Annotated in this window: 53 protein-coding genes and 3 pseudogenes (2 of these 56 running past the window's edge); 35 read left to right on the top strand and 21 right to left on the bottom strand. The window is 62.5% G+C overall.

The features are described from left to right. The 9 genes from HJC00_RS19315 to HJC00_RS19275 form a co-directional block, all read left to right on the top strand. Positions 1-1,444, top strand: the 3' portion of a protein-coding gene (locus HJC00_RS19315; RefSeq protein ID WP_210633420.1) for a carnitine 3-dehydrogenase. 47 nt of this gene lie to the left of the window's left edge; the window shows 1,444 of its 1,491 coding nt (coding positions 48-1,491); its start codon lies off the left edge, out of view; its stop codon occupies positions 1,442-1,444. Positions 1,445-1,454: 10 nt separating this feature from the next. Continuing rightward, positions 1,455-2,615, top strand: coding sequence for an acyl-CoA dehydrogenase family protein (locus HJC00_RS19310; RefSeq protein WP_210633421.1), 1,161 nt, complete (start codon positions 1,455-1,457; stop codon positions 2,613-2,615). A gap of 4 nt (positions 2,616-2,619) precedes the next feature. Next, positions 2,620-4,674, top strand: coding sequence for an acetate--CoA ligase family protein (locus HJC00_RS19305; protein WP_221164496.1), 2,055 nt, complete (start codon positions 2,620-2,622; stop codon positions 4,672-4,674). Positions 4,675-4,680: 6 nt separating this feature from the next. Further along, entirely contained in the window at positions 4,681-5,463 is a 783-nt protein-coding gene (locus HJC00_RS19300; protein ID WP_210633423.1) for a carnitinyl-CoA dehydratase, read from the top strand. Between the two features lie 116 nt (positions 5,464-5,579). After that, positions 5,580-7,169 carry an ABC transporter substrate-binding protein gene (locus HJC00_RS19295; RefSeq protein ID WP_221155694.1) on the top strand — a complete coding sequence of 530 codons (1,590 nt, stop codon included), beginning with the start codon at positions 5,580-5,582 and terminating at the stop codon, positions 7,167-7,169. A 94-nt stretch (positions 7,170-7,263) separates the two neighbouring features. Further along, positions 7,264-8,271 (top strand): ABC transporter permease, encoded by a 1,008-nt coding sequence (locus tag HJC00_RS19290; protein WP_221155695.1) that lies wholly within the window; start codon positions 7,264-7,266, stop codon positions 8,269-8,271. Beyond that, the gene (locus tag HJC00_RS19285; RefSeq protein WP_210633426.1) at positions 8,268-9,095 is read left to right on the top strand and encodes an ABC transporter permease; all 828 of its coding nucleotides are present in this window, start codon (positions 8,268-8,270) and stop codon (positions 9,093-9,095) included. The genes HJC00_RS19290 and HJC00_RS19285 overlap by 4 nt, the downstream gene beginning before the upstream one ends. Then, positions 9,088-10,719: an ABC transporter ATP-binding protein gene (locus tag HJC00_RS19280; protein ID WP_221164495.1), complete on the top strand. Its 1,632-nt coding sequence runs from the start codon at positions 9,088-9,090 to the stop codon at positions 10,717-10,719. Before HJC00_RS19285 ends, HJC00_RS19280 begins: the two co-directional genes overlap by 8 nt. A gap of 20 nt (positions 10,720-10,739) precedes the next feature. Then, on the top strand, positions 10,740-12,743 hold the full coding sequence (locus HJC00_RS19275; protein ID WP_221164494.1) for a CocE/NonD family hydrolase: 2,004 nt from the start codon (positions 10,740-10,742) through the stop codon (positions 12,741-12,743). 274 nt (positions 12,744-13,017) lie between these two features. Here the strand turns inward: HJC00_RS19275 and HJC00_RS19270 are convergent, their stop codons facing one another. Further along, on the bottom strand, positions 13,018-13,929 hold the full coding sequence (locus tag HJC00_RS19270) for an alpha/beta hydrolase (protein ID WP_210633429.1): 912 nt from the start codon (positions 13,927-13,929) through the stop codon (positions 13,018-13,020). Between the two features lie 262 nt (positions 13,930-14,191). Between HJC00_RS19270 and HJC00_RS19265 the strand changes: the two genes are divergently transcribed. Beyond that, positions 14,192-14,716 (top strand): RNA polymerase sigma factor, encoded by a 525-nt coding sequence (locus HJC00_RS19265; RefSeq protein ID WP_210633430.1) that lies wholly within the window; start codon positions 14,192-14,194, stop codon positions 14,714-14,716. Beyond that, entirely contained in the window at positions 14,713-16,848 is a 2,136-nt protein-coding gene (locus HJC00_RS19260) for a VWA domain-containing protein (RefSeq protein WP_221164493.1), read from the top strand. The genes HJC00_RS19265 and HJC00_RS19260 overlap by 4 nt, the downstream gene beginning before the upstream one ends. 57 nt (positions 16,849-16,905) lie before the next feature. On the opposite strand, the gene HJC00_RS19255 is transcribed toward HJC00_RS19260, so the two are convergent. Then, complete coding sequence (locus HJC00_RS19255; protein WP_221164492.1) at positions 16,906-17,832, bottom strand: SMP-30/gluconolactonase/LRE family protein; 927 nt, start codon at positions 17,830-17,832, stop codon at positions 16,906-16,908. Between the two features lie 179 nt (positions 17,833-18,011). Between HJC00_RS19255 and HJC00_RS19250 the strand changes: the two genes are divergently transcribed. Then, on the top strand, positions 18,012-19,082 hold the full coding sequence (locus HJC00_RS19250; RefSeq protein WP_210633433.1) for a LacI family DNA-binding transcriptional regulator: 1,071 nt from the start codon (positions 18,012-18,014) through the stop codon (positions 19,080-19,082). 12 nt (positions 19,083-19,094) lie between these two features. Here HJC00_RS19250 and HJC00_RS19245 read toward each other — a convergent pair whose 3' ends face one another. Both HJC00_RS19245 and HJC00_RS19240 read right to left on the bottom strand, forming a co-directional pair. Continuing rightward, positions 19,095-20,126, bottom strand: a complete 1,032-nt coding sequence (locus tag HJC00_RS19245; protein ID WP_221164491.1) for an L-idonate 5-dehydrogenase — start codon at positions 20,124-20,126, stop codon at positions 19,095-19,097. Positions 20,127-20,136: 10 nt separating this feature from the next. Next, a complete protein-coding gene (locus tag HJC00_RS19240; protein ID WP_210633435.1) occupies positions 20,137-21,078 on the bottom strand; it encodes a 2-hydroxyacid dehydrogenase in 942 nt (313 codons plus the stop codon). Between the two features lie 135 nt (positions 21,079-21,213). On the opposite strand from HJC00_RS19240, the gene HJC00_RS19235 reads away from it, so the two are divergent. The 7 genes from HJC00_RS19235 (at position 21,214) to HJC00_RS19205 (ending at position 27,668) form a co-directional block, all read left to right on the top strand. Further along, positions 21,214-21,978, top strand: a complete 765-nt coding sequence (locus HJC00_RS19235; protein WP_210633436.1) for an SDR family oxidoreductase — start codon at positions 21,214-21,216, stop codon at positions 21,976-21,978. A gap of 13 nt (positions 21,979-21,991) precedes the next feature. Then, positions 21,992-22,549 carry a gluconokinase gene (locus HJC00_RS19230; protein WP_210633437.1) on the top strand — a complete coding sequence of 186 codons (558 nt, stop codon included), beginning with the start codon at positions 21,992-21,994 and terminating at the stop codon, positions 22,547-22,549. Continuing rightward, the gene (locus tag HJC00_RS19225) at positions 22,539-23,432 is read left to right on the top strand and encodes an NAD(P)-dependent oxidoreductase (protein WP_210633438.1); all 894 of its coding nucleotides are present in this window, start codon (positions 22,539-22,541) and stop codon (positions 23,430-23,432) included. Before HJC00_RS19230 ends, HJC00_RS19225 begins: the two co-directional genes overlap by 11 nt. A 104-nt stretch (positions 23,433-23,536) precedes the next feature. Next, positions 23,537-25,033 (top strand): sugar ABC transporter ATP-binding protein, encoded by a 1,497-nt coding sequence (locus tag HJC00_RS19220; protein ID WP_210633439.1) that lies wholly within the window; start codon positions 23,537-23,539, stop codon positions 25,031-25,033. 18 nt (positions 25,034-25,051) lie between these two features. Further along, on the top strand, positions 25,052-26,092 hold the full coding sequence (locus tag HJC00_RS19215) for an ABC transporter permease (protein ID WP_210633440.1): 1,041 nt from the start codon (positions 25,052-25,054) through the stop codon (positions 26,090-26,092). A gap of 50 nt (positions 26,093-26,142) precedes the next feature. Further along, positions 26,143-27,240 (top strand): substrate-binding domain-containing protein, encoded by a 1,098-nt coding sequence (locus tag HJC00_RS19210; protein WP_210633441.1) that lies wholly within the window; start codon positions 26,143-26,145, stop codon positions 27,238-27,240. A gap of 89 nt (positions 27,241-27,329) precedes the next feature. After that, complete coding sequence (locus tag HJC00_RS19205) at positions 27,330-27,668, top strand: hypothetical protein (protein ID WP_210633442.1); 339 nt, start codon at positions 27,330-27,332, stop codon at positions 27,666-27,668. 186 nt (positions 27,669-27,854) lie between these two features. Here the strand turns inward: HJC00_RS19205 and mctP are convergent, their stop codons facing one another. The 6 genes from mctP to HJC00_RS19180 all read right to left on the bottom strand — a co-directional run bounded on the left by mctP (position 27,855) and on the right by HJC00_RS19180 (position 32,361). Continuing rightward, positions 27,855-29,330: a monocarboxylate uptake permease MctP gene (mctP, locus tag HJC00_RS19200; RefSeq protein WP_210633443.1), complete on the bottom strand. Its 1,476-nt coding sequence runs from the start codon at positions 29,328-29,330 to the stop codon at positions 27,855-27,857. Beyond that, a complete protein-coding gene (locus HJC00_RS19195; protein WP_221164490.1) occupies positions 29,320-29,517 on the bottom strand; it encodes a DUF3311 domain-containing protein in 198 nt (65 codons plus the stop codon). The genes mctP and HJC00_RS19195 overlap by 11 nt, the downstream gene beginning before the upstream one ends. 12 nt (positions 29,518-29,529) lie before the next feature. Further along, positions 29,530-29,661, bottom strand: coding sequence for a hypothetical protein (locus tag HJC00_RS32695; protein WP_259668926.1), 132 nt, complete (start codon positions 29,659-29,661; stop codon positions 29,530-29,532). Positions 29,662-29,762: 101 nt separating this feature from the next. Beyond that, on the bottom strand, positions 29,763-30,434 hold the full coding sequence (locus HJC00_RS19190) for a response regulator transcription factor (protein WP_221164489.1): 672 nt from the start codon (positions 30,432-30,434) through the stop codon (positions 29,763-29,765). Further along, positions 30,431-31,816 carry a cache domain-containing protein gene (locus tag HJC00_RS19185; RefSeq protein WP_221164488.1) on the bottom strand — a complete coding sequence of 462 codons (1,386 nt, stop codon included), beginning with the start codon at positions 31,814-31,816 and terminating at the stop codon, positions 30,431-30,433. Before HJC00_RS19185 ends, HJC00_RS19190 begins: the two co-directional genes overlap by 4 nt. 80 nt (positions 31,817-31,896) lie before the next feature. Further along, a complete protein-coding gene (locus HJC00_RS19180; protein WP_064807195.1) occupies positions 31,897-32,361 on the bottom strand; it encodes an Lrp/AsnC family transcriptional regulator in 465 nt (154 codons plus the stop codon). 162 nt (positions 32,362-32,523) lie between these two features. Between HJC00_RS19180 and HJC00_RS19175 the strand changes: the two genes are divergently transcribed. From HJC00_RS19175 to HJC00_RS19150, 8 genes and pseudogenes are all read left to right on the top strand, one after another. Next, positions 32,524-33,303 (top strand): ABC transporter ATP-binding protein, encoded by a 780-nt coding sequence (locus tag HJC00_RS19175; RefSeq protein WP_221164487.1) that lies wholly within the window; start codon positions 32,524-32,526, stop codon positions 33,301-33,303. A 47-nt stretch (positions 33,304-33,350) separates the two neighbouring features. Next, positions 33,351-34,124, top strand: coding sequence for a transporter substrate-binding domain-containing protein (locus HJC00_RS19170; protein WP_221155701.1), 774 nt, complete (start codon positions 33,351-33,353; stop codon positions 34,122-34,124). Positions 34,125-34,136: 12 nt separating this feature from the next. Beyond that, positions 34,137-34,862, top strand: coding sequence for an ABC transporter permease (locus tag HJC00_RS19165; protein WP_210633448.1), 726 nt, complete (start codon positions 34,137-34,139; stop codon positions 34,860-34,862). Positions 34,863-34,874: 12 nt separating this feature from the next. After that, complete coding sequence (locus HJC00_RS19160) at positions 34,875-35,564, top strand: ABC transporter permease (protein ID WP_221147258.1); 690 nt, start codon at positions 34,875-34,877, stop codon at positions 35,562-35,564. A 73-nt stretch (positions 35,565-35,637) separates the two neighbouring features. Then, on the top strand, positions 35,638-36,546 hold the full coding sequence (locus tag HJC00_RS19155) for a homocysteine S-methyltransferase family protein (protein ID WP_221164486.1): 909 nt from the start codon (positions 35,638-35,640) through the stop codon (positions 36,544-36,546). Positions 36,547-36,693: 147 nt separating this feature from the next. Beyond that, positions 36,694-36,873: pseudogene (locus HJC00_RS32690) on the top strand (VapC toxin family PIN domain ribonuclease); the annotation flags it as partial. An 11-nt stretch (positions 36,874-36,884) separates the two neighbouring features. Beyond that, a pseudogene (locus tag HJC00_RS32685) lies at positions 36,885-36,980 on the top strand (succinoglycan biosynthesis protein exoi); the annotation flags it as partial. 459 nt (positions 36,981-37,439) lie between these two features. Next, a pseudogene (locus HJC00_RS19150) lies at positions 37,440-37,753 on the top strand (succinoglycan biosynthesis protein exoi). A 510-nt stretch (positions 37,754-38,263) separates the two neighbouring features. On the opposite strand, the gene HJC00_RS19145 reads toward HJC00_RS19150, so the two are convergent. From HJC00_RS19145 to HJC00_RS19125, 5 genes are all read right to left on the bottom strand, one after another. Then, entirely contained in the window at positions 38,264-39,034 is a 771-nt protein-coding gene (locus HJC00_RS19145; protein WP_221147256.1) for an ABC transporter ATP-binding protein, read from the bottom strand. A gap of 9 nt (positions 39,035-39,043) precedes the next feature. Next, positions 39,044-40,027, bottom strand: coding sequence for an ABC transporter substrate-binding protein (locus HJC00_RS19140; RefSeq protein ID WP_221164485.1), 984 nt, complete (start codon positions 40,025-40,027; stop codon positions 39,044-39,046). A 39-nt stretch (positions 40,028-40,066) separates the two neighbouring features. Next, positions 40,067-40,918, bottom strand: a complete 852-nt coding sequence (locus tag HJC00_RS19135) for an ABC transporter permease (protein ID WP_221164484.1) — start codon at positions 40,916-40,918, stop codon at positions 40,067-40,069. A gap of 10 nt (positions 40,919-40,928) precedes the next feature. Then, complete coding sequence (locus HJC00_RS19130) at positions 40,929-42,281, bottom strand: LLM class flavin-dependent oxidoreductase (protein WP_210633455.1); 1,353 nt, start codon at positions 42,279-42,281, stop codon at positions 40,929-40,931. 326 nt (positions 42,282-42,607) lie between these two features. Further along, positions 42,608-43,393 carry an IclR family transcriptional regulator gene (locus HJC00_RS19125; RefSeq protein WP_221123325.1) on the bottom strand — a complete coding sequence of 262 codons (786 nt, stop codon included), beginning with the start codon at positions 43,391-43,393 and terminating at the stop codon, positions 42,608-42,610. Positions 43,394-43,612: 219 nt separating this feature from the next. On the opposite strand from HJC00_RS19125, the gene HJC00_RS19120 reads away from it, so the two are divergent. Genes HJC00_RS19120 through HJC00_RS19085 form a run of 8 tightly spaced genes read left to right on the top strand, consistent with a single transcriptional unit; the run spans position 43,613 to position 51,798 of the window. Then, the gene (locus HJC00_RS19120) at positions 43,613-44,683 is read left to right on the top strand and encodes an ABC transporter substrate-binding protein (protein ID WP_210633457.1); all 1,071 of its coding nucleotides are present in this window, start codon (positions 43,613-43,615) and stop codon (positions 44,681-44,683) included. Positions 44,684-44,703: 20 nt separating this feature from the next. Beyond that, a complete protein-coding gene (locus HJC00_RS19115; protein ID WP_210633458.1) occupies positions 44,704-46,218 on the top strand; it encodes a sugar ABC transporter ATP-binding protein in 1,515 nt (504 codons plus the stop codon). Further along, positions 46,215-47,177 carry an ABC transporter permease gene (locus HJC00_RS19110; protein WP_210633459.1) on the top strand — a complete coding sequence of 321 codons (963 nt, stop codon included), beginning with the start codon at positions 46,215-46,217 and terminating at the stop codon, positions 47,175-47,177. Before HJC00_RS19115 ends, HJC00_RS19110 begins: the two co-directional genes overlap by 4 nt. Continuing rightward, positions 47,174-48,115, top strand: a complete 942-nt coding sequence (locus HJC00_RS19105) for an ABC transporter permease (protein WP_221164483.1) — start codon at positions 47,174-47,176, stop codon at positions 48,113-48,115. The genes HJC00_RS19110 and HJC00_RS19105 overlap by 4 nt, the downstream gene beginning before the upstream one ends. Continuing rightward, the gene (locus tag HJC00_RS19100) at positions 48,112-49,068 is read left to right on the top strand and encodes an amidohydrolase (RefSeq protein WP_221164482.1); all 957 of its coding nucleotides are present in this window, start codon (positions 48,112-48,114) and stop codon (positions 49,066-49,068) included. Before HJC00_RS19105 ends, HJC00_RS19100 begins: the two co-directional genes overlap by 4 nt. Beyond that, positions 49,061-50,371, top strand: a complete 1,311-nt coding sequence (locus HJC00_RS19095; protein WP_221147253.1) for an alanine racemase — start codon at positions 49,061-49,063, stop codon at positions 50,369-50,371. The genes HJC00_RS19100 and HJC00_RS19095 overlap by 8 nt, the downstream gene beginning before the upstream one ends. 37 nt (positions 50,372-50,408) lie before the next feature. Further along, complete coding sequence (locus HJC00_RS19090; RefSeq protein ID WP_210633463.1) at positions 50,409-50,753, top strand: RidA family protein; 345 nt, start codon at positions 50,409-50,411, stop codon at positions 50,751-50,753. A 31-nt stretch (positions 50,754-50,784) separates the two neighbouring features. Further along, positions 50,785-51,798 carry a succinylglutamate desuccinylase/aspartoacylase family protein gene (locus tag HJC00_RS19085; protein WP_210633464.1) on the top strand — a complete coding sequence of 338 codons (1,014 nt, stop codon included), beginning with the start codon at positions 50,785-50,787 and terminating at the stop codon, positions 51,796-51,798. A gap of 26 nt (positions 51,799-51,824) precedes the next feature. Here the strand turns inward: HJC00_RS19085 and HJC00_RS19080 are convergent, their stop codons facing one another. The 6 genes from HJC00_RS19080 to HJC00_RS19055 form a co-directional block, all read right to left on the bottom strand. After that, positions 51,825-53,009 (bottom strand): hypothetical protein, encoded by a 1,185-nt coding sequence (locus tag HJC00_RS19080; protein ID WP_210633465.1) that lies wholly within the window; start codon positions 53,007-53,009, stop codon positions 51,825-51,827. 163 nt (positions 53,010-53,172) lie between these two features. Then, complete coding sequence (locus tag HJC00_RS19075; protein ID WP_221123320.1) at positions 53,173-53,847, bottom strand: 4-carboxy-4-hydroxy-2-oxoadipate aldolase/oxaloacetate decarboxylase; 675 nt, start codon at positions 53,845-53,847, stop codon at positions 53,173-53,175. A gap of 89 nt (positions 53,848-53,936) precedes the next feature. Next, on the bottom strand, positions 53,937-54,773 hold the full coding sequence (locus HJC00_RS19070; RefSeq protein WP_210633467.1) for an ABC transporter substrate-binding protein: 837 nt from the start codon (positions 54,771-54,773) through the stop codon (positions 53,937-53,939). Positions 54,774-54,804: 31 nt separating this feature from the next. Beyond that, entirely contained in the window at positions 54,805-55,569 is a 765-nt protein-coding gene (locus HJC00_RS19065; protein WP_210633468.1) for an amino acid ABC transporter ATP-binding protein, read from the bottom strand. After that, entirely contained in the window at positions 55,566-56,324 is a 759-nt protein-coding gene (locus HJC00_RS19060; RefSeq protein ID WP_221123319.1) for an amino acid ABC transporter permease, read from the bottom strand. Before HJC00_RS19060 ends, HJC00_RS19065 begins: the two co-directional genes overlap by 4 nt. Then, positions 56,321-56,584: the 3' portion of an amino acid ABC transporter permease gene (locus HJC00_RS19055; protein ID WP_221164481.1), read on the bottom strand. It continues 444 nt past the right edge of the window; 264 of the gene's 708 nt are visible here — the last part of the coding sequence; the start codon falls outside the window, past its right edge; its stop codon occupies positions 56,321-56,323. The genes HJC00_RS19060 and HJC00_RS19055 overlap by 4 nt, the downstream gene beginning before the upstream one ends.

Genomic DNA, 56,584 nt, shown 5'->3' with positions numbered 1-56,584 from the left:
CGGCGGATGGATTGCCCGTTTCCTGCTCGCCGGCATCGACGTCGATGTGTTCGATCCGCACCCGGAGGCGGGCCGCGTCGTCGGCGAAGTGATTGCCAACGCCGAAAAGGCCTATGCCATGCTGACCGGCGCGCCGCTGCCGCCGCGCGGCAGGCTGACCTTTTGCGGGACGCTCGAGGAAGCCGTTGCCGATGCCGACTGGATTCAGGAAAGCGTGCCGGAAAGGCTCGACCTCAAACGCGGCGTGTTGACGCAAATCGACGCCGCGGCGCGTCCCGACGCATTGATCGGCTCTTCTACCTCTGGACTGTTGCCGACCGATCTGCAGCGCGACATGAAACATCCCGAACGTCTCTTCGTCGCCCATCCCTACAACCCGGTCTATCTGTTGCCGCTCGTCGAAATCGTCGGCGGCGAGAAGACTTCCGGGGCGACCATCCAGGCGGCGATGGACAGACTGCCGCCGATCGGCATGAAGGGCGTCCACATCGCCAAGGAGATCGAGGCCTTTGTCGGCGACCGGCTGCTGGAAGCTCTCTGGCGCGAGGCCTTGTGGCTCATCCATGACGATATCTGCACCGTCGAGACGCTCGACGACGTTATCCGCTATTCCTTCGGCCTGCGCTGGGCGCAGATGGGCCTGTTCCAGACCTACCGCATCGCCGGCGGCGAGGCCGGCATGCGGCATTTCCTGGCGCAGTTCGGCCCTTGCCTTGCCTGGCCCTGGACCAAGCTCACCGATGTCGTCGATCTCGACGATGCGCTGATCGAAAAGATCGGCCGGCAATCCGACGAGCAGGCCGCCGGCCTTTCGATTCGCGAGCTCGAACGCATCCGCGACGAAAACCTCGTCGGCATCCTCCAGGCTCTCAAGGGGGGCCACGGCGGCCGGGGATGGGGCGCCGGCAAGCTGCTGAAGGATTTCGAGCAGTCGCTCTGGGCGCGGGGCGGCAGCGCGGCCGCGTCCTTCGATCCTTCGAAGCCGCTGCGGCTTGTCGAAACGAAGGTAAGCCCTGCCTGGGTCGACTATAACGGCCACATGACCGAGCACCGCTATCTGCAGGTTTTCGGTGACACCTCGGACGCCCTGTTGCGTCTCGTCGGCGTCGACCTTGGCTATGTCGAGGCAGGCCACAGCTACTATACGGTGGAAAGCCATATCCGCCATCTCGGCGAGGCAAAACTCGGGCAGGCGATCCATTCGACCTGCCAGGTGCTGGCCGCCGATGACAAGCGGCTGCATGTCTTCCACACTCTCTACGACACGGCGTCGGGCGAGGCTCTCGCGACCGCCGAGCACATGCTGCTGCATGTCGACAGCAAGGCAGGCAGGGCCGTGCCGGCGCCGGCCGCTGTGCTCGACAAGATCAAGGCGATCGCCGCGGCACATTCGGAATTGACGCTGCCCGAAGGCGCCGGTCGTCACGTCGGCCAGAGGCGATAGGAGGAGCGGCATGGATTTCGGTCTCAGCGAAGAACAGGAAATGATCGCCGACACGGTTCGCGCCTTTGTCGAAACCGAAATCTACCCGCATGAAAACGAGGTGGAGCGCAGCGGCATCGTCCCGCCGGAACTCGGGCGCGAGATCCAGCGCAAATGCATCGAACTCGGCTTCTACGCCTGCAATTTCCCCGAAGAGGTCGGTGGCGCCGGCCTCGATCACGTCACCTTCACGCTGGTCGAGCGGGAGCTCGGGCGTGGCTCCCTCGGGCTGACGGTTTTCTTCGGCCGACCGTCCGGCATCCTGATGGCCTGCGAGGGCGAACAGCGCGAGCGTTACCTGCTGCCGGCGGTGCGCGGCGAGAAGATCGATGCGCTTGCCATCACCGAGCCGGATGCCGGTTCCGACATGCGCGGCATGAAATGCGCCGCCCGCCGCGATGGCGGCGATTTCGTATTGAACGGCACGAAGCATTTCATCTCGCATGCCGACGTCGCCGATTTCGTCATCGTCTTTGCCGCGACCGGCGAGGAGGAAACGCCGAAAGGCATCAAGAAGAAGATCACCGCCTTTCTGGTGGATCGCGGTACGCCGGGCTTTCAAATCCTCAAAGGCTACGATTCCGTTTCGCATCGCGGCTATCACAACTCGACGCTCAGCTTCGAAGATTGCCGCATTCCTGAAGCCCAGGTGCTGGGCGAGGTGCATCGCGGCTTCGATATCGCCAATCAGTGGCTTTACGGCACCCGGCTGACGGTCGCCGCCACCTGCGTCGGTCGGGCGCGCCGCGTCTTCGAAATGGCCTTGCCCTATGCCGCCGAGCGCAAGCAGTTCGGCAAGCCGATCGGCGCCAATCAGGGCGTGTCGTTCAAGCTTGCCGATATGATCACCGAGATCGACGCGGCCGACTGGCTGACGCTTGCGGCCGCCTGGCGGCTCGACGCCGGCCTTGCCGCCGACCGGCAGATCGCTTCGGCCAAGCTCTATGCCTCCGAAATGCTTGCCCACGTGACGGATGAGGCGATCCAGATCTATGGCGGCATGGGCCTGATGGACGACCTGCCGCTTGCCCGTTTCTGGCGCGACGCACGCGTCGAGCGCATCTGGGACGGCACCTCCGAGATCCAGCGGCACATCATCAGCCGCGACCTGCTCCGGCCTTTGGGAGCATGAGCCGATGACATCTCGCCCGCTTGACCGCCTGCTCAGACCGCAAACGATCGCCGTCTTCGGCGGCCGCGAGGCGCGCAGGGTGATCGAGCAATGCGACCGCATGGGCTTTTCAGGCGCGATCTGGCCCGTCCATCCCAAACTCGACGAGGTGCTTGGACGGCGGTGTTACCGCTCCGTATCCGATCTGCCTTCTGCCCCGGACGCCACTTTCGTCGGCGTCAACAGGACGCTCACCGTCGAGATCGTGCGCAGCCTTTCGCGGGCGGGCGCCGGTGGAGCGGTCTGTTATGCATCGGGCTTCAGCGAGGCGACGGCGGAACTTGCCGACGGCGCCGAACTGCAGCAAGCCCTTTTGGAGGCGGCGGGCGACATGCCGATTCTCGGGCCGAACTGCTACGGGCTGATCAACGGTCTCGACGGCGCCCTGTTATGGCCCGACCAGCACGGCATGAAGCGCATCGAATGCGGCGTCGCGATCCTCACACAGTCATCCAATATCGCCCTCAACCTCACCATGCAGGCCCGCGGCCTGCCGATCGCCTATATGGTGACGGCAGGCAACCAGGCGCAGACATCGCTTGCCGATATCGCCTGCGCACTGATGGAGGATCGGCGCGTCACGGCGGTCGGCCTTCATGTGGAAGGTTTCGGCGACCTCTCGGCCCTCGAGCGCCTTGCCGCCATCGCCCGCCGGTCGAAGAAGCCGGTCGTCTTGCTGAAGGTGGGCAGGTCCGAGCAGGCTAAAAAGGCGGCCGTGTCGCACACCGCCTCGCTTGCCGGCAGCGATGGCGTGGCGGATGCCGTGCTCGCCCGCCTCGGCATCGGCCGTGTCCAGAGCCTGCCGGCGCTCATCGAAACCCTGAAGCTGCTGCATGTCGCAGGCCCTCTGCCAAGCCATTCGATCTCATCCATGAGCTGCTCCGGTGGCGAGGCTTCGCTGATGGCGGATGCCGCCGTCGGCCGCAGGATAGAATTCCCACCCCTGCAGCCGCAGCAATTGCCGCGTCTGCGACAGGTTCTCGGCGAGATGGTGGCGCTTTCCAATCCGCTCGACTACCATACCTTCGTCTGGGGCGATTTCGAACGCCAGACCGAAGCCTTCAGCGCCATGTTCGACGGCGGCTATGCCCTCAATCTCGTCGTCCTTGATTTTCCGCGCGGGGACCGCTGCGATGCGGCCGAATGGGCGACGACGGCGGACGCGGTTATCGCCGCGGCCTCTGCCACCGGTGCGCTGGCCGGCCTTCTGGCGACCCTTCCCGAGAACATGCCCGAGTCGATCGCCGATCGGCTGATGGCGAATGGTATCGTCGCCTTCTCCGGCATCGACGAAGCTATCATAGCGGCGGAAGTCGCCGCCGGTATTGGCAAGGTCTGGGATCGCCCGCCTCCCCTGCCGCTGCTCGACGTGCCGCCCATGGACGGCGAAATCGAGACGCTGACGGAAGCCGATGCGAAGACGGAACTTGCTGCCTGCGGCCTTCCTGTTCCCCGGGGGCTGCAGGCTTTTTCTCCCCGTGAAGCCGCCGAGCAGGCCGAGCGGCTCGGTTTTCCCGTCGTGCTGAAGGGTCTCGGCATTGCGCACAAGACCGAGGCCGGCGCCGTCGTACTCAACCTCAAAGATTCAGAGGCGGTGTCGAATGCGGCGGCGGCGATGCCGCCGAATGGCGGTTATCTCGTCGAGAAGATGATTGATCCGCCGGTCGCCGAGCTCATTGTCGGCGCCAGCCGCGACCCGGTCTTCGGATTGTCGCTGACATTGGGAGCGGGCGGAATCTTCGTCGAACTGCTCGAAGATTCCGTCATCCTGCCGCTTCCGGTGACGAAAGCCGATATTTGTGCGGCGATTTCATGCCTTAAAATCGCAAAGTTGATCCATGGCTATCGCGGACGCCGGCGCGGCGATATTGAAGCCACTATAGACGCCGTCGCAGCTACGGCAGAATATGTCGTAAAGAATGCGGTGCGCCTGGAGGAACTGGACCTTAATCCCCTGATGGTTCTTCCCGAGGGGCGCGGTGTTGTTGCAGTCGATGCTCTCATACGGCGAAGGAGGTAGCATAGTTTGAGCGACCACATTCGTACACGACGTGACGGCGCAGTACTGGAAGTCGTCATCGACCGGCCGAAGGCGAACGCCATCGACCTGGCGACCAGCCGCGTCATGGGATTGATTTTCCGGGATTTTCGCGACGACCCTGAATTGCGCGTCGCCATCGTCACGGGTGCGGGCGAGAAATTTTTCTGCGCCGGATGGGATTTGAAGGCCGCCGCCGCTGGTGATGCGGTCGACGGTGACTATGGGGTGGGCGGTTTCGGCGGGCTGCAGGAGCTGCGTGACCTCAACAAGCCTGTCATTTGTGCAGTCAACGGCATCTGTTGCGGCGGCGGGCTGGAGATCGCGCTTTCGACCGATCTGATCATCGCCGCCGAGCATGCGACCTTCGCCCTGCCGGAAATCCGTTCGGGCACGGTCGCCGATGCCGCTTCGATCAAACTGCCGAAGCGCATCGCCTATCACATCGCCATGGACATGCTTTTGACGGGACGCTGGCTCGATGTTCACGAGGCGCATCGCTGGGGTTTCGTCAACGAGGTTCTACCGGCCGACCGGCTGATGGAAAGAGCCTGGGAGCTTGCCCGGTTGCTCGAAAGCGGGCCGCCGCTCGTCTATGCGGCGATCAAGGAAATCGTGCGCGAAGCGGAAGGTTCGACGTTCCAGACTGCCATGAACAAAATCACCAAGCGGCAGTTTGCGACAGTCGACCGGCTCTATTCGAGCGAAGACCAATTGGAAGGCGTGCGGGCGTTCGCCGAGAAGCGAAGCCCCATTTGGAAAGGACGATAAGAAGGCGGCAACAACCGCAATGTTTTCCCGCATGATGCGGGCACCGGAGGTGGAGAGGAAACCGCCTGCGATCCTGCCCGGAAGTTCTGTCAACGCACCAAAGAAGGAACTGGGGAATGAACGACTATACGAAATATCTCGCAAGCCGCGTCACCGCAGGCGGGCTCAGCCGCCGCGAATTCATCGGACGCGCCATGGCGGCCGGCATCACACTTGCCGTCGCCGACAAGCTCTTCACCGAAAGCGCCGAAGCCGCCGAACCGAAGCGCGGCGGCCACCTGAAGCTCGGCCTCGAAGGCGGTGCCGCCACCGATTCCAAGGACCCGGCGAAATTCCTGTCGCAGTTCATGTTCTGCGTCGGCCGCTGCTGGGGCGACATGCTGGTCGAATCCGACCCGCTGACGGGTGCCGCCGTGCCGGCGCTCGCCGAATCCTGGGAGCCCTCGAAGGACGCGGTGACCTGGACCTTCAAGATCCGCAAGGGCGTCAAGTTCCATAATGGCAAGGAACTGACGATCGACGACGTCGTGGCGACGCTGAATCGCCACACCGACAAAAAGTCGGAGTCCGGCGCGCTCGGTGTCCTCGGCTCGATCAAGGAGATCAAGGCGGACGGCGGCAATCTCGTGCTGACGCTCAGCGAAGGCAATGCCGACATGCCGCTGCTGCTGTCGGACTACCATCTGGTCATTCAGCCGAACGGCGGCGTCGACGATCCGCTTGCCTCGATCGGCACCGGCCCATACAAGCTGACGAGCTTCGAGCCCGGTGTGCGCGCCACCTTCGAAAAGAACAAGGACGACTGGCGCTCCGACCGGGGTTACGTCGATTCCATCGAAATCATCGGCATGAACGACGCCACCGCCCGTATCGCCGCGCTCTCGTCCGGACAGGTGCACTACATCAACCGTGTCGACCCGAAGACAGTCAACCTGTTGAAGCGCGCACCCAACGTCGAGATTCTCTCGACCGCCGGCCGCGGCCATTACGTCTTTATCATGCATTGCGACAAGGCGCCGTTCGACAATAACGACCTGCGCCTGGCGCTCAAATATGCCATGGACCGCGAAACCATGGTGCAGAAGATCCTCGGCGGTTACGGCAAGGTGGGCAACGATTTCCCGATCAACAGCACCTATGCGCTCTTCCCCGAGGGCATCGAGCAGCGCACCTACGACCCCGACAAGGCTGCCTTCCACTACAAGAAGTCAGGCCATAGCGGCTCGGTTCTCCTGCGCACCTCCGAAGTTGCCTTCCCGGGCGCCGTCGATGCGGCTGTCCTTTACCAGGAAAGCTGCAAGAAGGCCGGCATCGACATCGAGGTGAAGCGCGAACCGGGTGACGGCTACTGGACCAACGTCTGGAACGTCCAGCCTTTCTCGACCTCCTATTGGGGCGGGCGGCCGACACAGGATCAGATGTATTCCACCGCCTATCTCTCGACGGCGGACTGGAACGACACCAAGTTCAAGCGCCCCGACTTCGACAAGCTGCTGCTGCAGGCGCGCGCCGAGCTTGATGAAGCCAAGCGCAAGGACATGTATCGCACCATGGCAATGATGGTGCGCGACGAAGGCGGCGTGATCCTGCCGATGTTCAACGACTTCGTGAACGCCTCCACCAAGCAGGTGAAGGGTTATGTCCACGACATCGGCAACGACATGTCGAACGGCTACGTCGCAACGCGCGTCTGGCTGGACGCCTAGCGGCAAAGGCACACGCCCTCTCGATCTTCAACGAAGCCGGGACCGTGGGAAAAAACCCGCGGTCCTCCCGACGTTTCAGCGCTAGGTCTTCACCATGACCAATCCTGCCCAAAGCAATATCCTGCCCGGCCTCCGGTTCCGGCAGCGTTTTCCGCTGCTGGCCCTCATCCTCGAGCGCTTCGTGCTCAGCATCGTCCTGCTTTTTGCCGTCTCCATCCTGATTTTCGGCGGTTTGGAGGCTCTGCCCGGCGATTTTGCCACCACCTATCTCGGTCAGTCGGCGACGCCGCAGGCCGTCGCCAATATCCGTCAGGATCTCGGCCTCGATCGCCCGGTGACGACGCGCTACGTCGAATGGCTCGGCAGTGCCGTTCAGGGCGACTTCGGCACCTCCTGGGCCAGCAAGAACTCGGTGAGCGAGCAGATCGGCAAGCGCTTGGGAAATTCGCTCTTCCTGGCGGGTTTCGCGGCGGTCATATCGGTGCCGCTTGCCGTCGGCCTCGGCATGGTGTCGGTGCATTTCCGCAACCGGATGCCCGACAAGATCATCAACGTCATCTCGCTGGCGGCGATTTCGCTGCCGGAATTCTTCATCGGCTACCTGCTGATCCTCTTCTTCGCGGTGAAGTTCGGCATGGCGACCTTTCCGGCGACGGTCTATGACAGCATGGCTTTTTCTGAGCGATTGAAGGCGATCGCGCTTCCAACGGCGACCCTGGTGCTCGTCGTGCTGGCTCACATGATGCGCATGACGCGGGCGGCGATCCTCTCGGTCATGTCGTCGGCCTATATGGAGACCGCCGAACTGAAGGGCCTCAGCGCCTTCCGCTCGATCGTTAAGCATGCCGCTCCCAATGCGCTGGCGCCGATCATCAATGTCGTCGCGTTGAACCTCGCCTATCTCGTAGTCGGCGTCGTCGTCGTCGAGGTCGTCTTCGTCTATCCCGGCATGGGGCAATACATGGTCGATGCGGTGACGGTGCGCGATATGCCCGTCGTGCAGGCCTGCGGCCTGATCTTCGCCGCGGTTTACATCTTTCTCAACATGACGGCCGATATCCTCGCGATCATCGCCAATCCCCGGCTGAGGCATCCACGATGAGATTGAGAGACATCCCCATCACCGCCTGGATCGGCATGATCGGCATCGCCATCGCCTTCATTTTCGCCCTCTTCGCACCCTGGATCGCACCCTATGGCGAGACCCAGGTCGTCGGCGACGTCTGGGCGCCTGCCGACGCGAATTACGTCTTCGGCCTCGACAATCTCGGCCGCGACATCCTCTCGCGCCTAATCTTCGGCGCGCGCACGACACTGCTGGTCGCGTCCGCCGCCACCATCATCTCCTTCTCGCTCGGCATCATCCTCAGCTTCACCGCCGCCGTTTCGCGTGGCCTCATCGACACCGTCCTCTCACGATTCAATGATCTGATGATGTCGATCCCGACGCTGATCTTCGCGCTCGTGGTGCTTGCGGTGCTGCCGCAGAATATGATCGTGCTGATCCTGGTCATGGCGGTCCTCGATTCCACCCGCGTCTATCGTCTCGGCCGCGCCGTGGCGCTCGATGTCGCGGTGATGGAATTCGTCGAGGCCGCCAAGCTGCGCGGCGAAGGCAAGCTCTGGATCATCTTCCGCGAGATCTTGCCGAATACGCTGTCGCCGCTTCTCGCCGAGTTCGGCCTGCGCTTCGCCTTCTCCATCCTGTTTCTTTCGACCCTGTCCTTCCTCGGCCTCGGCATTCAGCCGCCGGCGGCCGATTGGGGCGGCATGGTCAAGGACAACAAGGACGGTATCATCTTCGGCATATCGGCCGCGCTGGTGCCGGGCTCGGCGATCGCCGCCCTTGCCGTCTGCGTCAACCTTGTCGTCGACTGGCTCCTGAAACGCACATCCAGCCTCAAGGGAGGGCGCGGCGATGCCTGAGCTTCTTTCCGTCCGCAATCTGAAGATCGAAGCGACCAGCTATCCGCCCGGCGAACCGCCGAAGCGGGTGACGATCGTCGACGGGGTTTCCTTCGATCTCCAGAGGGGCAAGGTCCTCGGCCTGATCGGGGAATCGGGTGCCGGCAAATCGACGATCGGCCTCTCGGCGCTGGCCTACGGCCGCGGCGGCGCCGAAATCACCGGCGGCGAGGTGCGGCTCGTCGGCACCGACATTCTGGCGCTCGGCAAGAACGGCATCCGAAAAATTCGCGGCGCAAGGGTCTGCTACGTCGCGCAATCGGCCGCAGCCGCCTTCAATCCGGCGCACAGGCTCGGCGATCAGGTGATCGAGGCGTCGGTCGAACATGGGTTGATGAGCAAGGACGAGGCGCGCAAACGTGCGCTTTACCTGTTTCGTGTCCTCGGCCTGCCCAATCCGGAAAACTTCGGTGAACGTTTTCCCCATCAGGTCTCCGGCGGCCAGCTGCAGCGCGCAATGACGGCGATGGCGCTCTGCTCGAACCCCGAATTGATCGTCTTCGACGAGCCGACGACGGCGCTGGACGTCACCACGCAGATCGACGTGCTGGCGGCGATCAAACATGCGATCGAGGAAACGCACACTGCCGCCCTCTACATCACCCACGATTTGGCCGTCGTCGCCCAGATCTCCGACGACATCATGGTGCTGCGTCATGGGAAACAGGTGGAATATGGCAGCGTCAAGCAGATCATCGAGGCGCCGCGGGAAGACTATACGCGTGCCCTCGTCAATGTCAGGCAGGCCTACCGCGACGAAGCCGCCGATCAGTCGTCAGCCCTTCTCAGGATAGAGAAGGTCAGCGCCGAATATTCCAACGGCTTCAAGGTGCTGCACGACATCTCGCTGCACGTGCCGAAGGGACAGACGCTTGCGGTCGTCGGCGAATCCGGCTCGGGCAAATCGTCCCTGGCGCGCGCCATTACCGGCCTTCTGCCGCCGAAGAGCGGGCGCATCCTCTTTGACGGCAAGCCGCTGATGCCCGATCTCAAGAGCCGGCCGAACGACGACCTCAGGCGCGTCCAGCTGATCTACCAGATGGCCGATACGGCGATGAACCCGCGCCAGACGGTGCGCGACATCATCGGCCGGCCTCTGACCTTCTATTATGGCCTGAGAGGCGCTGAGAAGACCGCCCGGGTGAAGGAATTGCTCGACCAGATCGAAATGGGCAACGGCTTCATCGATCGTTATCCGGCGGAGCTGTCCGGCGGCCAGAAGCAGCGCGTGGCGATCGCCAGAGCCCTGGCCGCCAAGCCCGAACTCATCCTCTGCGACGAGCCGACCTCGGCGCTCGATCCGCTGGTGGCCGAGGGTATCCTCAAGCTGCTGCTGCGCCTGCAGGAGGAAGAGCAGCTCTCTTATGTCTTCATCACCCACGATATCGCGATCGTCCGGGTGATCGCCGACAGCGTGGCGGTGATGCATCGTGGTAAGCTGGTACGGTTCGGCCCGAAATCTCAAGCGCTGTCGCCGCCTTTCGACGATTACACCGACCTGCTGTTGAAGTCGGTGCCGGAAATGGAAATCGGCTGGCTGGAACGAGTGCTTGCCACACGGCGCATGGAAAGCGCCGGCCACTGAATGTTAATGAAGGAGTGAGCATGGCCTCGCGCGGCTTCACCACCATCGAGAATGAGTGGATTGCCCTCAAGGATGGAACGCGGCTCGCCGCGCGCATCTGGATGCCAGACGGCGCGGCAGACGATCCCGTTCCCGCCGTCTTCGAATTCCTGCCCTATCGCAAGCGGGACGGAACCAGCCCCCGCGACGAGTCGACCTATCCGGTCTTCGCAGCCGCAGGCATTGCCGGCGTACGCGTCGACATCCGCGGATCGGGGGAATCGGATGGTGTCATCGATGGCGAATATACCGAGCGCGAGCTTGCCGATGCCTGCGAGCTGATCGCCTGGATTGCCGGGCAGCCTTGGTCGAACGGCGCGGTCGGGATGATGGGTATTTCATGGGGCGGCTTCAACAGCCTGCAGGTCGCGGCACTGCGTCCGCCGGCGCTCAAAGCCGTCATCTCGATCGCCTCGACCGTCGACCGCTACAATGACGACATTCACTACAAGAACGGTTGCCATCTCTCCGCCCAGCTTTCCTGGGCGGCGACCATGCTCGGCTATCAGTCGCGCCCGCCGGATCCTGCCCTTGTCGGCGAGCGGTGGAAGGAGATGTGGCTGGAACGCCTGGCCGGCGAGCCCTTCTTCATGGAGGAATGGCTGAGCCATCAACGGCGCGACGGTTTCTGGCGTCACGGCTCGATCTCGGAGGATTTTTCGAAGGTGGAGGTCCCGGCGCTGGTGATTGCCGGCTGGGCGGACGGTTACCGCAATACGCCTCTGATGGCGGTCGAAGGCCTCGGTGAAAAAGCAAAGGCACTGATCGGTCCCTGGGTCCACAAATATCCGCATTTCGCCTGGCCGAAGCCGCGCGTCGATTTTCATGGCGAAGCGATCGCCTGGTGGAACAAATGGTTGCGCGGCGAGGACAATGGCATCGACGGGCTGGCGCAGACCCGCGCCTATATTCTCGATGCGATCCGTCCTGCCGCACGCCGCGACAGCGATCCCGGGTTCTGGATCGCAAGGGATGTCTGGTCGCCACCGCACATGCAGTGTTTCTATGTCGAGCAATTCGGCCGGCTGACGGAGGGCATGCCGATCCCGCATGCGCGCGCGCATCCCGTCCATCTCCATTCTCCGCTCGACACCGGCACGGCATCAGGGGAATATTTCACGCTGAAGCCAGACGCCGAACTGGCGATCGATCAGCGCTCGGACGATGCCGGTTCGCTGGTCTTCGATACGATGCCGCTTGCCAACGATTGCGACTATCTCGGCCGGCCCGTGCTGACGCTTGCGCTGCGCGCTCATGCAAGGGGCGGCAATCTCTGCGCCCGCCTGATCGACGTCCATCCCGACGGCACGGCGACGCGTGTCGCCTTCGGCGTTCTCAATCTCACCCATCGCGACGGCAATGCGGATCCGAAACCGCTGGTGCCGGGCGAGACGGCGTCGATCCGGCTGGTGCTCGATGCCTGCGGTTACCGCTTCCGCAAGGGCCATCGCATCCGCCTTTCACTCTCCACCGCTTATTGGCCGATGATCCTGCCGCCGCCTGAAGACGAAGGGGTCGAGATCGATATCGCCTCGCTCGGCCTGGGTTTGCCGGTGATCGGCGACCATCGCCGGATCGACATCGAGGAACCGGCCAATCCCGATCCCTTGCCGAAATATATCGAGCACGCGGCCGCGGCGACGAAGCGGCAGGTCGTTCGCGACCTCTCGGCCAACCGGACGCAGTATCATATCCACGAGGATACCGGGCTCACCGAACATCCTGAGACCGGCCTGTCGACCCGGCAATTGCGGGAGGAGGTCTGGTCGATTGCACCGGATGATCCGCTGTCGATGACCGGCATGTCCACCTGGACCTGCGACATGCGCCGGCCTGGCTGGTTTGCCCGCACGGTCGCGACGGCGCGAATTGCCTGCACCGGGACCGAGTGGATCATCAGCGCCGTCGTCACGGCTTTTGAAGATGACGTGCAGATCTTCGAGAAGGTCTTTGCGGAGAAGCGGATCGCGCGCGACCTGATGTGATCGTTAGAGGCTTTCCGGGTTAGATTGCAGCATTCTGTTGGCTCAAACGGAGTCGGATGGTCGACCGGCCGGCGCGTGTCGTAGCCCGGCTCTACGGCCAAGCCGGCCGGTCGATCAGCCGGCCCGTTTCAGCCAACCCGAAGGGCCGGGCATCTTTCCGCCAGGATCAAAGGCGATCGGCTCGGACGTACCAAGGGGTATGCCCGTCGCCAATCGCCTTTGCCCTGACGAAAACCTGCTCCGGCAGAATGCTGCAATCTAACCCGGAAAGGCTCTAAGCCGTTGCAAAATGTCTGACGGCCTCGCAAACGGCGCGGAAGCCTTCTTGCGCACCATCGCTGATGTGGCGGGCGCGCAGCCATGCATGCACCATCTGCGGCTCCTCCCGGAACCAGACTTCGACGCCTTCGGCGGTGAGCCGGGCGGCATATTGCCGTCCGTCGTCCCGCAGCGGATCGAAATGGGCGACCGTGATGAAGGCTGGCGGCAGTCCGGCAACCGAGGATGCCTTTAACGGCTCGGCGATCTCGTTTCCATCAGGCGCCTGCAGGATATCGCGGTAATAGGCGACATCGGCCGTCGTCAGGCCGGGCGCCGCAGCCATTTCAACATAGGAACCGGCATCGAGGTCGCCGCCGAGCGCGGGGTAGATGAGGACTTGGCCGACAATTCCGGTTAGTTCTTCATCGCGCGCCCGCAAGGCAAGGCCGGCTGCAAGGTTGCCGCCGGCGCTGTCGCCGATCAGCACGACCTTGTTGCTGGCGGCAAGCAGATGTTTGAGCACCGCGAAACCGTCATCCGTCTGTGCCGGCCAGCGATATTCTGGGGCCAGCCGGTAATCGACGGAAACCAGTTCCGCGCCGGCAAAATCGGCGATCTCGGCGCAGATGGCGTGATGGCTTTCCAGCGAACCGACGACGAAGCCGCCGCCGTGAAGATAGAGCAGGATGGTGCGCGTGCTGATTTTCCGTGGCCGATAACGCCGGATCGGGATACGCTGGAGCATGCCGTCCGCAAAGATCATATCCGGGGGAGCCGAGCGGTCGAAGCGGGCGCAAAGAGCGTCGTACCAATGCCGCTGCTGCTCGACCGATGCCTGGACGGCATCCGGCGGATAGAAACTATCGCAAATCTCGAGAAACTGCAGAATGCCCTTTTCTGTGGGGGCAGGCGATGGAGCGGACATGCAGGGTCCTTTCGATTTGGGACATACAGATCATGTCCCTGGCCGACTCTGACCCCATCATGCGCCTTTGCCTCGAGGGCAATCTGTCTGACCGCGACCCAAGGATGTCGCGATGCTTGCTTATTTCGCCTTGAGTTTCCAGGCTTTGCCGCTTTTCCTAAAAATCCGATAATTTTTTTATGGTCCACCCAAGGAAAGCCATTGGAGAAACGTCTCAATCCCGAAATAGCATCTTGGCTGATATCTTGGGGGTAGGTGCGCATTGGATGCGGAGCTCATAGAACGAGCGCAGGCGGGCGACCGGGAGGCCTTCGGGCAACTGGTCTCGCGCCATTATGATTTCGTCCACGCGACGGCGTGGCGATGGTCGGGCAGTGCCACCGACGCCGACGATATTGCACAGGAGGTCTGCGTCAAGCTCGGTGCGGCCATCCGCGGCTTTCGCGGCGCCAGCCGCTTCAGGACATGGCTCTATACGCTGACGCTCAATGCCGCCCGCGACCATAGGCGAAAGCTTGCGCGAGAAGAGTTGACATTCCGCGCTTATGCCGCCGAACCGCAACCGGCCGCGCCGGGCAGACATGATGACGAGCTGTCGAGCGAATTATGGACGGCCGTGCGTGCTTTGCCGGAACGGCAATGCGACGCCGTGCTGCTCGTCTATGGCGAAGGCCTCAGCCATTCGGCTGCCGCCGATGTTATGGGCTGCTCGGAGGCGACCGTGTCCTGGCAGGTGCACGAGGCGCGCAAGAGACTGAAGGCCATGCTCGGCAAGGAAGAGGTATGATGGACAAGGAACTCGAAAAGCTCTCCCGTCTCACAGCCCCGGCAGCCGATGCGGAAGCGCGCGCGCGCGCGCTTGCCGCGGCAATGCAGGCCTTCGACAGCGCGGAAAATAATGCGGCGGCAGCCCAAGGAAATGCGAAAGGCTGGCGTCCAAGCTCCATCATCAACTGGATATGGAGCCCTGCCATGAACAAGAAATTCCTCGCCGGTTCAGCTCTCGCGACGCTGCTCGTCATTCCCGCTGCCGGTTACCTCACGATCGAGCTGACCCGCAACGGATCGCCGATCGTCGACCAGACCGAGATCGCCAGCCACCTCGTGCAAAACAACATGCCGAAACCGGCCGAACCCGTCACGGCCGCGCCTCAGCTTTCCGAAGCCCCGACCGAAGAAAGCCGGCCGGCTCAACCGTCTGCCGTCAGCGGCGCCCAAGCCTTGCAGGACAAGGAGCTACAGACTGCAAAACCCGCGGCGGAGCGGCCCTCTGAATTCGATGCCGGCGAAATTGTGGCTCTCAAGAACAAGTCGGAGGATTCCGCCGCGGCACTCGAGATGGCCAAACGTGTTGCACCGGCCGCTCCTGGCATGGCCGCTCAGGGACAGTTGTTGGTCGAGCCGATGGGCGCCGTTGCCCCCTCGCCTGTTCCGCCAGCAGATGGGCGTGTGCAGATCCAGCTCGACCCCAGCCGCGAACGGTTTGCCAATGCCGCGGCAAATCCGATTAAGAGCGTGGCGACCGATCCGGTCTCGACCTTCTCCGCCGATGTCGACAGCGCCTCTTATTCCTTCGTCCGCCGGTCGTTGACGGGCGGGGCGATGCCCGATCCGCAATCGGTTCGCGTCGAGGAAATGATCAATTATTTCCCCTATGACTGGCCGCTTCCCAACAATGCCGATCAGCCTTTCAAGGCGACCGTGACGGTGATGCCGACGCCGTGGAATCACGACACGCAACTGATGCATGTGGCGATCAAGGGGTATGACATCGCGCCGGCGACCGCGCCGCATGCCAATCTGGTTTTCCTGATCGATGTCTCAGGCTCGATGGATGAACCGGACAAGCTGCCGCTCCTCAAGAGCGCTTTCCGGCTGCTGGTCAACAGGCTGAAGGCCGACGACACCGTCTCGATCGTCACCTATGCCGGCAATGCCGGGACGGTGCTGGAACCGACGCGGGTGGCGGAGAAATCGAAGATCCTCTCGGCGATCGACAGGCTGGAGGCTGGAGGCTCGACCGGCGGCGCCGAGGGCATTGAGGCGGCCTACGATCTCGCCAAACAGGCTTTCGTCAAGGACGGCGTCAATCGGGTGATGCTGGCGACGGACGGCGATTTCAATGTCGGCCCGTCGAGCGACGAGGATCTGAAGCACATCATCGAAGAAAAGCGCAAAGACGGCATCTTTCTCACCGTTCTCGGCTTCGGACGCGGTAATCTCAATGATTCCCTGATGCAGACGCTGGCGCAGAACGGCAATGGCAGCGCCGCCTATATCGACACCTTGGCGGAGGCGCAGAAGACGCTGGTCGAGGAAGCCAGGTCGACGCTGTTTCCGATCGCCAAGGATGTCAAGTTCCAGGTGGAGTTCAACCCGGAACGGATCGCCGAATACCGGCTGATCGGCTACGAGACCCGCGCCCTCAACCGCGAGGATTTCAACAATGACCGTGTTGATGCCGGCGATATCGGCTCCGGCCACAGCATCACGGCGATCTACGAGATTACGCCCAAGGGAAGCCCTGCGGTCATGAATGACGACCTGCGGTATGGCGCAGCCGGTAAGGTGCCGGCCGACAAGGCGCCGGCCGAGGCAGCGGGCAGCGGGCATCAGGGCGAGCTTGCCTTCGTCAAGATGCGCTTCAAGCGGCCCGGCGAGGACAAGAGCGCGCTGATCACCACACCTGTCGGCGCCGGGAACGCGGTCGCCACCATCGACGCCGCGCCGCAGGATGTCCGTTTCTCGGTAGCCGTCGCCGCCTTCGGCCAAAAGCTGAGCCGCATCGCCGCCGTCGATGCCTATTCCTATCAGGCGATTGCCGACCTCGCTGCGGCATCGCGGGGGACGGATCCCTTCGGCTACAGATCGGATTTCCTCGGCCTCGTCAGGCTGGCTGGCAGCCTCAGCCAACGATGAGAGAAAAGCACCGCAAAGTAGAGGCCGCCTTGAAGGGCGGCCTCGCCTGTATGAGAGCTACCCGTGCCTCGACCCGTTGGCAGTGAGATAGACCGCGTAGAGAGAGGTTGTTGCGGTGATGAAGAGGCGGTTCAGTTTCTCGCCGCCGAAGGCGACGTTTGAGACGATCTCGGGAATATGGATCTTGCCGAGCAGGGTGCCATCCGGATCGTAAGCGTGCACGCCATCGGCGGCGCTCGTCCAGATCCTGCCCTTCCGGTCGACGCGAAAGCCGTCGAAAAAGCCTGAAGTGCATTGGGCGAAAATGCCGAGATCGGTCAGCTTTCCATTCTCTGATGCGGCGAGTTTTCGAATGTGACGCGGACCGCCCGCCAAGTGCGTTCCTCCCGTATCGGCGATGTAGAGCACTGTCTCATCCGGGGAGAAGGCCAGCCCGTTCGGCTTGACAAAATCGGACGCCACCCGCTCGGTCGCGCCTGTCGCCGGATCATGCCGGTAGACGTGGCATCCGCCGATTTCCTCTTCGCCGTAGTCACCCTCGTAATCGTGGAGGATGCCGTAGTTCGGGTCGGTGAACCAGACTGTGCCGTCGGATTTAACGGTGACGTCGTTGGGAGAATTGAGCCGGTTGCCGGCAATGCGATCGGCCAGGATGGTAATCCGGCCGTCGAAATCCGTCCGCGTGACCCGGCGCGTCAGATGCTCGCAGGTAACGAGCCGTCCTTGATTGTCGACGGTGTTGCCATTCGAATTGTTGCTGGGCGAGCGGAATACCGAGGTCTGCCCGCTGGTATCGTCGTAGCGCATCATGCGGTTGTTGGGGATATCCGAAAAAACCAGATAACGCCCGGCGGCGAACCAGGCCGGTCCCTCCAGCCAGCGGCCGCCCGTCCAAAGCCGCTCGACGCGGACATGGCCGACGAAGCAGTTTTCAAAGCGCGGGTCGAGAACCTCAAAGCCCGTACCCTCGATTTCTCCGAACATGACGCTCCCACCCAAATTGTTATCGATATCATGCTGCCTTGTTTTGCAGCCTTCGTACAGAGACCCGACGGACTGTGGAACGACTCATTCCTGCAATAATATCGATTGTGCGATGATAACGATAACTTTATCGTGTCCCGAGTTGCCCAACTCGGAAGCTGTTGTGAAAGCGGGACCCAGTGAAAAACGAGGATGAGCCAAAAGACAAGCGTCTCAAAGGAGGAGACGCCCAGAAGCTGACGATGGCTGAGGTCGCCAAATATGTCGGCGTATCGGCCATGACCGTTTCGCGCGCCTTTCGGCAGGATGCGAGTGTTTCCGAAGAGACGCGCAAGCGCATCATGGAAGCCGTCGATGCGCTCGGCTATGTGCTCGACCTTTCGGCCGGCAGTCTTTCCTCGCGGCGCAGCGGCTTCATCGCGGCGCTGGTGCCCTCCATCAACAATTCGAATTTCTCCGACACCGCCCGCGGCATTACCGATGCGCTGGAGAATACCGGTCTTCAGCTTCTTCTCGGCTACACCGACTATTCCGCCGAGAAGGAAGAAAAGCTGATCGAGGCGATGCTGCGCCGGCGCCCCGAAGGCGTCATCCTGACAGGCGGTTCGCACACCGATCGCGCCCGACGCATGCTTGATAAGGCCGGCATTCCGGTGGTGGAAACCTGGGAGCTTCCGGAGAAGCCGATCAACCATGTCGTCGGCTTTTCCAACAGCGAGGCGATGTCGCTGCTGGTGCGGACGCTGGCGAGCCAGGGCTATCGGAGGTTCGGCTATATCGGCGGAACGACGGCGCGCGATACGCGCGGCAGCCAGCGGCGAAGCGGTTTCCTGAAGACCGTCGAAGAACTGGGCCTGGGACCGGGCCGGGCGATTTCCTTCGGCGTGCCGCCGATCACCATGGAACAGGGCGGCCAGGCGATCATGAGCCTGCTGGAGCGCTGGCCGGACACGGAAGTGGTTCTTTGCGTTTCCGACCTTTCGGCCTTCGGCGCGATCATGGAATGCAAGCGCAGGGGAATGAGCGTGCCGGGTGATATCGCCATTGCCGGCTTCGGCGATTATGAGATCTCGTCGATCTGTCATCCCAGCATCACCACCATCAATGTCGACTGTTACGGCATCGGCCGTCAGGCCGCCGCCCGCCTGCTCGATGCCCTGCAGGGCATCGGCGAGGCGACCGGCGACGAGATTACATTGACGGGCTACAGGGTCGTTCTGCGCGAAAGCACTGATCGCAGCGCCTCATAGCTGGCGACAATATCAGAAGGCGATCTGCACCTTCATCGACTTGCTGCGGTCGCTGGCCAGTTCGAAGGCGGCGACAGCCTCTTCGATGGCAAAAACCCCTGTCAGCAGCGGCTTCAGATCGACACGGCGCGCATTGATCAATTCGACGGCGAGCCCGAACTCCTCGTGAAAGCGGAATGTGCCGCGCATCTCGATTTCCTTGGCAACGATCATGTTCTGCGGAATGGAGACATCGCCGCCAAGGCCGAGCTGCACGAGCACGGCACGGGGCTTCAGCACCTCAAGGCCGGCGCGCACGGCCCGCTCATTGCCAGACGCCTCGAACATGACGTCGAAATATCCCTTGTCGGCGCCATAAGCGGCAAGATCGGCGGCATGCGTGGAAACATTGATCGTGCGATCGGCGCCGCTGGTGCGGGCGATGGCCAGAACGCTGTCGGTCACATCGGTCGCGACGATTTCACGGGCGCCGAGAACGCGGGCGGCAACGATCGCCAGCATGCCGATGGGGCCGCAGCCGGTGACCAGCACCCGCTTGCCGAGCAGCGAACCGGCGCGGCTTGCCGCATGCAGCGTCACGGCAAAGGGTTCGGCGAAGGCAGCCTCATGAATGGAAATGCCGTCGGCGACCTTGTGGCATTGCCAGCGCTCCGCCACCAGCCGCTGGCGGAAGCCGCCCTGAATGTGCGGCATGGGCATGGCGCTGCCGTAGAACCGCATGTTCAGGCAGTGGTTCTGCTGTCCCTTCAGGCAATATTGGCAATGGCTGCACGGCCGGCTCGGGGAAACCGCAACGCGGTCTCCAACGGCAAGGTCGGTCACGCCGGCACCCAGCGCCTTGACGGTGCCGGCGATCTCGTGGCCGAGGATCATCGGTTCGCGCAGACGAACGGTGCCGAAGCCGCCATGATTGTAATAATGCAGGTCGGAGCCGCAAATGCCGCCGGCTTCGATTGATATCTCCACCTGCCCAGCTCCGGCAACCTCCGGCTCGCGCTCTTCGACCCTGAGATCCTTGGCGGCGTGAATGACGATGGCTTTCATACCGGGATCCTCATACGACCGGAGTCGGAAGCGCGCGACCGGCAAAATACGCGGCGAGATTGTCTCTGACCAGTTTGCCCATGGCCTTGCGGGTTTCGATGGTGCCGGAGCCGTGGTGGGGTTGCAGCACGACGTTTGGCAGCGTCAGGAAGCGCGCATCGATTTTCGGCTCATTGAGGAAAACGTCAAGGCCGGCGGCCTGGATGGTGCGGTTCTGAAGCGCTGCGATCAGTGCCTCCTCGTCGACGGTCGTCCCGCGCGAAACGTTGATCAGCATGCCTTCCGGGCCGAGCGCTTCCAGCACCTCGGCGTTGATGATCTTCATGGTCGCGGCCCCTCCGGGAACGATGACGATCAGGAAGTCGGCCCAATTGGCAAGCGCGACCAGATTGGCTTCATAACCATAGGCGACATCCTGGTCCCTGTTGCGGGCGAAATAGGAGATGTCGCAGCCGAAAGCGGCAGCCCGCCAGGCGATCGCCTTGCCGATCCGCCCCATGCCAACGATCCCGACCTTCTTGCCCGAAACCCGCGTCACCAGCGGCATGGGTACGTTGCCCCACTGGCCGTTGCGGACGAAAACGTCAGCCTGCGGAATCTGGCGCGCGGTGGAAAGCAGCAGTCCGATGGCGATATCGGCGACGTCTTCGGTCAGCACGTCAGGAGTATTCGTCACGCGAATGCCGTTGGCGCGGGCATAGGACAGGTCAATGGCGTCGGTGCCGACGCCGTAACAGGAGACGATCTCCAGCTTCGGCAGTTGTTTCATCAGATCGGCGGAAGCGCCGAGTTCGCCGCGCGTCGCGATCGCGCGGATATTGCTGCCGACTTTCGAAATCAGTTCCTGCCGATCCGCGGCTTCCCACAGGCGGTGGACGCGGTAGGTCGCCTCCAGATCAACCATGTCCCACTCCGGATAGGCCCCGGCCATCAAGATTTCTACGTCAGGCATTCCGTCTCCATCCCGCATTTTGGCTGTTGATTATGTTATCGATAACATATAATTCGGAAAGGCGATGTCAAGTGAGTTTCACCTCAAGTGGCGGTATAAGCCGTCATTCGCAGCGACACCGGAGGAGTGATTTGCATGAAGAACCTGTTTGATCTGACCGGGCGGCTCGCCCTGATCACCGGCTCGAGCCAGGGGATCGGTTATGCGCTGGCCGAGGGCTTGGCGCAGCATGGCGCCGAGGTCGTCATCAACGGCCGCACGCCCGAAAGCGTCAAACGCGCAGTCGAAAGCCTCAAGGCTCAAGGTCTGTCTGCCCATGCGGCCATCTTCGACGTGACCAGCAAGGACGGCGCCAAACAGGGCATCGATGCGATTGAGGCCGATATCGGTCCGCTCGATATCCTGATCAACAATGCCGGCATGCAGTTCCGCACGCCGCTGGAAGATTTCCCGGCGGACAAATGGGAATTGCTGCTGACCACGAATGTTTCCAGCGTCTTTTACGTCGGCCAGGCGGCCGCCAAGGCGATGATCGCCCGCGGTCAGGGCAAGATCATCAACATCGCCTCGGTTCAGAGCGAACTCGCCCGTCCCGGCATTGCTCCCTACACGGCGACGAAGGGCGCGGTGCGCAATCTGACCCGCGGCATGTGCGCCGACTGGGCCAAGCACGGCCTGCAGATCAACGCGATCGCGCCGGGCTATTTCAAGACGCCCCTCAACCAGGCGCTGGTCGACAATCCCGAATTCTCATCCTGGCTCGAAAAGCGGACGCCGGCCGGACGCTGGGGCAATGTCGAGGAACTGGTGGGTGCTGCCGTCTTCCTGTCGGGCCGCGGTTCGTCCTTCATCAACGGCCATACGCTTTATGTCGACGGCGGCATCACGACCTGCCTCTAAGGGAGGTGAGATGATGAACCTCGAGAAAAAGGCACTGCCCCCGGCCGTTGTCGTCATGGGCGTCAGCGGCTGCGGCAAATCCTCGGTTGGAGAACGCATCGCTGCGCAAAACGGCATGCCGTTCCTGGAAGGCGACCAACTCCATCCGGCTGCCAATGTCGAGAAGATGGCAAAGGGCACCCCGCTCACCGACGATGACCGCCTGCCCTGGCTCGACCGGATCGGCGAGGAAATAACGGCGGCGCAAAAGGCGTCGCAGGGTTTGGTGATTTCCTGTTCGGCGCTGAAGAGAAGCTATCGGGACAGGCTGCGGCAGGCGGCAAATGGGCGTCTTGCCTTCGTTTTCCTGGAGGGATCGCGCGAGCTGCTGTTGTCGCGTATGCAGGCCCGTCAGGGCCATTTCATGCCGGCGTCGCTGCTCGACAGCCAGCTGCAGACGCTGGAGCCGCCGACCGGTGAGCCCGGTGTCGTGACGGTGGCGATCGATATGGCTTTGGATGATATGGTGGCGCTGGCTTGCGAGGGGCTGAGCGGCGTGGCCGTCAAGGGAGGAGATTATCATGCAGGATGACCACAGAGCAGATGTCGCCGTCATCGGCGCGGGTATCATGGGAGCGGCGATCGTCACGCGATTGATCGAGACCGGCCACAAAGTATCGGTTTTCGATCTCGATGCTGAAAAGGTCGCGGCGCTGGAAGCCAAGGGCGCCCACGCGGCCGCTTCGGTGGAGGATGCGGTCTCGCGGTCGGAATTCTGCGTGCTCAGCCTCAATCACGCAAACATCGTCCGCGCCGTCGTCTTCGGCGAGAAGGGTATTGCGGCGGCGGCAAACGCCGGCAAGCTGCTGATCGATATGTCCTCGATCGACCCGGCGGAGACCGCCGACATGGCGAAGCGGCTGCGTGGGGAAACGGGCATGGCATGGGTGGATTGCCCGCTTTCGGGCGGCGTGCCCGGCGCGCTCGGCGGAAAGCTGACGATCATGGCCGGTGGCAGCCCCGAGGATTTCGAGCGGGCGCGGGTGGTGATGCGGCATCTTGCCGCCAATTACACGCTGATGGGCGCCTCCGGCGCCGGGCAGACCACCAAGCTGATCAACCAGCTGTTCTGCGCCGTGCTGTTCCAGGCGGTCGCTGAAGCCGTCAAGCTGGCGGAAGCCGGCGGCGTCGATCCCGCCGCCATTCCGGCCGCCCTTGCCGGCGGCAGGGCGGATAGCCGGATATTGCAGGAATTCATGGCAAAATTCGCTGCCCGGGATTTCTCGCCGACAGGCAGGATCGACAACATGCTGAAGGATCTGGACTCGCTTCAGGCCTTTGCGCTGAAGACGAAAACGCCGCTGCCGATGACGGGAGCGGTGGTGGAGATTCACCGTCTGCTTTGCGCTGCCGGTCTTGGGCCGAAGGACTCTGCAGAGATGATGCGTCTGCTCGACGGATTTGCCGCCGACTGACCTCATTTCAGGCATGGGAGATTGTCACTTTCCGCTTGACTATTCGGGAATGTTATCGATAACATCTATCCATAACGACAGCTGCAGCTTTGGGAGGAGCCACAGTGGAAGCCAAGAGACTGCTGGAGTTCCAATCGATCACCAAAAGCTTCGGCGGCACGCAGGCGCTGCGTGACGTCTCGATCGACCTGCGCGAGGGCGAGATCCTCGCGCTGCTCGGCGAAAACGGCGCCGGCAAATCGACGCTGATCAAGACGCTGGCCGGCATCTACAAGCCCGACAACGGTGACATCTTGTTCCGCGGCCAGAGCTACCATCATCGCCCGCCGAAGCCGAACGAGCGGCAACCGGTCGCATTCATCCATCAGGATCTCGGCTTGATCGAGTGGATGACGGTCGGTGAGAATATGGGCCTGTCGCAGGGCTTCTCGATGCGCCGGGGCCTGATCGACTGGAACAGGACGCAGGCGCGCGCCAAAGAGGCCTTAAAGCTGGTCGGCTGCGATTTCGATCCGACGACGCGGGTCTCGGCCCTGTCGCGCACCGAAAAATCGCTCGTCGCCATTGCCCGCGCGCTTGCCGTCGAAGCCGACGTTCTGGTGCTCGACGAACCCACAGCGAGCCTGCCCGCCGACGAAGTCGATCGCCTGTTCAATGCGATCCGGCCGCTGAAGGAGCGCGGCGTCGGCATGATCTACGTCTCCCACAGACTGGACGAGATTTTCCGCATCGCCGATCGCGTCGCCGTGCTGCGCGACGGATGCATGGTCGGACAGAAGCCCGTCAGCGAGACCACGCCCGACGAACTGGTGACGATGATCATCGGCCGCAGCGGCGACAGTCTCTTTTCGAAGACCGAGATCAAGCCCGGCAAGGCGATCGTCAAGGTGCGCGACCTGGTCTGCGCCGGCACGAGCCCGATATCCTTCGATATAAGAGAGGGCGAGTTGCTCGGCCTTGCAGGACTGCGCGGCGCAGGCCAGGAACGCATCGGCCGCGCCTTGTTCGGCTGCGAGCCCTTCGGCGGCACGATCCTGATGCATGACCGGGCCCCGGACCTTTCAAGCCCGCTGAGCGCAATGGCGTCGGGCATCGGATTAATTGCCCGTGACCGCACGGAGGAATCCGTCGCACCATCGCTTTCCATTCGGGAAAACACCTACCTCAATCCCGGCGCTGTCGGGCGCGGGCTGTTGTCCTTCCTGTCACCGCGCGGCGAAGCCGATCTTGCCCATGCGATCGGCCATACCGTCGGCCTCAGGCCGAACGATCCGGATCTGCCTGTCGAGGCCCTGTCGGGCGGCAACCAGCAGAAGGTGGTCGTCGGCCGCTGGCTGGCAACCGGCCGCAAGCTGCTGATCGCGGAAGATCCGACCGCCGGCGTCGACATCGGCGCGCGTGCGGAGATCTACCGTCTGATCACCCAGGCGCTGGAGGCCGGTCTCGCAGTCGTCGTGGTGTCGACGGATTTCGAGGAAATCGCCCATATCTGCCACCGCGCGCTGGTTTTCTCGCGCGGCAAAATCGTCAGCGAACTGACTGGAAGGGCTCTGACGACGGAGGCGGTCATCACGGCCGCATCCGCATCGGAAGCTGCTTGAGCCATCGGGAGAACAGCCATGCAATCCATTGAATCCACGGCGCTGGAGCCGACCAAAAGCGAAATGGCCGGCTTGTCCACAGGACAGAAGATCGGGCGCCTGATCCCCGTCTACGGACTGGTGATCCTGACCGTCGGCCTGATCCTGCTCTTCTCGATCATGCTGCCGGATACGTTTCCGACGGTGTTGAACGTCCGTTCGATCGTCTCCGACAAGGCGATCATTGCGCTGCTGTCGCTCGCCGCGATGATCCCGATGGCGTCGGGCCGCATCGACCTGACGGTTGGCTACGGCATCGTGCTCTGGCACATTCTTGCCATCAGCCTGCAGACGGTCTACGGCCTGCCCTGGCCGGTCGCCGTCCTCATCGTTCTTGCGCTCGGCATCCTCACCGGCTTCATCAACGGTCTGCTGGTCGAGGTGGCGAAGATCGACAGCTTCATCGCCACGCTCGGCACGGGAACGGTGCTGTACGCGCTTGCACTTTGGCACACCGGCGGCCGGCAGGTGGTCGGCGTCCTGCCGGAAGGGTTCTACGCGCTGAACGGCACCATGCTGTTCGGCCTGCCGATCACCGGCTTCTACGTGCTGCTGATCGCGATCTGCATGTGGATCGTTCTCGAATACCTGCCGATCGGCCGTTATCTCTACGCCATCGGCGCCAACCCCAAGGCCGCCGCACTCAACGGCATTCCCGTCCGCAAGTTCGTGATGGGCGCATTCGTCACCTCGGGCCTGCTGGCGGCTCTGACGGGGGTTCTCCTCGCCTCGAAGCTGCGCATCGGTCAGGCGAGCGTCGGCCTCGAATATCTCCTCCCGGCACTTGTCGGCGCATTTCTCGGATCGACGACGATCAAGCCGGGACGGGTCAACGTCTGGGGCACCCTGATCGGCGTCATCATCCTGGCGGTCGGTATATCGGGAATTCAGCAATTCGGCGGGTCGTTCTTCGTCGAACCGCTGTTCAACGGCGTAACCCTGCTGATTGCCATCGGCATTGCAGGTTACGCCCAGCGCAAGCGCGGAGCTGTGAGGAGGATCACACCCGCATCCAAATGAGGATGTCGGCCAAGCCGGCATTTCATAACAAACAAAATGGAGGAGTGAACATGAAGCGCAGGACTTTATTGCAGGCAACGGTTGCAACCGTCGCCTTTATGCTCAGCGTGCCGGCACTGGCCGATTCCATGGCGGATGCCAAAGCGGTGGTCGAAAAGTATGCGTCCAAGGTGAGCGCATGGGATGGCCCGACGAGCGGCCCCAAGGGGGCTGCGGGCAAGAACATCGTCGTCCTTGCCGGCGACATGAAGAACGGCGGCATCCTCGGCGTGGCCAACGGCGTGCAGGAAGCGGCCGGCGCGCTCGGCTGGACGGTGAAGGTACTCGACGGCGCCGGCTCGATCGGTGGGCGCACCGCGGCTTTCGGCCAGGCCATGGCGCTGAAGCCGGATGGCATCATCATCAATGGCTTTGACGCGGTCGAGCAGAAGCCGGCGATGGAAGCGGCCAAGGCTGCCGGCATCCCGATGGTGTCCTGGCACGCCGCCTCGGCCGTCGGTCCGGTTGCCGACGTCGGCGTCTTCGCCAACGTCACCACCGATGCGATGGAAGTATCGAAGTCCGCGGCAGACTGGGCCTTCGCCGATGCCGGCGGCAAGCCGGGTGTCATCATCTTCACCGACTCCACCTATGCGATCGCGATCGCCAAGGCCGACCGCATGAAAAAGGAGATCGAGGATCTCGGCGGCACGGTGCTCGAATACGTCGATACCCCGATTGCCGAAACCTCGCAGCGCATGCCGCAGCTCACCACGTCGCTCCTGCAGAAGTACGGTGCGAAATGGACGCATTCGCTGGCGATCAACGACCTCTATTACGACTTCATGGGCCCCTCGCTCGCCTCGGCCGGTATCGCCGGCGACGGAAAGCCGGTCAACGTCGCTGCCGGCGACGGTTCGGAGAGCGCCTATCAGCGCATCCGCGCCAAGCAGTTCCAGGCCGTCACGGTCGCCGAGCCGCTCAACCTCCAGGGTTGGCAACTCGTCGATGAACTGAACCGCGCCTTCGCGGGCGCCCCGTGGTCGGGCTATGTGTCGCCGCTCCACGTGGTGACCAGCGCGAATGTCGAATTCGACGGAGGGCCGAAGAACAGCTTCGATCCCGATAACGGCTATCGCGATCAATACAAGAAAATCTGGGGCAAATAAGCCTTCCCACGGGCGTATCGGAGGATACGCCCTCCCCGCCTCCGCACCACCATCAATCCAGCTCCGGCGAGTTTTGGAAAAGAGAACCCATGATTATTCGTTATGCTTTGTTTGAAGGCGAAATCCATCCCGGCAGAGAAGAGGAATTCCGCGATTTTGTCAGGCAGCGGCTCGTTCCTCTATGGACGAAATTTCCCGGAGCCGAGGAAGTCCGGGTGTTGGATGGAATGGAGCGTGACGAGGGCGCTCCGGTCTATGCCATGGCGCTTGCCATTCGTTATCCCGATATGGATGCGGTGAATGCAGCACTTCTTTCCGATGTGCGGTTCCAGAGCCGCGAGGTGACGGGTGAGCTTCTGAAGCTCTTCACCGGGAAGGTGCATCACCACGTCTTCTCTGCCAGCGAATACCCGCCGCGCGCTGCCTGACACCATGGCGAGCAGCCGTGTCTCGCCCGCGCCAGATGATTGCAAAGGTAGCAAGTCGTTCCAGGCAAATGGCAACGCGGCATTGGTCAGCGATTGGGAAGAGTTCTGATCGCCTGATCTTTCATCAGCTTCTGCCCGAAGCATAAAGCGACGAAGGGCAGCATTTGCTGCCCTTCGCGTTTTCAGCTATGCGCGGGCCGTCGCCCTGGCCGGAAGCAAGGCGTTGACCATGATTGCAACCGCGATGTTTGCCGCAAGCGCCAGCAGCCCGGTATAGACGGTGAAGGGTTCGCCGCCGAGGCTGATCAGATGCAGAGGCTTCCAGCCGGCATCCCAGACCAGGAAGGTGCCGCCGCAGAAGCCGACGAACCAGCCGGCAAGCAGGCCGGGTGCGCGGAACCAGTTGGTATAGAGGCCGAAGACGAGCGCCGGGAGCGTCTGCAGGATCCAGATGCCGCCGAGCAGCTGCAGGTCGAGTGCGAATTGCGTCGGCAGGAAGATGATGACGAGAAGCGCGCCGACCTTGACGACGAGCGACGTCACCTTCGCCACCTTGGCCTCGCCCGCATCGCTGACTTTGGGATCGACATAGGCTTTCCAGAAATTGCGGGTGAAGAGGTTGGCTGCGCCAATGCTCATCACCGCCGCCGGCACCAGTGCGCCGATGGCGATCGCCGCAAAGGCGAAGCCGGAGAACCAGCCCGAAAACAGCGTCTTGAACAGCGTGGGAACGACGTCGTTCGCACTGTCGAGCTTCAGGTTGGCAGCGTGCCCCATATAGCCGAGCAGCGCCAGCAGGCCGAGCAGCAGCGTATAGGCGGGCAGCATGATCGCGTTCTTGCGGATCGTCTTGCCGCTGTTGGAGGCGAAGATGCCGGTCAGCGTATGCGGATACATGAATGCTGCGAGCGCCGAACCGAGAGCGAGTGTGGCATAGGCGACATATTGGTTGCCACCGAGCAGCAGATTACCGGAGCCCTTGGCCTGGAAAGCCGCATCGGCTGAGGCGAAGACATTCGCATAACCGCCGAGCTTTGATGGGATCAGCGCGACCGCTGCGATCACCACGATATAGATCATGATGTCCTTGACGAAAGCGATCAGCGCCGGTGCGCGCAGGCCCGCCGAATAGGTGTAGAGCGCCAGCACGATGAAGGCGATTGCCAGCGGCAGTTCGCCATGCAGCCCGAGCCCCTTCAGGACCGCCGTCATGCCGACGAGCTGCAGGGCGATGTAGGGCATGGTGGCGATGACGCCCGTGGCCGCGACGGCGAGTTCGAGACCGCGCGATCCGTATTGGCCATGGACGACGTCGGCCGCCGTGACATAGCCGAAATCCTTGGCGCGTTTCCACAGGACCGGCATGACCATGAAGACGAAGGGATAGACGACGATCGTATAGGGTAGCGCGAAGAAGCCGTAGGCGCCGACCGTGTAGACCAGCGCCGGCACGGCGATCACGGTATAGGCTGTATAGAAATCGCCGCCGACGAGGAACCAGGTGATCCAGGTGCCGAAGTTGCGGCCGCCGAGGCCCCATTCATCGATATGGGCGAGGGTCTCGGGCTTGCGCCAGCGGCTGGCGACGAAGCCCATGACGGTGACAAGGGCAAAGAAGAAGATGAAGACGGCAAGCGCCGTGCCGTCGATGTCAGTCGTCATGGCGAACGCTCCCATAGGCGATCCAGGTCAGCGTCGCGGTGATCGGCACCCAGAGAAGCTGATACCAGTAGAAGAAGGGAAAGCCGAAAAGCGACGGCTCACGGAGATTGTAGAATGGCGGCCAGAGCAGCCCTATGTACGGAATGATCAGCAGCCAGAGCGCTGCCTTGCTACGTGGTTTTTCCATGTCGGATACCTTTCAGGCGACGCGGGCGGCGATCGCCATGTTCCAGTTGTCGGCGTGGAAGGCGGGTCTGTCAGCCGGCGGCCGCGGCGAGCCCGGTTCGGATCGCTCGACCTTCCCGGCCGATCGAAGGCTGATGTAACGCATATGAATTCCTCCCAACGACTGACACTTGGCCAGCCGCGGATGGAGTCCTATGGCGTCGGTTTTGTCCTCACAAGATGGGCGCGGGGCCGAAATGCCGGGGCCTACCCAGAAGTGGGTAGGCGCGGATTTCCGCTGATTTTCGAGACGATACCGTGATCGAGCGCATAGCGGATGAGGCCGGCCGTGGTGGCGATGCCGAGCTTCTTCTTGAGGTTCTTGCGGTGCGTTTCCGCCGTCGCGGCGGTTATTCCGAGCGCTTCGGCGATCTCCCTGTTGCTGCTGCCGGCAACGATCAGCCCGAGAATGTCGCGCTCGCGAGGCGTCAGGGGATCACTGCCCTCTTCCGCGCGTTCGCCCATCAGCGCGTCGAAGACACCCGAGGAGAAATAGGTGCCCCCCGCAGCCACGGTGTCGATAGCCGAGACAATCTCGTCAGTCGAAACATCTTTGAGCACGTAACCGGCAGCGCCATGCATGACCGAGGAGGAGATATATTCGCGGCTGTCATGCATGGAGAGCATGACAACACGGGCCTGGGGAAGCTCGCTCCTGAACAGTTCGATCGCATCGATACCGCTGAGTTTCGGCATGTTGATGTCCATCAGCACCACCTGCGGCTGGACCTGCCGGGCGATGTCGAGACCCGTTTGGGCAAGCCCTGCGGTGCCGGCGACTTCGATATGATCGAAGGTTTCGAGCACGGCTTTCAGCCCGTCCAGCACCAGCGGATGGTTGTCGATCAGGAGCACCTTGATTTTCCGGCGTTCGGTCATGCGGCTTCCGCCTGCTTGCCGACGGGCAGATTGGCCGATCTCGGCATCATCGCCGTCAGCGTCGTGCCGGACTCGCTGCTGTTGATAAGCAGCAGGCCGCGGAAGTGGGCCATCCGCTCCTGCATGTTGCGCAGCCCGAGCCCTGATTCGCCGTCTGCGCCGTCCTTGCTGCCGTCGAAGCCGGTGCCGTTGTCTGAAATCGTCATGCGGGCGCGGCCGCCGTCGCTCCAGAGCTTCACCGAAAGCTTCGAGGCGCCCGAGTGCCGCTCGACATTGTTGAAGGCTTCCTGTGCGACACGATAGAGGGCGGTGTTGGCCTCGGCTTTCAGCGTACCGGTAAAGCCTGAAGCGTCGATATCAGTCTCGATCCCCGTGCGCTCGGCGAAATGATGACAGAGCGCCTCCAGCGCGGCTGTCAGGCCGAGATCGTCGAGCACGCGGGGGCGCAGATCGTGCGACAGCCGCCGGATTTCCTTGATGGCGCCGTTTAGCGCCTCGACACCACGGTCGATGGTCAGCGCTGCATCATCGACGTTGGTCCTGACCTTGCGGCCGGCGAGATCCATCGCATAGCGCACCCCGAGAAGATTCTGGGAAATGCCGTCGTGCAGCTCGCGGGCGAGCCGCGCGCGTTCTTCCTCCTGGGTATCGATGACCCGCTGCGTCAGCTCCTTGAGTCGGCCGTCGGCCATACGGCGCTCATGGAAGGTCAGCAGCATGCAGGTCGTGAAGACGACGAGCACCGAAGGTACGGCAATCAGCGCGACGATGACGAAGGTTCGTCTGATGTTGGCGCGCATCACGGCGTTGGCGGCCGCACTCTGGGCAAAGACATCGTCGAGATAGACGCCGGTTCCCACCACCCAGCGCCATTTGTCGAGGCTGACGACGAAGGAGAGCTTGTCGGCAACCTGCCCGGTCGAGGGTTTCTGCCATTTATATTGATGCAGGCCGCCGCCGGCCTTTGCCGTGGCGATCAGCTCGGCAATGACCTTGTCGCCGTCAGGATCGGTAAGATCCAGCCAATTCTGCCCATGCCGGAAGCTCTGGCGCGGATGAACGATATTGTTGCCGTCATAGTCATAGACGAAGATATAGCCGTCCCTGCCGTAATCGAGCGAGGTCAGAATTTCAGCCACCTGCTGCTTGGCGGCTTCGTCGTCGGGACCGGCCTTATCATAGATCGCTTGGATGGCGGACAAGGCAAGATTGGTCAGGTTGAGGATTTCGGTTTCCTTTGTCTTCAGCATGTTCTGCTCGAACGTGTCGATGCTGTTCTTTGCGAGATTTGCCGATTGCCAGGTGATGAAGGTGGTGATCGCGAGGATCGAGATGACGAGCGGAACGATCGCCAATGCGATGATCTGGTGTCGTAGCGTCAACGGTCATTCCTCCCAAGGATCTGCGCCCGGAATTATGCCCTTTGCCCGATCTGAGTCCAGTCGCTTGCCCGGGCGCGATCCTATTCCAGCGGCACGAACAGGCCGAGCTTGACGTCGCGCAGCACGACATTGGTGTGCATGCGGCGGATCTGCGGATTGTCAGCCATGATGAGGGCGGCGATATCGTCATAATGCTCGACGTCGCGGGCGGTGACGATCGCGATCAGATCGACCGCGCCGGTGACGTAATAGACCTGCTGGATATGATCCTGTTTTTCCGCCCAGACGCGGAACTTCGCCAAGGCGTCGTAATTGTCCCGCTCGATCTCCATCCCGACGATGAACACCATCGATGTTCCCGTCGCCTTCCGGTCGAGGACGGCGACCTCCGCTTTGATGATCCCTTCCTCGCGCAGGCGCTTCAACCGCCGCTGCACGGCCGAGACCGACAACCCCACCCGTTCGGCGATCGTTTCGGCCTTCAGCTGGCAGTCGCGCTGAACGATATCGAGAATGTCACGATCAAAACGATCCAGCTGTTCCATTGTCCAGTCCATTTCGGCGTTTCGCGGCTCATGCGTTCTGCCTGATTTGCCGCGTGAGAAAGATTATTTTGCACATTAAATGCAGAAGAGGCAGAAATTGCGCGAAAAAACCGCGCAACTTTATCATTATCCTTCGCAAACTCATTTCAGCCGGACCCATGCATGTCGGATCAGTCCATTCCTGCTCTTCGCGTCGAAGATCTTCATAAAAGCTTCGGCTCGCAACAGGTTCTCAAGGGTATTTCGGCTACGGCCCATAAGTCTGACGTCATCTCCATTATCGGCTCGTCCGGTTCTGGCAAGAGCACCTTCCTCAGATGCATCAATTTTCTGGAAACGCCGGATCGCGGCCGCATCGCCGTGAACGGCGAGGCGGTCGCTCTGAAGACCGGTCGCGGCGGACGGCTGCAGCCGCAGAGCTGGCGGCAGATCGAGCGGCTGCGAACCGGGATCGGCATGGTCTTTCAGAGCTTCAATCTCTGGGCCCATCGGACCGTGCTGGAAAACGTCATCGAGGCGCCGGTGCATGTCATGGGCGTTTCCAGGCGCGAGGCGATCGAAAAGGCGGAAGCCCTGCTGCACAAGGTCGGGCTCTTCGACAAGCGTGATGCCTATCCCGCCTTTCTCTCCGGCGGCCAGCAGCAGCGCGCGGCGATCGCAAGAGCGCTCTGCGTCGATCCCGCCGTCATGCTGTTCGATGAGCCGACATCGGCGCTCGATCCCGAACTGGTTGGCGAGGTGCTGAAAGTCATCCGCGATCTGGCGGAAGAGGGCCGGACCATGCTGATCGTCACGCATGAAATGCGCTTCGCCCGCGACGTCTCGAGTCGCGTCCTCTTCCTGCACCAGGGTCGGATCGAGGAGGAAGGCACGCCGGAGCAAGTCTTCGGGGCACCTGTCAGCGCCCGCTGCCGGGAATTCACTCGTCTCAGCGCCCACTGAACCGCCATCGAGCCATCACCACAACACGAACCAGGAGAATCCTGCGAATGAAACTGCTCCCCACGCTTTTTGCCGGCGTCGCATTTGCGCTTTCCGCCGTCGCGGCACAGGCCGACGTCCGCTTCGGCGTCATGAACGAATCTTATCCGCCCTTCTTCGCCAAGGACGCTTCGGGCCAGTGGCAGGGATGGGAAATCGATCTGATGAATGCCGTCTGCGAAGAGATGAAGGAGAGGTGCTCGATCGTCGAGATCTCTTGGGATGGCCTCATTCCGGCTCTTGAGAGCAAGAAGTTCGACGTGATCTGGTCGTCGATGTCGAACACCGCGGAACGCTCGAAGGTGATCGACTTCACCGATAAATACTACAACACGCCGAGCACGCTGATCGGCCCCAAGGATCAGAAGCCGGGCGCCACGGCAGAGGACGTGAAGGGCAAGACCATCGGTATCCAAGTGTCGACGATCCAGTCGGAATATTACAAGAAGCATTTTGCCGACGTCGCCGAGGAAAAGACCTACCAGACGCTCGACGAGGCTTTCCAGGATCTCGCCTCCGGCCGCATCGATTACGTCTTCGGCGATTCGCTGGCGCTTGACGCCTTCCTGAAAAGCGATGCCGGCAAGGATTGCTGCGCCAACATGGGCGATGTCGCCGACGACAAGGAGATCCTTGGGGCTGGCGTTTCCGGCGGCCTGCGCAAGGAAGATACGGAGCTGAAAGCCAAGCTGAACAAGGCGATATCAGCGGTTCGCGCCAACGGTCAGTACGACGCGATCACCAAGAAGTACTTCGACTTCGATATCTACGGCGCGAAGTAAGCACTTCTAGAGATGGCGACCGCGCAACAAGGCATTCTGGACCTGCTGTCCCCCTATCCTCCGGGATGGGGCGGCGTTCTCTTGGCAGGTGCAGTCTCCACGGTCGCCATCTCGGCCTGCGCCTTTGCCGTCGGTCTGCTGCTCGGCACGGGCGGCGCGCTGGGAAAGCTTTCGGGCAATCCAGTGCTCCGCCTGCTGCTTGATTTCTATACCACCGTCATTCGCGCTGTTCCCGAGCTGATCCTGATCGTCGGGCTCTATTATGCCGGCACCGACGGCCTCAACCGGCTGCTGGCGGCTTTCAATCTGCCGCCGCTCGAGGTGAACGGTTTCGTCGCCGCCGTCGCCGTGCTCGGCTTCGTGCAGGGCGCCTATATGACCGAGGTGCTGCGCGGCGCGATCCTCGCCATTCCCGTCGGCCAGATTGAAGCCGCCAAGGCTTTCGGCATGGGACCGGTGCTGCGGTTCCGCCGCATCCTGCTGCCGGCGCTGTTGCCGAACGCGCTGCCGGGGCTTGCTAATTTGTGGATGTCGGTGACCAAGGATAGCGCGCTGGTCGCCGTCGTCGGCTATCAGGAACTGGCGCTCGCCACCCGTCTCGCCGGGGCAAGCACCAAACATTACTTCGTGTTTTTCCTCGCCTCGGCTCTTCTCTATCTCGCCATCACACTCGCTTCCAACGTCGTCTTCAAACTGATCGAAGGGCGGGTGCGGCGGGGACAGCCGCGTCTGGCCTGAAGAAAGCGCGCCATGAGTTTCACCTGGATCTCCTCCTATTGGCCGCTGCTTCTGACGGGCGCCTGGCAGACCGTAGCGCTGCTGGTCATATCAGTGGTGCTCGGTTTCGTGATCGCCATCGGTCTCGCTTTCGCACAGGTCAGCGGCGGCAGGCTGACGCGGCTTGCCGCCCGCGGCTACTGCACCTTCTTCCGCGGCACGCCACTGCTGATCCAGCTTTGGCTCCTCTATTACGGGGTCGGCTCGCTGCTGCCGATGATCCCTGGCATCCGCCAGAGCCTGTTTTGGCCGATCCTGCGCGAGGGGTTTTTCTTCGCTTCCGTCAGCTTCACGCTGAATTATGCGGCCTATGAGGCCGAGGTGCTGCGCGGTGCGCTGCTTGCCGTTCCCAAGGGCGAGCTTGAAGCCGGTCGGGCCTTCGGCCTGTCGCCCTGGAAGCTAACCCGCCGTATCTGGTTGCCGCGCGCCATTCGCATCGCCCTGCCGACCATTGCCGGAGAGATCGTCATGCAGCTCAAGGCGACGCCGCTCGCCTTCACCGTGACGGTGATGGATCTCTACGCCGTCGCCAACAAGGTTCGCCAGGACACGTTGCTCGTCTACGAACCGCTCATCGTCGTCACCCTCTTTTATCTCGCCCTGACCGCCGTTATCGCCCGCGTCTTTCGAGGTCTCGAAGCGCAGGTGCCGGTTCGCCGCTAGGCGGAAGCTCGCCACTTTATTTTGAAAAGCCCGCCGCCGATGACGGCGCGACAGCCTGGATGGAGACTACCTCATGAGCACAACGCGAATTCTCGATGGCGGCATGAGCCGCGAGCTTCTGCGGCTGGGCGCCGAACTGAAGCAGCCGGAATGGTCGGCGCTGGCGCTGATGAATTCGCCCGACATCGTGCGGGAGGTACACAGGGAATTCATCGCCGCCGGCTCTGAGATCATCACGACGAACAGCTATGCGCTCGTGCCCTTCCATATCGGTGAAGACCGATTTCAGCAGGAGGGGCCTGCTCTGATTCGCCTTGCCGGGCGCCTGGCGCGCGAGGCTGCCGATGCCGTGACCGGCCGGAGAGTGCTGGTCGCCGGCTCGCTGCCACCGATCTTCGGCTCCTACGAGCCTGAGAATTTCCAGCCTTCCCGGGTGCAGGACTATCTCAAGGTGCTGGTCGAAAACCTCGCTCCCTTCGTCGACCTGTGGCTCGGCGAGACTTTGAGCCTGATTGCCGAGGGCGAGGCCGTCCGCGAGGCAGTGGCGGCATCGGGCAAGCCGTTCTGGATTTCGTTCACACTGGCGGATGACGAGGCGGCGACCAGGGGCGGCGTGCCTAAACTCCGCTCCGGCGAAAGCGTCGAGGAGGCGGCTTCCTGGGCGGTGTCGTCGGGTGCTGAGGCTTTCCTGTTCAATTGCAGCAAGCCGGAGGTCATGCAGCGCGCGGTCGAGACGGCGGCACGGGTGTTCCGGGAGAGGAATGCGCAGATCGAAATCGGCGTCTATGCCAATGCCTTCGAAGGAGAAACGGGCGAGGCAGCCGCCAATGAAGGCCTGCACGATACCCGTAATGACCTGAACGACGACGCCTATTCGCGCTTTGCCTGTTCCTGGGCCGAAGCGGGTGCCACGATCATCGGCGGCTGCTGCGGCATCGGCGCTGCCCATATTCATCGCCTCGGCAGGACGCTTTCGCGCTGAGGCGATATCTTGGCCGCGGGTGACGGTCGCCGTGCCGCCGCTCAGCCCTTGATTGTTTCGAGCATATTCATGTGATGATGGCGCAGGTCGCCCATTCCGCCTCGGCGACGGGCGTCTGTCACTTCTTTCGCGAAGCTTGCCGTTCACCCATTCGCGGTGGCTTGGGGAGATCTGATGGGTCACGCAAAGCGGAGCGGCCGTGGCTTATCGTCGATGGATGGGTTGATCGCTGCGACCGCGGTTGCTCACGATCTTGCCCTAGCGACGCGCAACACCAGGGGCTTCGAAGGTTTTGGAATCGAGCTCGTGGATCCATGGGTCGGGTGAAACGCTGTTAGGGCAACATCTCCATCGAGACGGGCGAGCGCATCTTCCATGTGCCGGTGCAGCGATATTACGAGCAGACGAAGATCAGCCCAAAGTTGGGCCGCCGGCCGGCGGAAATCGAAATCGTAATGTGCGAAGATGGCCTGAACTCGAAAGGCCCCTTGCACAGCGGCGTTCATTTCTGGACGTATCGCCCGGCTTTCGCGGTCGATCGTCGAAATCGCTAAGTAAGAAATTGCGCAGACATTAATGCGCCCTAAGGAGACTTCGCCGGCGATCTGGATCGATCTCACCTCTCCGAGTCCAATCACGGTCCATTGACCCGCTTGAAGTTTCCCCGTTTCCGCTCAAAGCGATGCACCGCCCGACACTCGGGCGCTGTTTTTCGCCAGTGACGCGATGATCGCGTTAAGTCGCTGAGATTGTTTTCCGCGTCGACCAATGCCGCCTCTGCGGTCGTCAGCCGCGAGCCCTCCTACGGCGCCGTGTCAGATAAGCTCTTTTGGATAGATATTCGCCGTGCCCTAGGGGGTTACAGTCTCCGCCCGAAATGACGGAGATGGGGCATGCGTCACAATAATCGCAATCCGCAGAGATCAGTGCTGTTCGAGGCGCCGGGGTTGCTCATCGGCGCTCTCGCATTTGGCGCCGCCGGCGGCTGACTGTCAGCGACTTGCTCGCCTTATGGAGCACTTCAGGCCGCTCCGGACAGTCGTTCAGGATCAAGGGCAACATCCCCATCGAGACGAGCGAGCGCATCTTTCATGTGCCGGTGCAGCGATACTACGAGCAGACTAAGATCAACCCCAAGTACGGAGAACGGCGGTTCCGCTCGGAATTCGGAGCTTGGGCCGCTGACTGGCGGAAATCGAAATCGTAGTGAGCGGAGAGGACAACACGCCATCGCACACGCCGCTCGTCAACACCAGTAACGACTGGTGCGAATAAATCCTCAATAAGAGATCGATGCACGGAACCTTACCGATCCTATCTTATTGTATTAGCAGGAAAGCACGGGTGTTCCTCCTGTGCGATCCGTGTTGCAAGACTTGCCCCGTTTCGGCGGGGCTTTTTTGTCCGGCATCGTACCGGAACTGCATTGGGACAACGAAGTTGACTCACCGGATCGCGGGCGAGAGGTAGTAACTTCGGATCGCACATGCCTTTCACCTAGCGATCCACCCCATCCAAGAGTTGGGTCGTGCGGAGGCAATTTTCCCGTCCGCTCCCAAGCGACGCTCCGGACGGCCCGACACTTTCGACGATCTCACCTCATTTCACGAAGCCATCGGCAAACGAATAATAAGAACTGCCCCAGCTGTGCGGCCGGAGCTGTCTTCATTCCTCTATCCCATTTGCGAGTTGCTAACGGCTGCCCGCAAAGCATCCGTCAATGCAATCCAAATAGGTTCAGCAGTTGCTCACGGTGGCGGACGAATTCCGTCGCGCTGCGGTCGCGGGGTCGGGGCAGATCGATGTCGATCAGGCGCGGCTCGGCTCCTTTTTCCCGTGGCAGGATCAGGATCCGGTCGGCGAGATAAATCGCCTCCTCGAGATCGTGCGTGACGAGAATGGTCGTCACATCCTCATCGCGCCAGATCCGGGCGAGCTCCTGTTGCATGCCGATCTTGGTCATCGCGTCGAGCGCACCAAGTGGTTCGTCGAGCAGCAGGATTTCGGGCTGGACGACAAGTGCGCGGGCGATGCCGACGCGCTGCGCCATGCCTCCCGAGAGCTGCCGGGGGTAGGCGGCTTCGAATTGCTGCAGGCCGACGAGCTTGACGTAGCGGCGCGCCCTCTCCCTCGCCTGTTGACGCGTCAGACCTCTCGTTTCCAGGCCGAATGCCACGTTGTCGAGTACATCAAGCCAGGGAAGAAGGCGCGGCTCCTGGAAGATGACGGCGCGTTCGGCGCCGACTCCTCGTATTGCCTTGCCGTCGACGAGCACCTCTCCGGTATCGGAATCCTCAAGTCCGGCCAGAACCCTGAGCAGGGTCGTCTTGCCCGAACCGCTGGCGCCGACGATGGCGAGGCTTTCGCCGGAGCGGATATGGAGATTGATATCCTTCAGAACCTGCAGCGGTTTGCCGTTCAGCTTGTAGGATTTGGAGAGGCGACGGATCGTCACCTCCCCGCGGCGAATGTCCTCAGCGACGCTCATCACGCCTCCTCAATTGCTCGCCGGTTTGGCGTCGGCCGTATAGAGGATGTCCTTGGCCGCCAGTTGGCCCTGCTTCAGTTTGCCTTCGCGAACCAGCACGTCGATCCAGAACTGGATGTCGCGCTCGACCGGGAGACCGCCGGCGCGCACGCCGTAGCCGCGGAAATACTGTGCGATATCAGCGTTCTCGCCGCGTTCGGCTAGCGCCTTGGCCAGGATCTTCTTGGTTTCCTCGGGATGCTCGCGGGCATAGTCGAGGGCGTGGGCCGACTGTTCGACGAAGATTTTCGAGGCTTCCGGATGTTGCTTGATGAAATCGCGGCGCAGGACGACGAAGCCGCCGGCGATGTCGCCAAGTACGTCGGTATCGTCGAAAACCGGGCGCAGGCCGCCGTTCTTCAGCGCTGCACCCTCGAAGGTTGTCTGCCAATAACCGAAGGCGGCGATATCGACCTGCTTGGAGCGCAGTACCTGTTCGAGCTGCGGCCCGGGAACGACGACCTGGTTGGCGGAGTCGCTCGGCAAACCGACCGAATGCAATGCCTCGCGGATTGTGTAGTCAAGATGCGCGCCGAGCGTGTTGACCGCGATGCTCTTGCCGACGATGTCCTTGATCGTTTTGATCGGGCTGTCTTCCAGCACGTAGAAGGTCGACTGCACCTCGTCATTGATGCCGTTCGACGGATAGGCGGCGACGAAGTCGTTGCCGCCGATAATCGAATTGAGGACGGCGGAGGTGGCGGCGCTGCCGATCTCGACATCGCCGGACGCCAGGGCGATGAGAGAGGCCGGTCCGCCCTGGGCATAGCCGACATTCTCCAGTGTGATGCCCGTGCCGTCGAAATAGCCGAGTTCGGCGGCAAGTTCATGGGCGGCAAGACCGCCCTGGCTAGCGAGGTAGCGCAGCTTGACCGTGTCGGTGGCTGCGGCCGGCGTGGCAAGACCGAGAGCGATCACAGCCGGCAGAAGAAGATTGCGGGGGTGGAATGTCATGGAATATCCTTTCGGAAGAGGAGATTTGCGGGAAGCGGGTTACGTGCTCGGCTGAGACCAGCGGCAGAGACGGCGCTGCAGGAGAACGAGCAGGGCATTCGCGGCAAGCCCGAGGAAGGCGAGCAGCAGGATCGCCGCAAACATCAGCGGGATCTGGAAATTGTACTGGGCGTTCATCACCTGAAAGCCGATGCCCTTGTTGGCGCCGATCATCTCGGCAGCGATCAGCAGCAGAAGCGCCGTAGTCGCCGAAAGTCGCAAGCCGACGAAAATCGCCGGGACGGAGGCCGGCAGAATGACGCGGCGAAAGACGGTCAGCGGTCCGGCGCCATAGGTGCGAGCCATTTCGATGAGCTTCTTGTCCACTTCCTTGACGCCGCCGATCGTCGAGAGCAGCACGGGAAACAGTGTCGCCCAGAAGATCACGAAGATCTTGGAGGTTTCACCGAGCCCGAGCAGCAGGATGAAGACCGGATAGAGCGCCAGCGCCGAGGTCTGCCGGAAGAGCTGCAGGATCGGGTCGAGCGCCTGTTCAACCAAACGGAATTGGCCCATGAACAGGCCGAGCGGAATACCGACAACGACCGCGAAGGCGAAAGCGGTTCCGGAGCGCTGCAGGCTGATGGCGATGTCATCGAGCAAGGCGCCATTGGCAAGATTGGTCCACAGCGCCGACAGGATCACGTTCAAGGGCGGGAAGACGGCGGGATTGATCCAGCCTCTGGTGCTCGACACCTGCCAGAGCACGAGGAAGCTGATGAGCAGACCGTAGCGCGGCAGAAATGCCGCGAGCACTCCGCGCACATTGGAGACCAGAGGAGAACTACTGCCTTTGCTGCTTTTCAGACGGTCGAAGCTTCTCGGAAGAGCCTGGTTGATCTCGTAGGCCATGGATTTCTCCTCACTCCGCTGCCTCAAGGACGGTGCGTCCGGCAGCCCAGCGGTTCGTCGGGAAAGGCAGGCCGAGGTTTTCCCGGAGCGTCTTGCCCTCGTAGGCCGTGCGGAACAGGCCGCGGCGTTGGAGTTCCGGAATAACCAGATCGACAAAGTCCTCGAGCGCCGTTGGCAGCCAGGGTGGCAAAATGTTGAAGCCGTCGGCCGCTTCGTTCTCGAACCATGTCTGCAGCGTATCGGCGATCTGCTCTGCCGTGCCGACGATGGTGTAGTGCCCTCGGGCCGAGGCGATCCACTGGTAGAGCTGGCGGATGGTGAAGTTGTTTTCGTCTGCGATCTGACGGATGAGTGCCTGGCGGCTTTTCATGCCTTCCGTCGGCGGTGCGGGCGGAAGAGGCCCGTCGAGATCGTAGCCGTGCAGGTCGAGCGTGCCGCCGGTGAGGCCGTTGAGCAGGCCGATCCCGTCTTCTTCGAGGATGAGCGAGGTCAGGCGATCATACTTCTCGCGTGCCTCCGCCTCGGTCCTGCCGACGAAGGCGGATACGCCGGGCATGACGAGGATATGATCGGGATTGCGGCCGAGGCTGCGGGCGCGTGCCTTGATATCGCGGTAGAACTCCTGGGCGGTTTCGATATGCTGGTGGGCGGTGAAGATGACTTCGGCGGTTGCTGCGGCAAGTCCGCGGCCGTCTTCCGACTGTCCGGCCTGCACGATAACGGGATGCCCCTGTGGCGAGCGCGAGACGTTGAGTGGGCCGCGCACGCTGAAATGTTCGCCGCGGTGGTCGGTGTCGTGCAGCTTCGCCGGATCGAAGAAGACGCCGGTCTCCTTGTCGCGGATGAACGCGTCGTCCTCGAAGCTCTCCCAGAGTTTGCGGACGACATCGACATGCTCGGCGGCGCGGCGATATCGTTCGGCATGCGGCAGCTGCGTTTCACGGTTGAAGTTTTGCGCGGTGAGATCGCCCGTTGTGGTGACCACGTTCCAGCCGGCACGGCCATCCGAGATCAGATCCAGCGAGGCGAACTTGCGGGCTGTCGTATAGGGCTCCTCGTAGGTGGTCGAGGAGGTCGCGATAAAGCCGAGGTGAGTGGTGAGCGGCGCAAGAGCGGAGAACAAGGTGACGGGCTCGAAGCCGGCCACGCGGGCGTTGCCGCCTTCACGCGCTCCGCCGAAACCGACCGCCAATCCATCGGCCAGGAAGTAAGCATCGAAGAGGCCGCGTTCGGCCGTGAGTGCCAGCTGCTTGTGAAACTCGAAACTGGTCGCACCGTCGACCGGCTGGTCGGGATGCCGCCACGATGCAACATGCTGTCCACCGCCAGGAAGAAATGCCCCAAGCCTGATTTTGCGCGTCATTTGCGTCCTCTCCGTTCACCGGCGACAGCCTGTCTTGCCAAGCAGCAAGGCAGAAATACCTGTCGCTGAGAACATCAGAATACGTACTCTATAAATTTAATAGAGAAACTTCATTCCGTAGTTTCGGTAGAAGGGCGAATAGATTTGCGGGATTGGACTGAATCCCGAAATCAACATCGAAGCGCAGAACAACACATGGCCTGTCCTGCGGCGGCTCTTCGACATGCAACTGTGATTTAAGGAAGCACACAGCGCGTTAAGGGAAGCACGCTGAGCGGTGCGGCTTCCTTCAGCAAGTCACGCCGGCGGTGTTCGTGTCCGGGGTGTCAGCCCCGTTTCGGCCTGGCCGGGGCATGCTCCAGGCCGGCGGCGGCCTTTTTCAGGCAGTCGAGGTAGCGGTCGCGGTTGGCGATGCCGTCATCGCGCGGCGTGACCAGGCAGAGCGTTGCGGCCGCATGACCCTCCTCGCCCCGCACCGGCACGGCAAAACAATGGGTAAAGCTGTCGACGATGCTGTTGAAGGTGAAGAGACCTTCTCGCTCGGCCTGGCGGACCTCGACGATGAAGCTTTGCGGATCGAGCCAATCGCCGTTCGGCAGACGAAAATCCTGCGACGGGATGAAGTTCAGGATTTCCTGATCCGACAGATGCGCGACGAGCAGACGTCCGGAGGCAGTCCACGGGATCGGCACCGACTGACCGATATCGGTCGAAATGCGGAATGGCCGCGCGCCTTCGCGCATGCGCACGACCGTATATTTATTTCCGTCCAGCATGCAGAACTGCGCCGTCTCCCGCGTTTCGTCGGCGAGCTGCTCCAGTGCGGCCTCGCATTCGCGGGTGAAATCGAAATGGTTTTCATAGGCGGCGCCGAGGAAATAGAGCTTACGGCCGAGATAGACGCGCCCCTCGCCGCCCGTGAATTCCAGAATGCCATTGCTCAGCAGCAAGTTGACGAGCTCATAAACCGATGAGCGCGGCGCGCCGATCTGCGCTGCGATTTCATTCGGCTTCAAAGCCTGCCGCTTCTGGCGCAGGAAATCGAGGATTTCGAAGGCACGGTCGAGCCCTCGGGCACGCTTGCCGATTGCTTCGTCCTGAATTGCGTCCATTGCTGTCGATCCCAATTTCTGTTTGGCCAAGCTTTTCAAACCCTCTGCCGCATCTGTCAACCAATCCTGTTGTTCCCGGCCGCGAAAATTTTTTTCATCCCTCTTGCGAGGCGGAAAAATCGGCATAAGATCGGCCGTCCGTTATTTAGAGCATATGTACGTTATAGTGGACAAAAACAGATGGCAAGCGCTAACGCTGCCACATAAAAGGGGATCGACATGAAAAATTCTGAAAACAGCATTTCTGCCTCGCGTCGCCGCCGCCTTCTCGCCGGCGCTGCCGCCGCTGCCGCCCTTCTCGTTCTTTCCACCGGCTCGGCCTCGGCTGCGGCCAATTGCATCAAAGGCGACAGGAAGGCGCCTTTCACCATCGGCTGGGCGAACATCTATTCGGTGCCGACCTGGATGAAACAGACCGAAGGCACGATTACGGCCGAAGTGGAGGAGTTGAAGAAAGCTGGTCTGGTGAAGGATCTGATGATCACGGATGCGCAGGGCAATGCCCAGACGCAGATCCAGCATATCCAGTCGATGATCGACGCCAATGTCGACGCCATCGTCGTGATCGCCGGTTCCTCCACGGCGCTCGACCGCGTCATTTCCGACGCCTGCGACAAGGGTATCGCGGTGGTGAATTTCGACAGCCTGGTCAATACCGACAAGGTGACGGCGAAGATCAACACCGATTCCAACGAATGGGGCGCGACGGCTGCCAAGTGGATGGTGAGCCAGCTCGGCGGCAAGGGCAAAATCATCGTCATGAACGGCCCGGCCGGCATCTCGGTGAGCGACGACCGCCGCAAGGGCGCCCAGCCGGTTCTCGATGCCAACCCAGGCATCCAGGTGATCACCGAGACCAACACGGAATATAATGTCGCGCCGGCACAGGAAGCGATGACAAGCCTGCTTTTCGCCAATCCGGAAATCGACGGCGTGCTGTCGCTCGGCGGCGCCTTGTCGGCCGGTTCGGTTCTCGCCTTCGAGCGCCAGGGCCGGGACCAGGTGCCGACGACAGGCGAAAATGCGAGGCAGTTCCTCGAACTCTGGAAGGAAAAGAGTCTGAAGGGCTGGGCGACGATGCAGCCCAACTGGCTCGGCGCGCTTTCCGTCTATACCGCGGTCCAGGCGCTGCAAGGCAAGGATGTCCCGGCCTTTGTCAAGGTGCCGCTGCCTGTTATCGACGACAGCTCGATCGGCGGCTATCTCGCACGCGCCGACAAGTTCCCGGCCGACGGCTATATCTACTCGGACTACGACAAGGCGCTCTTCGACAAGCTGTTGACCAAGTAATCCGCGTTGGGGACGTCGTCATGACGGAAGAAAACCCGCTGCTGGAAGCCCGGCAGGTGTTCAAGGGATTTTTCGGCAATCCGGTTTTGAAGGGCGTCGACATCGCCCTTCTGCCGGGCAGGGTTCATGCCCTGCTCGGCGAAAACGGTGCCGGCAAATCCACCCTGATCAACCTCCTGTCCGGCGCCCTCCAGCCCGACGGCGGGTCCATTCTTGTCGACGGCAAACCCGTCGGGCGTTTCAGTCCAGCGGCGGCGCGGAAAGCCGGTATCGCCGTGGTTCAGCAGGAGTTGAGCCTGACGGCCAGTCTCTCGATTGCCGAAAATATCGGGCTCGGCGCCTTTCCGCGCTGCTTCGGCCTCATCGATTACCGAGCGCTTCGCCGCGGCGTGCAGGCGATGTGCGACATGGTGGGGCTCACCGAGCCGCTCGACATGCCGGTTGCCGATCTCGCGCTCGGCCGCCGCCAGATGGTCGAGATTGCCAAGGCGCTGTTCCGCAAACCACGGGTGCTCATCCTCGACGAGCCGACCTCGTCGCTCTCGGGCCATGAAGCCGGCATTCTCGCCGGGCTGATCGAGACACTCAGGGGTCGCGGCATGGCACTCCTCTATATTTCCCACCGCCTCAACGAGGTGCAGGCGCTCTGCTCGCATGTCACGGTGCTGAAGGACGGCGGGGTCACAGCGGATCAGTCGCTCTCCGGCATCGACGGCGAAGGGCTGGTGCGTCTCATGGTCGGCCGCGAGACCGGCGACCTGTTCCCGCCGCGTGGCGCCACTGCGCCCGGCGTCATGCGCATCGGCGTCAAAGGCTTTTCCGCCGGCATGGTGCGCGACATCGCCTTCTCCGCCCGCGCCGGCGAGATCGTCGGCATCGGCGGGCTTGTGGGTCAGGGGCAGGAAGACCTGCTGCTTGGCCTCTACGGTGCCATTCCGGCGGCAGCCGCCCGAGCGGAAGTTTCCGGCAAACCTCGCCTGCCCGCTCACGTCGGCGAAGCGAACGCGGCTGGCATTGTCTATGTCCCAGCCGATCGCAAGCATGAGGGGCTGGTGCTGCCGCATTCCATCGCCTCCAATCTCATCTTGCCCTCGCTCGGACGGCTTGCCGCCAAGGGCTTGCGCAACCGGACGGCGGAAACCGGTCTGGTCGCCGATCTCGCCCGCCGGCTGACGATCAAGGGTGATACGGCCCGCCCGGTGCAGGCGCTTTCCGGCGGCAACCAGCAGAAGGTGGCGCTCGCCAAATGGCTGCCGCTCGATCCGTCCGTTCTGCTGCTAAACGATCCCACCCGCGGCGTCGACATCGAAACCAAGCGGGAAATCTATCTGATGCTCCGCGCCTTCGCCGCCGAGGGGCGGCTCGTCATTCTCGCCAGTTCCGACACGCCGGAGCTCGTGCATCTCTGCGATCGCGTCCTGGTTCTGCGCGAGGGGCGCGTCGCGGCGGTGCTGTCGCAGGATGAGATCAGCGAAGCGGCGATCGTCGGTGCTGCCATGGGCGTCACCGCCACGGCGCAGGGAGAGGCGGCATGAACACCGATTCCTCACCCCGGCTCTACCCCTCGATCCAGATGCGCCGCAATCGCGGCCTCTCCGGCCTCTACCTTGTCGTTGCCGCCTTTCTCATTCTCTATGCGATGCTCTTCCCGGGCATCCTTTCGGTCGGCGGCTTCTCGAAGTTCACGCAGAACTGGTTCCCGCTCGCACTCGTCACCATGGCGCAGGCGCTGCTCATGCTGAACGGCGGCATCACGCTGGCGATCGGTCCGCTCGTCAGTCTCGGCGCTGTCATCGCCGCGACGACGATGGAAGGGGCGCTCGGCGTGTCGGGCGGCATTCTCGCGGTCGCCGCCGCCGGCCTTGCGGTCGGCGCCGCCACCGGCGCCATCGTCACCTATCTGAGGCTTCCTGCGATCATCGTCACGCTCGCCGGCTCCTTCATCATCAGCGGCGTGGCGCTCATCCTGCTGCCGCGGCCGGGCGGCGCCATTCCCGACTGGCTGTCGACGGCGCTGGCCGGCCATACGCCCGTCGCCTTTCTGATGCTGGTGGTGGTTCTGGCACTCTGGAAGCTTTTTCTCGCCACCCCGCTCGGCCTCGGCATCTACGCGGCCGGCGACAATCCGGTCGGCGCATTCCGTTCCGGCGTCCCGGTCGAACGGGTGAAGGTCACGGCTTTCGCGCTCTCCGGTCTGCTGGCAGCGCTGACCGGCCTCTTCGTCGCTGCGCAGACCGGCTCCGGCGATCCTGTCATCGGCACGCCCCTCACGCTGAACTCGATTGCCGCCGCCGTGCTTGGCGGCGTCGGCTTCCTCGGCGGCAAGGGCACGATGCGCGGAGCGATCTGCGGCAGCCTGCTGCTCTCGGTCATGATCAACGTCATGTTCTTCCTCGGCTTCCCGCCGGTGGCGCAATATGTCGCTCAAGGCTTGATCATCGTCGGCGCGGTCGCCGTTCCGGAACTTCTCGGCGCGTGGAGGGCAAGACGATGAACATCATCAGATCAGCATTCCGCAACCCGCCGCTCCTGACCTTTCTTCTGGTGGCGCTCGTCTGGTTCGTTGCAGGCTTCACGCTGCGCGGCTTCGGCGCCTACGGCCATTTGCGCTACCTCCTCGAGCTCGCCGCCGTGATCGGCATTGTCGCCGCCGGGCAGACGTTGGTTATTCTGATGGGCGGCATCGACCTTTCCGTCGGCGCGGTGATCACGGTCACGACGATCCTGTTGCCGCTGATTTCGCCGGTATGGGATCCGACCGGCCTTGCCGGCATCGCGTCAGCCCTTGCCATTGCCACCTGCATCGGCTTGATGAATGGCGCAGGTGCCACCTATCTCCGCGTCCCGCCGATCATCATGACGCTTGCGATGGCGACCTTCCTGCAGGGCCTGCTCGTCATCGTCGCCGGCGGCAGCGCCGTCACCGTCAGCAATCCCGCCGTCATCCTGCTCGGGCAGGCGCGGCCGCTCGGCATTCCCTCGGGCATCATTCTGTGGCTCGCGGTCGCGGTCGTCGTCCTGCTGCTCGTCCACCACATGCCGATTGGCGCCCGTTTCCTGGCGCTCGGGGCGAACCCGCTGGCCGCCCGGCTTTCCGGCGTCAGCGTCACACGCAACACGCTGATCGCCCATACACTGTCGGGCTTTTTCGCCGGCCTTGCCGGCATTCTGGTGCTCGGCATGAACCGGCAAGGCTATGTCGGCATCGGCGATCCCTATCTGCTGACCTCGATCGCCGCCGTCGTGCTCGGCGGCACCTCGATCCTCGGCGGCCGCGGCACCTATGCCGGGACCATTCCGGGAGCGATCCTGATTGTGACGGCGACGGCGCTGATCACCGTCGTCAACGCCTCGCCCGGCTGGCGGTCGATCATGTTCGGCACGCTGATCCTCGCCCTTCTGCTCGTTTCCGGCCGCGAGACGCGCCGATGACGGGACGCTATGATGGGCCGGTAATCGACCCGCACCACCATCTCTGGGACTTGGGCCTGCAGCGTCATCCCTGGCTTCAGAAAGCGCAGGTATCAGGTGAAGAGATGGTGTTCGGGAGCTTAGCGCCGATCCTGCGCGACTATGCCATCGACGATTACCACGCCGACGCGGCGCGCCAGAATGTGGTTGCGACCGTCCATGTCGAGGCCGGCTGGTGCGCTGCCTATCCGCTGGAGGAGAGCCGTTGGCTGGATGGGCTCGACCGCAGCTCCGGCGTGGCGCGCCGTTATGTCGCCGGCTTAGCCCTCGACCGGCCGGACGCCATGTGCCTGCTCGAGGCGGAAGCGAAAAATCCCAACGTCGTCGGCATCCGCGATATTCTGAGCTGGCATCCCAATGTGACCAAGAGTTTTGCGTTGCGTCCGAATCGCATGAGCGATCCCGCCTGGCGAGCAGGCCTTGCCCATCTCACGCGGCTCGGGCTGGTCTTCGACCTGATGCTCTATCCCTGGCAGATGGCTGAAGCGCTCGAGCTCGTACAGGCTTTTCCGGCGACGCTTTTCGTGATCAACCACGGCGGAAGCCCTGCCGACAGGACGCACGAGGGCATGGCGCTCTGGCGCCGCGGCCTGCGGGCGCTCGGCGGAGAGCCCAACGTGCGGCTGAAGATTTCCGATCTCGTCGCCTACGACAATGATTGGACACTCGAAAGCCTGCGACCGGTGATCGAGCATTGCCTCGATTGTTTCGGGCCGGCACGTTCGATGTTTGCGAGCGATTTTCCGGTCGCAGGCTTGCACGCGTCTTTCGACGAGATCTATGAGGTTTTCCGTACGGTCGCCTCGCAGCTCTCCCAGGACGAGCAGCGCGCCCTGTTCTTTGTCACCGCCAACGACACCTACCGTCTCGGCATCGCCGACCCGTCCGACGCCCGGAGGGGCTGCCATGTCTGAGCTTCATGCTGCGTGGGAAAACGTGCTGATCGACGAGCGGGTGCGGGGCTTTCCGCCGGGCCATCCGCCGCTTTCGCTCTCGGAAATCGGCAAGCAGGGATGGAAGCCTTATGACGGCAGGATGGCTCTACCGCTGATCTCGCTCGACCGGCAGGCCTTCTCAGCCAATGTCGAACTGATGATGGCCTATGTGAAAAGCCACGGCGCCGAAATTGCGCCGCATGCCAAGACGCCGATGTCGACGGTGCTGGCAGAGGCGCTTGTGACGGCGGGGGCCTGGGGCACGACGGTTGCCGATATCCGCCAGGCTGCCGTCCTGCTGAAGGCGGGACAGCGCCGCCTCATCCTCGCCAACGAGATCGGCGGGGCGGCGGCGGCCCGACGGCTTGCGGCTCTGCTCGGCCAGTATCCCGATGCGGAACTTCACGTCTTCGTGGATTCGACAGCGCTGGTCGAAGCGCTCCGGTCGGCGTGGCGAGAGCGCATGGACCTGCCGCCTCTTGGCCTGCTGGTGGAGCTCGGCGCCGGCCGGGCCGGCGTCCGCAGCGCCGCTACCGCGGAGGCGGTTCTCGAGGCAATTCTTGCCGCGGAGACGTCCACCTTCCGGTTGAGTGGCATCGCCGCCTATGAAGGTGCTGCCGCGACCGCTGATGCGGCGGAGACGACGCTTCGCATCGAGGCTCTGATGGCGATGACATCAGATTTTCTGCCGAAGGTGCGCGCCCGCACGAGCACCGACCGGGCGCTTCTTGTGACGGCCGGCGGCTCGGTGTTTTTCGATCTCGTGATCGCCGGACTTTCGGCCGCGGTTGCGGCCGATCCGGCCTGCCGATTGGTGCTGCGTAGCGGCGCCATCTTCTTCCACGACCACGGTGTCTACGAGCGCGGCCTTGCCGGCCTCGATTCGCGCGGCGGTTTCCGTATGGCTGGTGAGACGCTTTCGGCGGCGGCTGGGTTTCATCCGGCGCTGCGGGTCTGGGCCGAAGTCCTGTCGCGGCCGGAGCCGCGGCTTGCGATCTCAGGCATGGGCATGCGCGACGTGGCGATGGACCAGGGCCTGCCACGGCCGCTGGCGCTCTATCGCCATGGGGCGTATCTCGGCCATCTCGAGAGCGCCGAGGTTTTCCGCCTCAACGATCAACACGCCTTCGTCGGACTTGCCGAGGCGAGCGATGTCCGCGTCGGCGACGTCATCGAGTTCGGTATCTCTCATCCCTGCACCTGCCTTGACCGGCACGCCATTCTCTATGGTCTCGACCCCGACCATTCGGTAACGGCGGCCTATCTCACAAGCTTCGGCTGAATTCTCCCTTCAAAAGCAAGAAAAGGAAAACCTGCCCATGATCCAGCGTTATCAGAAAGGTTCGCGAATGAGCCAAGCCGTCAGCTATGGCGGTCTCGTCTATATTGCCGGCCAAGTCGCGGAAAATCGCAAGGCCGGGATCCAAGAGCAGACCCGCGATGTGCTCGGCAAAATCGACGCTCTTTTGAAGGAGGCCGGTACGGACCGCTCGCGTCTGATCGCCGTCAATGTCTTCCTGCCGGCAATCGTCGATTTCGAGGCGATGAACGGCGTCTATGACGACTGGGTCGACATCGAAAACCCGCCGGCGCGCGCCTGCACCGAAGCACGCCTCGCCGATCCCGATCTGCGCGTCGAGATGACGGCGGTCGCCGCGCTCTGACGGTGAAGTAACCGTCCGGACTGGAGAGATCATGCACAGCGGCCTCGTCAACCCGATCGACTTCTCGCGCGAGGGCCGGCAGGCCGGCTACCTCGCCATTCCTTATTCGATAGACCGTTCGCCCTATTATCAGATCCGCATCCCGGTCCTTCATCTCAGGAACGGCGAGGGTCCGTCTCTGCTGCTGATGGCGGGCAATCACGGTGACGAGTATGAGGGTGAACTGCAGCTCGGCCGGCTGATGCGGCTGTTGGATGTTGCGGAAATCCGCGGCGCCGTCACCATCCTGCCGATAGCGAACCTGCCTGCGGTGATGGCGGCCAAGCGCTGCTCGCCCTTCGATGGCGGCAATCTCAACCGCGCCTTCCCCGGCGATCCCGCCGGTTCGCCGACAGCGCGGATGGCGCATTTCCTCGAGCGTGAACTCTTTCCGCGCCACGACGTCGTGCTCGACCTGCATTCGGGCGGCACGTCGATGGCGCATCTGCCCTGCACGCTGATCGAGCGGCAGGCCGATGCCGTCCGCTTCGAGCGGTCCATGTCGCTGATTCGGGCGCTCGGCGCGTCCTATGCCTTCATTGCTGATAACGGACCGGCGGCGCCGACATCGATGGGGGCTGCCGCGCGGGCGGGGACGATCGGGCTTTCCGGCGAATTTGGCGGCGGCGGAACCGTGACGCCCGAGACGATGGCCTTCACGGCGGCGGCGATCGACCGGCTGCTTTTGACACTCGGCATCGTCGAGCGCCCGGTCCTGTCGCGCGGACCACTCCCCCAGCCTGGGCCGCTGCAGCTGCTTTCGCTATCCCGGCACAGCCAGGGCATCTATGCGAGCCGCAGAGGCTGGTTCGAGCCGGCTGTCGCGCTTGGCACCGCCGGTGCCGCCGGCGATCTGGCGGGATGGTATCATGATCTGGAACGCCTGGAGCAGCCGGAGGAAGAGCTCCGCTTTGCCGAGAACGGCATCGTGATTTCCCACAGGCTGCATTGCGACAGCCAGGCCGGCGACTGCCTGATCCAGGTTGCCGAACCTATCGCATCCTGAGCCAATCCCCGTACGCGCGATCCCACTTAACTGATTGCGTCCACCGCGGCCTTGACCCAGTCGAGGCGCTTTGCCGGAATGAGGCCGTAGTTGTAGAAATTGACGCCGTCGGCGCCGGCATCGATAGCGGCCTTGGCGCGTGCGGCGAGCACCATGGGTCCGCTGACCTCGGGATAGAAGACGCGCAGGCCGACTCCAAGGAACTTTTCCCGCCCGATTGCCGCCCGGCCGGCTCGGATGACATCGCCGACGGCCGCCGGCGTCGTGTCGTAACAGCAAAGAATCGCGCCGTCGCAGAGCTTGCCGACGGCTGCGAGATCGACGCCGCCGAGCCAGCCGTCCTTCAAATCGATAAGCACGATACGCGTCGCCGGATCGGCCGCGGCCTTGATCTCGCCGATCAGGCTGGTCACCGGCTCGCTGCGCCACGCAAGATAGGCATGGAGATCGGGATGGTCGCGGAAGGCATCGATGCCGGCTGCCGGGAAATCCGGGAACTGCCGCTCCGGCACGGCTCGTTCGCAGAGCTCGGCGATGAAGCGCGCCACAGTTCTGCGCGCGCCCTCTGCGGGCACGCCGGCTCCAGCGGCGCGCGCGATACAATGATCGCAGAAGCAGAGCGACAGCAGGAAATCGTCTTCGGCATTTAGGCCGACCCCGTCCTTCTCGTGATGATATTCATGCGCGAAGCCCATGAAGTTCGGGCTCTCGAGCTCGATCATGTCAGGCCGGTAGTTCGTCGTGATGTCCTGCACGAGAGTGACGACATAAGCCCGCGCGGCTGGGCTCGAGGGGCAGAGGTTATAATAATTGGGATTGCCGAAGGCGTTTCGTGTCACGTGATCGGGATGCAGCATGCCGAGACGGGTATTGTGCAGGCAGACCGTCCAGCAGGAGACTTTTAGACCAGTCGCCGCGCGCTCCCTGACGAGCGCCTCCAGCATATCGCCGCGCTCGGTCACGTTGCCCGCCATCAGCGGCCGGATCAGCGTGTCCTGCCACAGGCTTCCATCCGGCCGGAAATAGACCGTTCCGTCCTCGGGGAAGTAGGCCTTCTGTTGCGGGCTGCGCGGTTGGAGGAAGCGGCCGGCATGATAGGAAGTCGCCAGGCTGACCGTTGTCAGGCCTGCCCGGCCGGCAAGCTCGGCAGCGAAGACGTCGAGCCCCTGGTCCTGGATATCCCAGGGATAGGTCCACATGGAAAGATGCATGGCGCGCTCCCGTCGAATCTGTCCGCTTTATAGAACATGTGTCCATAATAGTGTCCAGGCCGATCTGTGAGCGCTGGCATGTGCAGACCGGTATGACAGAGGGATCGGCAAGAACCTGACGCCCAACTGGCTTTGCTGCGCCGGCCAGGCATCAGGGAGTATCTCAGATGTCGACGACAAGGCCCTTGGCTTTCAGCACCGGCGCCAGATTGCTGACCTCGATGACCGATTTGCCCGCCTTGTAGGCGGCGATATAGCTGGCTTCGGCATCTTCGCGCGCCTGCGACAGCCGGGCGGCTTCCTGGGCCTCCTGCCTGCGCACGACCACCAGTCCGTCGGCATCGCCGACGATGATGTCGCCGGGATTGATGGTTTCACCGCCGACGATGATGGTGTCATTCACCGCCGCAATGGTTTCCTTGACCGTGCCCTTGATGCAGACGCTGAGCGAGAAGACGGGGAAGCCGAGTTCCCGCAGCTGCAGCGTGTCGCGCACGCCGGTATCCGTGACCAGGCCGCCGATGCCCTTGGCGAGGCAGGCATTGGCAAGCACGTCGCCGAAGGAGCCGGCTTCTTCGTATTCACCAGCCGAGACGACGATGATGTCGCCCGGCTTCGCATAGTTGATGGCGAGCTGCAGCATGATGTTGTCGCGCGGCGCGCATTTCACCGTGAATGCCGGGCCGCACAATTTCATGCGGCAGTCGACGGGCTTGAGGCGGGAGGAAAGTGCGCCGCGGCGGCCCTGGGCTTCGTGGATGGTCGCCGGCGAAAATTTCGAAACGGCCTCGATGTCGGCTTTGCTGGGCCGCTCAGCGATGTCTTTTATATGAATCATGGATGCCTCACATCGTTGGTAGACGGCGGGCATATCCCGCCGTCTTATCTCGGGTTGATTGTCATCGGGAGGTTCCGAGACCGGTCGGTCTACGGGATCGGGTCGAATTTCAGCTGCGCGAGCGGCACGACTTTGTCGGTACGGGCCATCTTGTACTCGGTGTTCGGGCCGAGCCACTTGTCCCAGATCTTGTTGATCTCGCCCGACTCGTCGAGCTTATGCAGAATCTCGTTGATCTTGGCGGTGAGCGCCGGCTGATCCTTGGCCATGCCGATGCCGATCGGCTGGTAGAGCATCGGCTCCTCGATCATCCGCATTTCCTTGCCCTTGCTCTTCGATTCGTTGACGAACTTGGTCGTCGTCATGGTGTTCGCCACCATGCCGCGCGCCTTGCCCTGCTGAACGGCGAGGTAGGCCGAGGCGGTATCCTGGAAGGTCAGCGGCTCGGACTTGTTGAGCTTGATCGACATTTCCGAGGTCGAGCCCTTGGTCGAGGCGATGCGCTGACCTGCATAATCGGCCTTCGTCTTGCCGGCGTCATCGGCCGGCACGATCAGCATTTCCTTGGCGAGGTAATAGGGATCGCTGAACTGGATCTGTTCGGCGCGGCTCAGCGTATAGGCAAGGTTGGCAACGGTAATGTCGACGCGGCCGAGCTTGACCTCGGGCACGCGGGCTTCGACCGAAACCGGCTTGATTTCAGCCTTGACGCCCAGTTCCTTGGCGATGGCGCCGCAGAGATCGACGTCGAAACCGGCCATTTCGCGGGTCTTCGGATCGGGAGACGCGAAGGGGGGAACGTCGGCAAACGTCGCGCAGCGCAGGGTCTTTGCCGACATGATGTTGTCGAGCTGATCGGCTTTCGCGGGCATCGCCGCCGCCAGGCCGGCCAATGCGACGGTGAGGCTCAGGTATTTCCAGTTCATTGCTGTTCTCCTTTGTTTTTGATGGTTGGTATCAATGCCTGAGATCAGCGAGGAAACGCTGAGCCCGAGGATGGGTCGGATTGCTGAAGAAATTTTCAGGCGTCGCCATTTCGATGATCTGGCCGGCATCGATGAACCAGATCCGATCCGCGACCTCGCGCGCGAAGCCCATTTCATGGGTGACGCAGAGCATGGTCATGCCTTCCGATGCCAGGCTCTTCATGACGCCCAGAACTTCGCCGACCATTTCGGGGTCGAGCGCGCTCGTCGGTTCGTCGAACAGCATCACCGGCGGCTCCATCGCAAGCGCACGGGCGATTGCCACCCGCTGCTGCTGGCCGCCCGACAGCTGACCGGGATAGGCGCGGGCCTTGTCGGCGAGGCCGACGCGGTCGAGAAGTTTGAGCGCCTTCTCGTGCGCGATATCGGGCGCCACGCCCTTTACCCGGATCGGCGACATCGAGACGTTTTCAGCCACGGAAAGATGCGGAAAGAGGTTGAAGTTCTGGAAGACGAAGCCGATCCGGCTGCGCATTGTGTTGAGCTCCTTCGCCCGCATCGAGGCGTGAATGTTCTGTCCATCGAGCGTGATCGATCCGCTGTTGATCTCCTCGAGGCGATTGATCGTGCGGATCAGCGTGGATTTTCCCGAACCAGATGGACCGCAGATGACGACCACCTCGCCGCGTGCGACCTCAGCATCGATGTTCTTCAGGACCGGATAGTCGCCGTAGCTCTTGCAGACCTGCGAAAGCCGGATCGTCTGCGATTCCTGCGCGGAAACTGACATGGTCATAGCTGCTCCGATACGATTTTCGATGGCGTGACCGGAGAGGCCGTGGGAACCTTGAGAAGTCCCGCACGCCGCCGCGTGATGCGCCGCTCGAGGCGATTTGCGAAGTAGGTGAGCGTCCAGCAGATGATGAAGTAGACGATCGCCAGGATGAGGAAGACCTGGAAGGGCTGCGTCAGGAGCTGGTTGTTGACCTGGCTTGCCGCAAAGGTGAGATCCGGCACATTGATCACATAGCCGAGCGTCGTATCCTTGATCGTCGAGACGAAGGTGGAGAGGATGCTCGGGATCATGTTGTAGAGCGCCTGCGGCAGGATGATGTAGCGCATCGCGCCCATATAGCCGTGGCCAAGCGCACGCGCCGCGTCCATCTGGCCCGGTCCGAGCGCGACGATGCCGGCGCGGACGACTTCGCTGAGAAACGCGCTCTGATAGACCACAAGCGTCGTCAGCATGGTGACGAAGCTCGGCACATCGGCGCCGGTCAAGAGCGGCACCAGGAAATAGCTCCACAGGATGAGCATCAGGAGCGGCACGCCGCGGGTGAAATAGACAAGCGCGGTGACCGGCCAGCGCAGCAGCCGCGACTTGGAGAGTCGCGCCATTGCAAACAGAATGCTGGCAGGAAAGGCGAGAGTGATGCTGAGCGCCGAGAGGATCAGCGTATTGGCGAGCCCGCCGAGCGGTCCGTTCGGATATTGACCGACCAACAGCAGCAGCCAGTAATCGCGAACGATGGCGATCATGTCCTGGATCATGCGCGGGCACTCCTGGCAGGATCGGCGCGCATCGACAGATAGGCGCCGATGCTCATGATCACCAGCGAGAAGAAGAGGTAGAGAACCGTGCCGATCAGGTAGATCTCGAAGGTGCGGAAGCTGAGGTTCTCGATTTCCTTGACGGCATGCGTCAGTTCCGACGCGCCGATGACGACGGCGAGACTGCTGTTCTTGAACAGGGAGACGCTGTGATTGATGAGCGGCGGCAGCGCGTTGCGCACGCCCTGCGGCATGATGAC

The sequence above is a fragment of the Rhizobium sp. NLR22b genome (assembly GCF_019685295.1).
Classification (GTDB): Bacteria; Pseudomonadota; Alphaproteobacteria; order Rhizobiales; family Rhizobiaceae; genus Rhizobium.
The sequence above is the reverse complement of the archived record's forward strand: the minus strand, read 5'-3'. Positions and strand labels throughout refer to the sequence as shown.

Coding starts and splice junctions, on each gene's coding strand:
- HJC00_RS19310 (WP_210633421.1), top strand. CDS start 1,455: ATGGATTTCGGTCTCAGCGAAGAACAGGAAATGATCGCCGACACGGTT.
- HJC00_RS19305 (WP_221164496.1), top strand. CDS start 2,620: ATGACATCTCGCCCGCTTGACCGCCTGCTCAGACCGCAAACGATCGCC.
- HJC00_RS19295 (WP_221155694.1), top strand. CDS start 5,580: ATGAACGACTATACGAAATATCTCGCAAGCCGCGTCACCGCAGGCGGG.
- HJC00_RS19290 (WP_221155695.1), top strand. CDS start 7,264: ATGACCAATCCTGCCCAAAGCAATATCCTGCCCGGCCTCCGGTTCCGG.
- HJC00_RS19285 (WP_210633426.1), top strand. CDS start 8,268: ATGAGATTGAGAGACATCCCCATCACCGCCTGGATCGGCATGATCGGC.
- HJC00_RS19280 (WP_221164495.1), top strand. CDS start 9,088: ATGCCTGAGCTTCTTTCCGTCCGCAATCTGAAGATCGAAGCGACCAGC.
- HJC00_RS19275 (WP_221164494.1), top strand. CDS start 10,740: ATGGCCTCGCGCGGCTTCACCACCATCGAGAATGAGTGGATTGCCCTC.
- HJC00_RS19270 (WP_210633429.1), bottom strand. CDS start 13,929: ATGTCCGCTCCATCGCCTGCCCCCACAGAAAAGGGCATTCTGCAGTTT.
- HJC00_RS19260 (WP_221164493.1), top strand. CDS start 14,713: ATGATGGACAAGGAACTCGAAAAGCTCTCCCGTCTCACAGCCCCGGCA.
- HJC00_RS19255 (WP_221164492.1), bottom strand. CDS start 17,832: ATGTTCGGAGAAATCGAGGGTACGGGCTTTGAGGTTCTCGACCCGCGC.
- HJC00_RS19245 (WP_221164491.1), bottom strand. CDS start 20,126: ATGAAAGCCATCGTCATTCACGCCGCCAAGGATCTCAGGGTCGAAGAG.
- HJC00_RS19240 (WP_210633435.1), bottom strand. CDS start 21,078: ATGCCTGACGTAGAAATCTTGATGGCCGGGGCCTATCCGGAGTGGGAC.
- HJC00_RS19235 (WP_210633436.1), top strand. CDS start 21,214: ATGAAGAACCTGTTTGATCTGACCGGGCGGCTCGCCCTGATCACCGGC.
- HJC00_RS19230 (WP_210633437.1), top strand. CDS start 21,992: ATGAACCTCGAGAAAAAGGCACTGCCCCCGGCCGTTGTCGTCATGGGC.
- HJC00_RS19225 (WP_210633438.1), top strand. CDS start 22,539: ATGCAGGATGACCACAGAGCAGATGTCGCCGTCATCGGCGCGGGTATC.
- HJC00_RS19215 (WP_210633440.1), top strand. CDS start 25,052: ATGCAATCCATTGAATCCACGGCGCTGGAGCCGACCAAAAGCGAAATG.
- HJC00_RS19210 (WP_210633441.1), top strand. CDS start 26,143: ATGAAGCGCAGGACTTTATTGCAGGCAACGGTTGCAACCGTCGCCTTT.
- HJC00_RS19205 (WP_210633442.1), top strand. CDS start 27,330: ATGATTATTCGTTATGCTTTGTTTGAAGGCGAAATCCATCCCGGCAGA.
- mctP (WP_210633443.1), bottom strand. CDS start 29,330: ATGACGACTGACATCGACGGCACGGCGCTTGCCGTCTTCATCTTCTTC.
- HJC00_RS19195 (WP_221164490.1), bottom strand. CDS start 29,517: ATGGAAAAACCACGTAGCAAGGCAGCGCTCTGGCTGCTGATCATTCCG.
- HJC00_RS32695 (WP_259668926.1), bottom strand. CDS start 29,661: ATGCGTTACATCAGCCTTCGATCGGCCGGGAAGGTCGAGCGATCCGAA.
- HJC00_RS19190 (WP_221164489.1), bottom strand. CDS start 30,434: ATGACCGAACGCCGGAAAATCAAGGTGCTCCTGATCGACAACCATCCG.
- HJC00_RS19180 (WP_064807195.1), bottom strand. CDS start 32,361: ATGGAACAGCTGGATCGTTTTGATCGTGACATTCTCGATATCGTTCAG.
- HJC00_RS19175 (WP_221164487.1), top strand. CDS start 32,524: ATGTCGGATCAGTCCATTCCTGCTCTTCGCGTCGAAGATCTTCATAAA.
- HJC00_RS19170 (WP_221155701.1), top strand. CDS start 33,351: ATGAAACTGCTCCCCACGCTTTTTGCCGGCGTCGCATTTGCGCTTTCC.
- HJC00_RS19165 (WP_210633448.1), top strand. CDS start 34,137: ATGGCGACCGCGCAACAAGGCATTCTGGACCTGCTGTCCCCCTATCCT.
- HJC00_RS19160 (WP_221147258.1), top strand. CDS start 34,875: ATGAGTTTCACCTGGATCTCCTCCTATTGGCCGCTGCTTCTGACGGGC.
- HJC00_RS19155 (WP_221164486.1), top strand. CDS start 35,638: ATGAGCACAACGCGAATTCTCGATGGCGGCATGAGCCGCGAGCTTCTG.
- HJC00_RS19145 (WP_221147256.1), bottom strand. CDS start 39,034: ATGAGCGTCGCTGAGGACATTCGCCGCGGGGAGGTGACGATCCGTCGC.
- HJC00_RS19140 (WP_221164485.1), bottom strand. CDS start 40,027: ATGACATTCCACCCCCGCAATCTTCTTCTGCCGGCTGTGATCGCTCTC.
- HJC00_RS19135 (WP_221164484.1), bottom strand. CDS start 40,918: ATGGCCTACGAGATCAACCAGGCTCTTCCGAGAAGCTTCGACCGTCTG.
- HJC00_RS19130 (WP_210633455.1), bottom strand. CDS start 42,281: ATGACGCGCAAAATCAGGCTTGGGGCATTTCTTCCTGGCGGTGGACAG.
- HJC00_RS19125 (WP_221123325.1), bottom strand. CDS start 43,393: ATGGACGCAATTCAGGACGAAGCAATCGGCAAGCGTGCCCGAGGGCTC.
- HJC00_RS19120 (WP_210633457.1), top strand. CDS start 43,613: ATGAAAAATTCTGAAAACAGCATTTCTGCCTCGCGTCGCCGCCGCCTT.
- HJC00_RS19115 (WP_210633458.1), top strand. CDS start 44,704: ATGACGGAAGAAAACCCGCTGCTGGAAGCCCGGCAGGTGTTCAAGGGA.
- HJC00_RS19110 (WP_210633459.1), top strand. CDS start 46,215: ATGAACACCGATTCCTCACCCCGGCTCTACCCCTCGATCCAGATGCGC.
- HJC00_RS19105 (WP_221164483.1), top strand. CDS start 47,174: ATGAACATCATCAGATCAGCATTCCGCAACCCGCCGCTCCTGACCTTT.
- HJC00_RS19100 (WP_221164482.1), top strand. CDS start 48,112: ATGACGGGACGCTATGATGGGCCGGTAATCGACCCGCACCACCATCTC.
- HJC00_RS19095 (WP_221147253.1), top strand. CDS start 49,061: ATGTCTGAGCTTCATGCTGCGTGGGAAAACGTGCTGATCGACGAGCGG.
- HJC00_RS19090 (WP_210633463.1), top strand. CDS start 50,409: ATGATCCAGCGTTATCAGAAAGGTTCGCGAATGAGCCAAGCCGTCAGC.
- HJC00_RS19085 (WP_210633464.1), top strand. CDS start 50,785: ATGCACAGCGGCCTCGTCAACCCGATCGACTTCTCGCGCGAGGGCCGG.
- HJC00_RS19080 (WP_210633465.1), bottom strand. CDS start 53,009: ATGCATCTTTCCATGTGGACCTATCCCTGGGATATCCAGGACCAGGGG.
- HJC00_RS19075 (WP_221123320.1), bottom strand. CDS start 53,847: ATGATTCATATAAAAGACATCGCTGAGCGGCCCAGCAAAGCCGACATC.
- HJC00_RS19070 (WP_210633467.1), bottom strand. CDS start 54,773: ATGAACTGGAAATACCTGAGCCTCACCGTCGCATTGGCCGGCCTGGCG.
- HJC00_RS19065 (WP_210633468.1), bottom strand. CDS start 55,569: ATGACCATGTCAGTTTCCGCGCAGGAATCGCAGACGATCCGGCTTTCG.
- HJC00_RS19060 (WP_221123319.1), bottom strand. CDS start 56,324: ATGATCCAGGACATGATCGCCATCGTTCGCGATTACTGGCTGCTGCTG.